The organism is Mesorhizobium zhangyense, assembly GCF_011045115.1.
Taxonomy (GTDB): domain Bacteria; phylum Pseudomonadota; class Alphaproteobacteria; order Rhizobiales; family Rhizobiaceae; genus Mesorhizobium_M; species Mesorhizobium_M zhangyense.
Window position 1 is genome coordinate 1 of the sequence record NZ_JAAKZG010000018.1, and the last position, 55,155, is coordinate 55,155.

The window sequence follows — 55,155 nt, forward strand, 5'->3', positions numbered from 1 at the left end:
TGAATTTACCCCCACCCGGACGCCTTATTCCAGAGCAGGTTGCAACCTGGGCGTTAAGGGGAACCGGCGACGACACCGAAACCCGTGCGTTTTTCGATAATACGCCAGACGGAGTCGTCGACCGGTCATCGCGAGCCGATATTATGAAGAACGGAGATGGCTCTGTCGATCTCTACACAGGTCCGACCAGCCCGACCGGACAGGAAAAGAACTGGAGTCCGACTATCTCCGGCAAGGCGTGGTCCGCGCTGTTTCGGTTCTATAGGCCGACGGAACCTTATTTCGACAGATCTTGGAGCGGCCGTACTTCCTTGCCCGCCTCAAAGGGCAGGGCGGGCCCTTACTCCATGTCCGGCACATCGCCATCACCGTGGCTAGCGGATGCGAGGCGCTTCGCCACATCGATCAGCATTTGGTAGGTAGCAATCCTGTCGATCACTCTGCTTTATCCCCTTAGCGAAGGCTTACGTGAGTGCCTTCAAACGCCTTTTGCTCAATAAGGTTTTGACGAAAGTGTTCCACTTCATCATCGCGACCCGCTTCTCTGGCATATAGTTCCAGCGATCGTAGCTCTTGGAGCTGACGTCTTGAAGCGTGTGATTCTGCAGCCGATCGCGGATTTCTTTCGAGAGTCCGGCCTTTCCCGCGAGCGTCTTCCAAGTTCGGTGCAAATCCCTATTTGTTACCATCGGGATCACCTCGCGCTCGCGCTGGCGCCACATGAATGCGTAGAGAGTGCCGTGACTAACGGGGCTTAGACGGATCGGTCGCGGATGGGAAAAACCACCCATGTGCGTTGGGTTTGATCGATTCAATCAGCTCTGCCGCCACTGCCGGGACGGGAATGGCGTGCGGCTTGCCATTTTTCGTCTTTGACCAGTCGATGATCCGTTCCTTGGCGTCCCATTGATCGACATGGAGCCTGGCGATTTCTTCGACGCGCTGCCCGGTGAGCATCAGGACGCGAACAGCGCGTGCGTAGGGCGGATGAACGGGTGCATCGGGGCATTCGAGCCATCGATAGAGGCGAAGGAATTCTTCCTCGTCGAGCCAACGTGTACCGACCTTCTTAGGTTCAGTTGGGATATTGGCTGCCGGATTATTGACGAGGCGGAAACGCCGTTTCGACGCGCTGCGATAATCGTGCTCTGACTTCAAACCCCAGCTGTAGGCCGATCGGATGTAGCTTCTGACATGATCTGCCATAGAGTGCTTGCCACGATCGTAGATCGGGCGGATCAATTCAGTGAGTTCATCAGGTTCTATGTCCCGAGCTGGTCGATTCCGACCTAAAGTATCGGCGATCTTGTTGAGACCTTTTTCGACCTCCTTCCACGAGGATTTTCCGGACTCTTTCAGATTGGACACGTAGGCCTCGAAGAGATCGGCGACGGTCCCAGGTCGTGTGTCTCCGGCAATCTTGATGCTACGTCCCTTTTGGATCATGCCAGCGAAGTCCCGGTCAAAGACTTCGCGCGCCTCTTTTAGCGGCATAGACGGGTACGATCCGAGTTTTTTCTTGAGGCGCTTCTGATCACGCCATTGTTGCGCCATCCAGTCTGCCGTGACCCTCGTTGGCATAGGTTTCATAACCAGGACGAGGCGGCCGGTGCCGTGCCCCTCGCCATCAACAAGGCTCAGCTGTTTTCCGGTTTGTTCTACATGTTTCAGGGCGCGGCGGATTTCTCCATCTGTCAGGCTTGGCACTGGGCTCTCCCATCGTATTCCAAGTGGGGTCGCCAGAGGGGTAGTAGGGATCGGCTACTGGGGTCAAAAAGGGCCTCGATCCCCTTAAAACCGACCCCAATATGCCATGATGTCCGACTCTTCGACAAGTCAGAAAATGCATATGATTCAATAGGTAGTAGCGTGATCCAGCGTGATTGAATTAAAATGAGTAGGATGGTTATGGATCAGCCTAGTTCGGTGAATAACTAATTGAAAAACAAAGATAAATCTGCATCGTGAATTTTGCTGGGATAGGTTTTGAGGATCGGAGGTTTTGCCGACCCCTGCGTCTATCATCGTTGATCCCCCTTTCTCATTCCGAGTCGTTTTGCCGCACTACACGTCACGACATTCTTTTGTCCCACACCTCTAGCTCGTTGGTGGAAAGAGAACGGACTTCCCGACCTTCACGAAGGTGGGAGCGACCCTCATGGATCGCCAATTCCGGAGTGTGCCAATTGAAATCGTGTCGCGGTATCGTTGCATGACTTCTTCTGGAGTGAGAAATTTCCTGCCATCCATCGTCAGGTTCCCTATACTCGCCGGTAGTTGCTGCGGTGTCGCAATCCGCTGCCTTCCAGCAGGTCGAGAACGATCCCCAATTGTTGATCACGCAGCCGCACGCCGATGAGTGAGGTGTTTGCACGAGAAATGAAAGGCGGGGAGCAAGGAGGAAATGTGCGCAGGTGGCGGGGCCTGTGATCAGTCTGGCCCTTGCGACACGAGGCGGCGTTACCTTTGGATTATTGATGGCGAGTTTGGCTTGCACTGGCTACCAAAGCGTTACGTTTAGTCGCGATCCGTTGCATTTTGTTTCATTCACACCTGTGCACCTTGGTGCAGAAGCAGTGGACTATAGAGGTACCGGTCGCCCATGAGCTGAGGGTTGCGGGATCACCGTCGGTTGATAGGCAACAAGCTTCCATCTGCCGGCATCCTTTACCCAAACCGCAAGGCCTTTGTTGTCGATAGCTTTCCGCCGGCCGGAGACGGTTATGTCCGCGGCCATCCTGGCAAACACCAGGGCTGTATCGGCCAGAATGGTGATCGATCGCTCGGAAACATTGATACGGTGATAAACATAGGTTCCATCACCTACCTTGCGGAGATAATCCTCTTTCGTGTCGCTCTCTGCATTTGAGTGCATGTAGACCATCTCCTCGGCCACAAGGCGCGTGAGCGTTGCGACATCGTGTCTCCGCATTGCCTCGTAGCGTTGATTTTCCAGCAAGGCGATCTCACTCCGAGACATCAAAATCTCCATAGATTTTTTAAATAAAAATATATTTATTTGTTGACGACGTCAAGGTGGTTTGCTTTAACGCGGACCATAATTGAAGGAGGGAGCGATGGACTTTGTATTTTGGCCGGCTGCTGTGCGGACGTTTGATTTTGAAGGGCATATTCGGGCAGCGGTTGCTGGCAGGTTCACCCATCTCGCGATTGATCCCATCACCTATCGTCGCGCGCGGGCAAGTGGCCTATCCGCTGCCGACATCAAGGCTATGGCCTCTGACGCGGGCGTGCCAATCAGTCATCTGGATACTTTTACCGACTGGGCGCCGATCCGGGTTCCAAGCGAAGTGAACCAGGCGCTCCGCGAACGCTTCGACGTATCCAGCGATGAATGCTTCGACCTCTGCGAGGCTCTTGGCATCAAGGCCATTTTGGCTGTTGCGGGCTACGATCCGGGCGCGGTTGAAAGGCAGCGGCTCGTGGATGGTTTTGCGGCCATGTGCGAGCGGGCGAATGCCGCCGCGATCTGGGTGGATCTGGAGTTCATGCCGTTCTGGGGCCTGCCAGATCTTCGTTCCGCCTGGGACATTGTTAAGACTGCGGACCGACCGAACAGCGGCATCCTTATCGACACCTGGCATTTTTCCAAGGGCGCCCCCGATTTCGACCTATTGAGAAGCATTCCTGATCGATACCTGATCGCCTCCCAGGTTTCGGACGCTCGGGTGGCACAGCGAGGGGCAAGCCTCTTTGAGGATACCGTCCGCTATCGCGAATTCGCCGGTGAGGGCGAGCTGCCAATTGTAGAAATTCTTCAAATACTCATCGACAAAGGTCTGCAGAATGTAGGGCCGGAAGTCTTTTCCGACTATGCGGACACGCTGACCCCCGAAGAGGCCGGAAAGCGATGCGGCGACACACTGCGGCGGGTTCTCGAGCAAGCTGGCGCCGATCTTCCGTCCAACGTGCTTTGATGCCCAGGGCAAAGAATATGAGAGCCGGGGGAATCTCGGATTCATGCTCGAGAAAATAAAATATATTTTATGATATAAAATAGTTGTTTTTAGAAAAAATTTATGCAGACTTGATTTGATCGGGAGGGCGGGAGGCCCTTCCTGTTAAGGGAGGATGATGATGCCGACTTCATGGAAGACGTATGCTATTTCGACCGGCGTGCTGGTGCTCATGGCCGTTCCGGCCTTGTCCGAAACCATTCCAATGATCACCAAGAGCACGCAGTCCTATTATTTCCAGGTGATGATGGCGGGTGCGCGCCAGGCCGGAAAAGACCTCAAGATTGACGTGCCCGAACTCGGACCGACAAGCTTTAGCGACATTGCCGGTCAGATCGGCATTCTCGAAAACGCGGTGACCAACAAGGCGGACGCTATCGTCATCTCGCCGCTCGATTTTAATGCGCTCGGGCAGCCTATCACCGAGGCGGCGACGCACGTCCCCGTAATCGGAACGGACTCGGGGGCCGAAACCGACGCTTTCACATCCATGCTGTCGACCGACAACAGACAAGGTGGGCGCGACGCCGCCGATGCTCTTGCATCTGCGATCCAGTCCGAATACGGGGCGCCGGAAGGCGGCGTGGCTCTGCTGATGCTGATGGCCGGCCAGTCGACGCTCGACCAACGCGCCGCCGGCTTCAAGGAGCAGCTCGCCGCGAAGTATCCGAAGATCAAGCTCGTCACCGAGCGGCTTGGCGACGGGCAAGTGACGACCGCGCTCAACACCATGACGGATATCATTACGTCCAACCCGAATCTTCGTGGTGTGTTCGGGTCCGATCTCGTCACGGGTGCCGGTGCCGGTCAGGCCATCGCGGAAAACGGTCTCCAGGGTAAGGTCAAGCTTGTCTCCTTCGATACCGACGAGAATCTCGTCAAGATGCTGCAAGACGGCGTCGTCTCCGCGCTGGTCGTTCAGGATCCCTATCGCATGGGATATGCAGGCGTGAAGACGGCCCTGGCTGCTGTCCGCGGCGAAAGGATCGAGAGGGCCATCGATACGGGCGTCACCATCATCACCAAGGACAACATGTCCTCGCAACGGTCCCAGTCACTTCTAAATCCCAAGATCGACTGAAGCCGCTCGCGGGGTAGGGCACGGCTGTACATTCCGATATGTGGGAAGAGACCCAATGAAACGTCTGTCGAACAAGGTCACCCTCGTTACGGGTGCGGCGCAGGGTATCGGGCACGCCATCGCAACGCTCTTCGTTGCGGAAGGCGCGATCGTATATATGAGCGACGTTGCCGACGCGCCAAAGCAGCCTGTCGAGGGCGCGATCTATCGCCGACTTGACGTCGGTATCGAGGCCGATTGGGCGACCGTTGTTGATGAGATTTTGGCGCGTCATCAACGGCTCGATGTTCTCGTCAACAACGCGGGTATCGTCGAGCACTACGGCCAGATTCACGAGACAAGCACCGAGGCCTGGGATCGCGTCGTGCGGATCAATCAATCAGGCACGTTCTTCGGAATGCGGGAAGTCATTCCGCAGATGAAGAAGAACGGGGGAGGATCGATCGTGAATTTCTCGTCGATCTGGGGGACGATGGGTGCTGGTGGAGCCGCGCCCTATCAGGCGGCGAAAGGCGCCGTACGGACGCTGACGAAGAACGCCGCCATCAGCTACGCCAAGGACAACGTCCGCGTAAACTCCGTTCATCCCGGTATCATCTGGACGCCGTTGATACAGGGGCAAAGTGAGGGGATGAATGCAGGCATCGTCGCGGCGACACCTATGGGGCGGGTCGGCACACCGCGGGAAGTCGCCTTCGGCTGCCTATTTCTCGCTAGCGACGAGTCCTCGTTCGTGACGGGGCTCGAACTCAACATCGACGGCGGTTACCTAGCGCAGTGATCGCGCTGGCAATATGTGCATACGGGAGGAATAGAACTCGATGAAGGCGGTGCGCTTCCATGGCAGCAGGGACATCCGGTGGGAGGACATCGCTGCGCCTTCTGGGCTGAGGCCGGAAGAGGTGATGGTCAGGCCTTCCCTTTGCGGTATCTGTGGCACGGATGTTCATGAATATCTCGACGGCCCTCACTGGACGCCGAAAACGAAAAACCCATTCAGCGGCGCCCAATTGCCCCAGATTCTGGGGCATGAGTTTGCTGGCGAAATCGTTGCTGTCGGGGGCGCTGTCACCTCCCTCCGACCCGGCGATCGCGTGTCGATCCAGCCACAGGTTGGTCCCTTTTCCGATTATTTCGGCAGCCGCCGGTTGTTCCAGTACAGCCCAGCGAGCGCCGTCATCGGTCTGAGTTGGCCCTGGGGCGGCATGAGCGAGCTTGCGGTCGTCAACGAATACAATGCCATCCGACTGCCCGATAGCGTCACAGATGCGCAGGGCGCCATGGTGGAGCCGGCGGCTGTTGCGGTACAGTCTGTGGATCGTGGCGGCGTGAGGACCGGAGACACTGTTCTCGTGACGGGTGGAGGGCCGATCGGCGTTCTGGTCGCCATGGCTGCGGATGCAGCTGGTGCCGCGCGTGTCGTAATGAGCGAGACCAGCCCTGGCAGGCGTGCGCGTCTTGAAAATCTTGGCGTGGCCAGCCTTTTGCTCGACCCACGCTCTGAGGGATTTCGTCAGATGGTGCGTGACACCACAATCGAGGGTGTCGGTGTCGATGTTGCGATCGAATGTTCCGGCAGTGCGGTGGCGCTCGAGCAGTGTCTCGATCTTGTCCGACCGCTCGGCAGCGTGGTTGTCACAGGCGTTATCCACGGCGGCGCGAAAGTCGATCCATTCCAATGGCTGCTGAAAGGGTTGACGATCCAGGCCTCGCTCGCCTATCCGACCGATATCTGGCCTCGCGTCCTTGCGATGATCGCGTCGGGCAAGTTGCCCGTCGAAAAGCTCGTCGACAAGACGATCGGAGGCAGCGATGTGGTAGGGGAGGGAATTCTGCCCCTTCTCGATCCGGCATCCACCTTGCTAAAGGTTCTTGTCCAGACACGTTAGCCATAGATGGCGTCCCGGATTTGCCATGGGAATGCTCCGGACATTCCTTCGAAGGCGGTATTGGTCAACGATACCGCTGTCAGGCCATTCTCGCGATCAACAAACCAATAGTGCCCATAGGCGCCACCCCACTGTATCGTTCCGGCCGCCTGTGGGGTGTGGGCCACGCTCTTGTTGGAAAGCACAGCCCAGCCATAACCGAAGCCCCAGCCCGGCCCCTGGGTTTCCGCCTGTGATCCAACCTGATCGGATGTCATTGTGTCCACCGTGGCAGTCGCAAGAATATCTCCGCCGCCTGTCCTGATCGTCTCGAGGAAGCGCAGGATATCCTCTGCCGTCCCGGCCATGCCGGCACCGCCCGAAGGGTAGGAGCGTGGATCCAGAATGCGCGAAGGCGCAAACTGGGCCGCGCTGCCGTAGAACGGAACCCAGGTTCCGTCGTTCATACGGACTGGCTCGCCGGCTCCATCGAAATAGGCGGGAACCAAGCGCTCCATGTCGACCACCGAAAATCCCGTATCTCGCATTTCAAGCGGATCGGTAACATAGCGTTGCACAAGGGTTGGTAGCGAAAGACCGCTAGCGATGGCCACAACCTCGCCGATCACATCGATGCCAAGCGAGTAGCGCCATGTGCTTCCCGGCGAAAACGAGAGTGGCGCCAGCGCCAGCCGCTCCAAATTTTTGTCAATCGCAAGTCCGGGCTGATCGAGCCCGTCGGAAATATTGAGGGCATGATAGATGTGTTCCGGCGCTTCCAGAAAGCGATAGCTCAGCCCTGAGGTGTGGGTCAAAAGGTGCCTGAGAAGGATCTCTGGCGAACTGCTCTCGTCGCGAAGCCTCGGCCGGAAGTTGGGTAGCCACCGGGTTACGGGATAGTCGAGATCGAGAACGCCTTGCTCGACAAGCCGCATGACGACCGCGGAAACGAGCGGCTTGGTGATAGAAGCCAGCCTGAAGATGGCATTCTCCTGCATGGCGCGTCCAGCCTCCCTGTCGGCAAGCCCAGCGGCGCGGCGATAAGCGATCTTGCCGTTTTCAGCGACGAACACCACCGCACCGACGATCCTTTTTTCGGACAAAGCGAGATCGATTGCCGCATCCAGCCGGACTGTTCTGCTTTGTGCATCGACAGATTTCGGAAGACTCATCACATGGCTCCTATATAATCACAATGATCGTTCCATATATCTGTGCATCAGATAATTCTAGAGTGACCATTGTGAAAAATGCAGAATCCGTAAAACGCGCGCGCGGTAGGCCAAGGGCCTTCGACCGGCAGCACGCGCTTGAAACTGCTGCGAGGACATTCTGGAGGCTGGGCTATGAGGGCGCTTCGATTGCCGACCTGACGATGGCGTTGGGCATAACGCCGCAGAGCCTTTACGCGGCGTTCACGTCAAAGGCCGATCTCTACCGTGAGGCACTGGCCTGGTATCGTAGCGATCCCGGTGCCAATACGGCAAGGACGCTTGCCGAAGAGAAAGACGTCATCGTCGCATTGTCACGCGTGTTGACTGATTCCGCCGCGGCGTTCAGCGGCGATGAAACACCCCCAGGCTGTATGATTTCAACAGCCATTCTCACATGCGCGGAAGAAAATCAGCCAATTGCAGATCATGTGGCCGCTCTGAGGTCGGGCGCCTTGAAGATGTTCGAACAGCGCATTCGGGGCGGGATCAAGGAGGGTCAACTGGCTGCAGATACCAACATCGAAGGACTGGCCCGATTCATCGGCGCCATCGTTCAGGGTATGTCGGTTCAGGCGCGCGACGGTGCGAAAACGGATGAACTCTCGGCTATCGCCGATCAGGCCGTGGAGTACCTCCGGACAATCGCGGCGAAAAAATAATATATATTTAATACAGAAAAATTTATTTTTATGTTGAAAGTAATCCTGAAGCCTGTATGGTGAATTCATATGAGCTGGTCAGGGAGGTCGTGCTCGTGAAGTCGCAGCCAGCACTGCAATCCACTCCAGATCGTCGGGTTTCGACCTTATCGCCGCCGGTCCTGATGCGGCTTGAGAACGTCGAGAAGCACTACGCCGGTACCCATGCTTTGAAAGAGGTTTCCCTCGACCTGAGGGCCGGCGAGATTCATGCCATCGTCGGTGAAAATGGTGCCGGTAAATCGACCCTGATCAAGATTCTGACGGGTGCAACGCCGCGATCATCCGGGGGCCTTGTTTGGGATGGGGCGGCAATCGATCTCAATTCTCCCGGGCAGGCATCCGCTCTCGGCATCTATGCGGTGCATCAGGAAATGATGCTGTGCCCGCACCTGTCAGTTGCGGCGAACATATTTCTCGGTGCTGAAAAGACCAGGTTCGGCTTCAGCCGTTCCGCCCGCATGATCAAGGCGGCCAACGAAATCCTCATGGATCTCGGCTTCGACCTCGACCCGACAGCACTGCTTTCTTCTTTATCGATCGGGCGACAGCAGCTCGTAGCAATCGCTCGCGCATCGCTTTACGGTAGTCGGCTAATCATATTCGATGAGCCGACGGCTTACCTAACTCGGACGGAAACCGATCAGCTTTTCCGCCTGATCCGTCGGCTCAAATCCAAAGGCGTTACGCTGGTCTACATCAGCCACCGCATGGAAGAAATTTTCGAACTGGCCGATCGCGTGTCTGTGTTGCGTGATGGTCGTCTTGTTTCCACCAGACAGATCGGGGAGACCACGTCGGCGAAGCTCATCAGCGAAATGGTGGCGCGGCCAGTGGGCGATGCGCACCACAAGGAGGAGGTGGCGCTCGGCGCACCGATCCTTGAGGTGGCGAACCTCACGGGTCCTGGGTTCAAAGATGTCTCGCTGACGCTGCGGAGCGGCGAGATCGTTGGTCTCTTCGGGCTTATCGGCGCTGGCCGCTCCGAATTCGTCCGTGCGCTCTTCGGACGAACACATGCCACGGCGGGCGTTGTGCGGAAAAACGGCAATCCCGTAAAAATCCGCAATGAAAGCGACGCCATTGCGGCCGGCATCGCACTCATCCCTGAAAGCCGCCGATATCAAGGGCTATGCCTCAATCTGGATATTCAGGAGAACCTCTCGCTGACCAATCTGCCGCAACTTGCTCGCTACGGTTTACTTGACCGGCAGAAGGAGCGCCGGGCTGTCGAACGCTGGATGACCGACCTGCGCATTGTTGCCGGATCACGATTGACGCCTGTCGGCCGCTTGTCTGGCGGCAATCAGCAAAAGATCGTCATTGGCAAGTGGCTTGCCCACGGCGCTGACATCTACATATTCGACGAGCCGACCGTGGGCGTCGATGTCGCGACCAAGGCTGAAATCTATCGGATCATCGCAGGCCTGCTCCATGCCGGTGCCGGCGTGATCATCATCTCGTCCTATCTTCCCGAAGTCTACGATCTAGCCGACACGCTGCATGTGTTCCGGCAGGGGTCTCTGGTTTCGACCCACAGTTTCAAAGCCGTGTCGCAGGATCGGATTCTTGCCACCGCGATAGGCGCCTGACCGGAGTTTCAAATGACCGCCATCAGTTTGGACAACAGACGCAACCTGATCAATGTGACGATCCTGCTCAATCTGACGCTCTTTGCGCTTCTAATCGTCATGTGGCTGAGTCTTGCGCTCTCGACCGATACGTTCTGGAGTTTCGCCAATGTCTCCAACCTCTTCCGCCAGAGCGCGCTGCTTTCCATCATCGCGCTCGGACAGACGGCGGTCATCATCACGGCAGGCATTGATCTGTCGGTTGGTGCCATGGTGGGCTTTTCGAGTGTCGTCGTTTCGTTGCTTCTGAAACAGGGCGTACCCATTCCCGGCGCCATCGGTCTGACGCTCCTGCTCGGCGTGGCCGTCGGCCTCTATCACGGCTTCGCCATTCGCCGCCTCGGCATTCCGCCATTCATTATCACGCTCTCGTCGTTGTCTGTGCTGACCGGTATCGGGTTGCTCCTGACCAACGGTTCCACAATCTCAGGTCTCCCTGCTGCCTTCACAGGCTTTTCCCGTGCCACATTCCTGGGCGTTCCGAGCTTGTTCTGGATGGTGATCGTCGTCGCGGTCCCGATCTATCTCTTGCTCAACCATACGCCATTCGGGCGCTATATCTTTGCCGTCGGCAGCAGCCCCGAGGCGGCGCGGTTGAGTGGCATCAATGTCAACCGCACTGTCTATCTGGTCTATATCTTGTCATCGACACTAGCCGCGCTGACCGGCATTTTGACCGCTAGCCGCATCTCAATCGGCCTTGCCACCACAGGCATGGGCTGGGAGCTTCAGTCGATCGCCGCAGCTGTTATCGGCGGAGCAAGCCTTTTTGGCGCGGTCGGCGGGGTTGCCGGGTCATTACTGGGCGCCATGGCGCTGACGACGATCAACAATGGCGCCAACCTGCTCAACATCAACCCTTTCTGGCAGCAAATCATAACCGGCCTGCTCATCGTGGCGATCGTCTATGTCGATCAGTTCCGACGGGCCAGACAGTAACATCTGCGTTGATTGGCTAATCGGATTCTTACGGAGAAAGATAATGAAGTTTGTAAGGTTTGCACGCGAGGGCAGCGAGGGGCTGGCTATCAAAACCGGTGAGATTTACCGAGGCATTTTGACCTCTTCTCCCGATTATCCAGGGAACCTATCCCAATTCGTGGGCCTAGGCCGAGAAGGACTTGCCGCCCTTTCAAGCCATCTTGGTCGGGGACAGGCCTTCGAAGCAGATGCGATCGACTATCTCCCGCCGTTTCCGCGTCCGCCCAAGATCATCTGCGTCGGCCTCAACTATCGCGACCATACGGCCGAAAGCGGTTTTGATCAGCCCGAGTTCCCGACCTTCTTTGGGCGTTTTTCGTCCGGTCTGGTCGGCCACATGCAGCCGATCATCGAACCGGCCGGCTCCGCGACACTCGATTTCGAAGGTGAACTTGCCGTTATCATCGGAAAGCGCGGGCGCCATATCTCGCGGACGCAAGCGCACGATTACATTGCCGGCTATTCCGTCTTTAATGATGGCTCCGTGCGCGAGTATCAGTTCAAATCGCCCCAGTGGATGATCGGAAAGAACTTCGACAACACCGGCGCGTTTGGCCCGCATTTCGTCACGGCTGACGAATTGCCGGCGGGCGCCAAGGGCTTGGGGATCGTCACCCGCTTGAACGGTCAGGTTGTCCAGTCATCGAACACCGATCTACTCGTTTTCAACATCGCATCCGTCGTTGCCCATATCAGCGAGGCGATGACCCTTGAACCCGGTGACGTCATCGTCAGCGGAACGCCCGCCGGCGTCGGTCATGCCCGCAGTCCGAAGCTGTACATGAAGCAAGGCGACCAGGTTGAGGTCGAGATCGAAGGCGTTGGGCTGCTACGCAACGATATCGTTCGCGAGGAGCGTCGATTGTCGTCGGCAGCATGAACAGTCTTTTGGGAGGAAGATCATGACCGCGATCCGCACCCGCGCAAGAATGAAAGCCGATGGTGAAATACTCGGCGTCCATTCGCTGAACCACTTCGTGGTGGCTGTTCCGGATTTGAAGCAGGCGGAACGGTTCCATACCGCCTTCGGCCTCGACGTTGTCAATCATCGCCTGGGATATGCGGTTCGAACCGATGGCAACGACAACGACTGGGGCTATTTCGTCGAAGGAGAAAGCAAGCGCTTCCAGCATCTATCCTTTGGCGTGTTCGAGCCAGATTTTGCGCCGTTCAAGAAGCACCTCGAAGCACGCGGCCTACGTCTTCTGCCACCGCCAAAAGGCTTCGAATCGAATGGGCTGTGGTTCATGGACCACGACGGCAACTCGATCGAGATTGTCATCGCAGCCAAAACATCGCCCGACTTCAAGACGCATGGCGGACATGTCTCGTCACCGTCGGGCGTGGCTGGCGCACCGCTGCGCAGCGGTGCGAAGGTCGTGCGCCCGACAAGGCTCGCCCACATTCTCATCTTTACGCGCGACGTTTCGAAAGCAGTGCAGTTCTATTGCGAGATGCTGGGCATGGGATTGTCTGACCGTTCCGGCGACAGCATCGCGTTCCTGCACGGCCGTCATGGAAGCGACCATCATATGATCGCCTTTGTCAAATCCACGAAACCTGGCCTGCATCACACCAGTTGGGACGTGCCGGTCATCGATCAGGTTGGGCTGGGTGCCATGCAAATGGCGGACAAGGGGTTCTCTCAGGGCTGGGGCGTTGGACGTCATGTGCTCGGCTCGAATTTCTTCCATTATGTCCGCGACCCGTGGGGCAGTTACGCCGAGTATTCCTGCGACATCGACTACATTCCCTCCGACGTCGAGTGGGAGGCAAAAGATCATGCGGCAGAAGACTCATTCTACATTTGGGGCCCGACGCCACCCGAAGATTTTGGTCACAACTACGAAGAGCGTTGACGCCGGCTTTTGGTCGGTTGCGTCATTGCCATTCATTGACTCGCGCAAGTGTGAAGGAAATCCATGTCCAAAAATCCGGCAACTCCTGGCTCTGTTCTCGGCATTGTCGTCAAGCTGATCCCCAAGCCCGGCCAGTGCGAGGCGTGTGTGGTGGCTTTGAGGCGCCTGTTCGATGAAAGCGCAAAACTACCGAGCTTCGTAGAAGCCGCCGTCTACGCGGGGGATGACGGCGAGAGCATCCTGATGGTGGAGCGCTGGGCGGAAACTCCCGCATCCTTCCAGAAACTGCTCTCCAGTGCCAAACATTTCGCTCTTTTTGAGCACGAGACGGACGGCCTGATCGAGACCCGCGACATCACATTCTTCAACGGGCAGGCCCTGTGGCAGTGACGCCTGAACCGCCATCCATTCAGACAGGAGACAGACGTGATTGAAACCTTGAAGCAGGGACGTTCCGATACGGCGAAAGCATCCGATGCCAGTGCCGTGCGCATGGCGGTCGAAGGGATTCTGGAGGCAATCGAAAATCGCGGTGACGTAGCCGTGCGCGAGTATGCTGCCAAATTCGATGGATGGTCGCCAGAGCAGTTTCGCCTTTCGCGCGCCGAGATCGACGCCCTCGTGGCTCAGGTTCCCGCACGTGACATTGAGGACATTCGTTTCGCACAAACGCAAGTGCGCAATTTCGCCATGCTGCAGAAGGCGGCGCTGCAGGATATCGAGGTAGAGACACTGCCCGGGGTCGTCCTCGGCCATCGCAATATTCCGATGAATTCGGTCGGTTGTTACGTTCCGGGCGGGAAATATCCGCTGGTGGCGTCCGCGCATATGGGAATCGTCACCGCCAAGGTCGCGGGCGTCAAGCGCGTCGTGGCGATGACGCCGCCGTTCCAGGGGCGGCCGGTGCCGGCGGTCATTGCAGCCATGGATATGTCTGGTGCCGACGAAATCTATATTCTGGGCGGCGTGCAGGCAATCGCAGCGATGGCCATCGGCACCGAAACGATCGCGCCGGTTGATTTTCTCGTGGGTCCCGGAAATGCCTATGTCGCAGAAGCCAAGCGGCAACTGTTCGGTAGGGTCGGCATCGACCTTTTGGCTGGCCCGACGGAAACCCTGGTCATCGCTGATGACAGCGTCGATGCCGAAATCTGTGCCACGGATCTTCTCGGCCAGGCCGAACACGGGGTCAATTCCCCAGCGATCCTGCTCACGTCCTCACGATCACTGGCGAATGCGACACTTGCGGAAATCGAGCGGCTGCTCACCATCCTCCCGACCGGAGAGACCGCCGCAAAGGCTTGGGCTGACTATGGGCAGGTCATCCTTTGCGACACCGAGGACGAACTCGTGAGCGAAGCCAATCGCATCGCGTCTGAGCATGTGCAGGTCATGACGCGCAATCCGGATGTTTTCCTAGAACGCATGACCAATTACGGGGCCCTGTTTCTAGGGGCACGTACCAACGTGGCCTTCGGCGATAAGGTGATCGGCACCAATCACACTTTGCCGACACTTGGAGCCGCACGCTACACCGGTGGCCTGTGGGTGGGCAAGTTCATGAAAACCTGCACATTCCAGCGTATTCTGACGGACGAAGCATCGGCAATGATCGGTGAATATTGCTCGCGCCTCTGCGTACTTGAAGGTTTTCACGGGCATGCCGAACAGGCCAATATCCGTGTGAGGCGCTTCGGTGGGCGGAACGTACCCTATGCCCAGGCGGCGGAGTAGCGCCCGTGCTTCTGCACCACACGCCCTCCTTGAGGCTTGACGGAAAGCGGGCACTTGTGACGGGCGCCGGGAAAGGACTTGGTGCTGCCTGCGCTATGGCGTTGGCGGATGCGGGCGCCCACGTCGTTGTCGCTGCCAGAACCCTGTCCCATGTCAGCGAGGTGGCGGACGTTATCATAGAAGCCGGCGGCAGTGCGGAACCGGCCGCGGTCGACGTCTGCGATATCGATGGCGCCCGCCGGCTGATTGGTGCGATGGCTCCTTTCGACATTCTGGTCAGCAATGCCGGAACCAATCGTCCCATGCCGATGCGCCTTGTAACGGAAGAGGATTTCGACGCGGTGCTCGACCTCAACCTGAAAGCTTCCTACTTCGTCGCGCAAACCGTGAGCATCATGATGATGCAGGCGGCGAAGCCGGGCTCTATAATCTTCATGTCATCTCAGATGGGCCATGTCGGCTCCGCGGGCCGAACCGTCTATTGTGCGTCGAAACATGCTATCGAAGGTCTTGTGAAAGCGATGAGCGTGGAACTTGGACCTCACGGTATTCGGGTGAACTCTATCGCTCCGACATTCATCGAGACCCCGATGACCATGCCGTTTTTTGCCGATGAGAATTTCCGTGCGCGAGTCACCGGCAAGATTGCTCTGGGGCGCCTTGGGACCGTCGAGGACGTGATGGGTGCGATAGTCTTTCTGGCAAGCGACGCGGCTTCTCTCGTCACCGGTGGATCGCTGAAGGTGGACGGCGGCTGGACAGCGGATTGAGCTTGAACCGCTTTTCAAAAAAATAGATTATCCTGACAAAAATAGAATCAGGGTTTTGTGGATGGATGCTCCGGCCAAGACGATCGCAAACGATATCTATCAGCAGCTACGTCAGGAGATCATCGCCTGCCGAATGCTGCCAGGCTCGAAGATCAATATTCAGGTGCTGTGCCAGCGGTTTGCCGTGAGCCTCGGCGCAGTCCGCGAAGCCCTGTCGAAGCTCTCCGCCGAGGGCCTCGTCAGCGCCCAGGCACAGAGGGGCTACACTGTCACGGAAGTCTCCGCTGAGGATCTAGCGGAACTTACCTTGGCGCGCATTAAGGTCGAACAGGAGTGCATTTCGCTTGCTATCGCGAACGGAGATATCGAATGGGAGACCGGTATCGTGGGGGCGCTTCATCGTCTGAGCATGACGTCGTATACGCGCGATGATCAGCCTACCGTTCTGTTGGAGAAATGGGTCAAGGCCCACGGCGAATTCCATCAAGCGCTGGTGGTTGCTTGTGGTAACAGATGGCTCTTGAGAATACGCGCCCAGCTCTACGACCAGAGCGAGCGCTATCGGCAGCTTTCCGTCCCACTTGCCCGCTCGCAACGTGACGTCGCTAGCGAACATAAAGACATCGCCGATGCGCTCCTTGCTCGAGATACCAAACTAGCTCAGCGTTTGATCGAGAAACATCTGCAGAAGACTGCCGACATTATCACCTCCGGGCTTGCGAAAAAATCTCTTTCAACCTAAAAAATATATTTACTATCGTAAAATAGTTTTGTACTGATGCCGTGACAGCTGCCTTGGGAGGGGAACTGTGAGCGAGACATCAGAAATAACGGCGAGCGGCGTTCGGGGATCGAAGCCGATTTTGGCGCTCATCGACATTTCCAAGACCTTCACGATGATCCCCGTCCTTCGCGCCGTCCATTTCGACGTTCGCCCGGGAGAAGTCCATGCGCTGATGGGGGAGAACGGGGCGGGGAAATCCACCCTTGTCAGGATCATGACCGGGGCCCATGCGCCCGATCCTGGTGGAAGTATTTTCCTCAATGGCCGGCCGGTTGTCTTCGCCACTCCACAAGCCGCCCAAGATGCCGCGATCGCTTCCATCTACCAGGAGCTCAGCCTCGTCGAAAACCTCACGGTTGCCGAGAACATGTATCTCGGTCGGGAGATCACCAGATTCGGGCATCACCGCCGGAAAGAGATGGAACGAAACGCATTCCTTGTTCTCGCTGAACTCGGCGCCCCATTTCTGCCGCGCGATTTGGTATCCAGCTTGACTCTGGCAGAGAAGCAGCTTGTCGAAATCGCGCGAGTTATGCTGACCGGCGCCCGCGTCGTCATAATGGACGAACCCACCACGTCGCTCTCGACCCGGGAAGCGGAAAAGCTTTTCGCCATTGTTCGCCGTCTGCGCGATCGGGGCGTAGGAGTCGTCTATATCAGTCATCGCATGGAGGAGGTCTTCGCACTTGCCGACCGTGTGACCGTCATGCGGGATGGGCGACATGTTGGCACCCTGGAAAAACCCGATATCGAACCCGGACGAATTATCAGGATGATGATTGGTCGCGAGTTGAGCGCCTTCCACGACAGGAGGCCCGACCGTACGTCCGGGCGGACGATGCTGGAGGTCGAAGCACTTATGGGGCCGGGCCTTAAGGCACCCTGTTCCTTCACCCTGCGCCACAATGAGATCCTCGGCATAGCAGGTCTGGTCGGCGCGGGCCGGACTGAGCTTGCCCGGGTTATCTCTGGAATATCGAAGCGCCGTTCCGGCCGGATCCGCATCGAAGGGGCAGACATTGAGATTCACACCCCCCGCGATGCCATGAAGGCGGGCATTGTCTATCTGACCGAGGACCGTCGCGGGCTGGGCCTCTTCCTCAACCGTAGTGTTCGCGAAAATATCAATATGCTGGTGATGGAACAGGACGCGTTCCTCGGAATACAGCGCAATTTTACCAAAGCGGAACGCCGGTCGCAGCAGGCCATCAGGGCGTTCTCCATCCGCCTTCCTGAAGACGGCATCGATGTCGGACTCCTGTCCGGTGGCAATCAGCAGAAAGTCCTTCTGGCGCGCCTTCTTCAGATGAACCCGAAGATCGTGATCCTGGATGAGCCGACCAGAGGAATTGATGTGGGCGCGAAGGCCTCAATCTATTCGATCGTCGAGGGACTCGCCACGGAGGGCGTTGGCGTCATCGTCATCTCCTCCGATCTGCCGGAAATCATTGGCATCGCCGACCGTGTGCTCGTGATCCGGGAAGGAGTGATTGCCGGAGAGGTCGGTACAACCTTGGGCAACGTTATCTCAGAGGAGAGCATCATGAAGTTGGCGACCCAAACTTCTTTGACGGGCGGACAGAAGAGGACGCAGGACTATGTCTGATCGCGCGATTTCGTCTCGGAGGGCTGCGAATGGCAATGTCGCGGGGGTTCGACTGACGACCGCCCTGCGCACCCTCGGAATGCTTCCCGTGCTCCTGCTTCTGAGCTTCGGCTTCTTCATGGCGAGCGATCGCTTCCTAACTGCGCAGAACATCTCGATTGTCCTGCAACAGGCAGCCATCAACACCGTCCTGGCGTCCGGCATGACCTTCGTCATCCTGACTGCCGGGATCGATCTCTCGGTCGGCTCGATCCTTGCCGCCGCCGCTATGACTTCTGTCTGGATCACGCTCGTGCCGGGGTTCGAGCATTTCGGTATAGCGGCCGGACTTTTGACAAGCCTTGTATTTGGACTTGTGAACGGCGTCATGGTTGCGGTTGCGAGGCTGCCACCATTCATCGTCACACTCGGTATGCTCACCGCCGTCAGGGGCATCGCAAGACTGATAGGACACGACAAGACGCTGATCAACACCGAACTGCCGTTCGCCTATGTCGCCAACACAGCGCTGTTCGGGGTCCATTCGCTTGTCTTGCTGGCACTTGTCTTCGTGCTGATCTCTTGGTGGATCCTGCGATTCACGGTACTTGGAATCCGAATCTACGCGGTTGGCGGCAACGCGTCAGCAGCACGGCTGGCAGGCATCCGAGTATGGCTCGTTCTGCTGTTCGTCTATGCCTATTCCGGTCTAATGTCTGGCGTAGGTGGCCTGATGTCAGCCGCCAAACTTTATTCGGCAAACGGCCTGCAACTCGGTCAGGCCTATGAACTTGATGCCATCGCCGCTGTCATTCTGGGCGGGACGAGTTTTGTCGGCGGTATCGGCTCGATCTGGGGGACTGTTGTTGGCGCGATGATTATCGCGGTCCTGACGAACGGTCTCATCCTGACAGGTGTGCCCGATATCTACCAGTACATCATAAAGGGTGTCGTTATCGTGGCCGCCGTTGCCATCGACCGGCTGCGCCTTCCAGCGGCGTCCGGCAGCTGAAGCCGAAGTTTACCGGAAGAAATCCCGAAACCGGGATAGCCGGCTATTGAGGAGGAGCATAAGCATGAAAAGATTGGGTATTCTATTCGCCACCTTATGTCTGTCGGTGTCTCAAGTCGCAGCCCGCGACCTAACCTCGGTCGGCATCATTTCGGGACCGCTCGGAAATTCTTTCTATCAGTCGCTCGCCGCTGGCGCCGAAGCTGGGGTTAAGAAGATCAATCCTGCAGCCAAGGCAACGGTGACCTCCTATGAGGGAGACCTCAATAAGGAATTCAATCTCATCGACAGCTTTATCGCCGCCGGCGTTGACATGATTGTTATGGTGGGTGCTGATCCGAATGCGGTCACGCCGGTCATCAAGAAGGCGCAGAACAATGGCATTGTAGTCGTGGGCATGGATGCTGCTGCCAACGCCGCAGATGCAAATGTCATCACCGACAACCGGCAGGGCGGCGAGATCGTCTGCGCCCATCTCGCCGAAAAGATCGGCGGCAAGGGCAATGTTATCATCATCAATGGTCCCCAGGTGCAGGGCGTCATCGACCGCGTAACGGGTTGCAAGGCGGCGCTCGCCGCCAAACCGGGTATCAAGATCGTGGCCGATAAGGAAGGCGATTCGTCCCGTGATTCTGGGTTCTCAATTATGCAAACCCTTCTCACGCAACAGGCTGATATTGCCGGTGTCTTTGCGATCAGCGACCCCATGGCTATTGGTGCCGATCTTGCGGCAAGACAGCTTGGTCGTGACGGAATCCACATCGTCGGATTTGACGGAAGTCCCGAAATCGTCGATGCGCTGAAGAAACCTACCTCCGTTGAGGCCAGCGCCAGCCAAAATCCCTATGCTCTTGGCGAGAAGGCCGTTCAAGTCGGCTTCGATATTCTAAACGGAAAGCCTCCAATGGAGAAACTTGTCAAAGCACCAACCGGCCTGGTCAGCCGGGACAATGTTTCAAGCTACCAAGGGTGGTTGACGCAATAAACGACACGGTAACCCTATTGCCTCGCTAAACAGCGGGGCATCTCCAAACAACCCGTGTTGGTTTTAACTCGACGGCAACTCGTTCATTTCTCGTTTTGACCGTCGAGTCATTTTATGGACCGGAATCCAAACTCAGATCATCCAACCCATCATGATAAGTTCTTGATTGATAAGGATTTCGTGAAAGATCGGGATGATGCGTGACCCCAAATGCCAAAAGGGTGTCGAGCGGGACCGTTATGAACCACTCTAGTTATCTAAGTAACTATATGAAAAATAAAGAGAAATCAGTTGAAGTCCATTCGCTGGGGTAGGTTTTGGGGATCGGAGGTTTTGCCGACCCCTGCATTTATCATCGTTGATCCCCCTTTCTCATTCCGAGTCGTTTTGCCGCACCGCACGTCACGACATTCTTTTGATCCCACACCTCTAGTTCGTTGGTGGGATAGAGAACAGCCTTACCTACCTTCACGAAGGCGGGGCCGATTCTCATGGATCGCCAATTCCGGAGTGTGCCAACTGAAATCGTGTCGCGGTATCGTTCAGTGACTTCTTCTGGTGTGAGAAATTTCCTGCCATCCATCATCAGGCTCCATACGCTCGCCGTACCTACGGTTTTGTTGCAATGCTTCCTGCGAGTAGTTGGAGAACAATCCCCAATTGTTGATCACGCAGCCGCACGCATATGAGTGAGGTGTGTGGACGAGAAATAAAAGGCATGGCGGAAGGAAGTAGTAACAACGGATAGGGCTGGATAGAAATCGGATCACGTGCTGATAAAAACTACTTCGTCCAGAAGCTGGGCGGTGAGCCGAAGGTTTTCGGCTGGGTGTCGGGCGACGAAGAGGCGCTTCTGAGGAGCACGGCGTCACCTGACTTCCGCATTTGGCTCCAAGCGACCGACGCGCATTCTTCATCGCAGTTACGGCTCACCGAGCACATTCAGAACGGCCTTCGGCCGCCATGTCGACTATCCGCCCGGTGCTTCATAAGACGCTTGCCTTCGCAGGACGAAACAGCGTCTTCTTTGCCGGTTGGAACTGATCGCGATTGCGGACAGGGATGTCGTGTGCAGGACCAAAGGCGAGGGGGCTAACTCCTATATGCGCGCCGATCGGTCTTTCACACCGAGTGACCGCTTCCCGATATGATCGCCATCAACATGTCCTCTACGGCGTCCATCGTGCCGTCCTCCTGTGCGTTGGCGCGCAGTGCCTTCACGCGCAGCGCGGTTCCATCAAATGTCAGCATCAGCAGGTGGGCGAAGGCTTTCAGCCTCGGATCGCCGGCTTCGTAGCCGCCGACCGACTTGAGGATAATCTGCTCGATCTTGTTCTCCGCCCATGTCAGTAGGTCGGGACGATATTTGTCTTTCGGCTTTATTGCAGCCAACGCCTCCATCAGCGCTGCCGTGTAGCCCGTTTGATCTATGGCGATGTCGCGTAAGATGCCCTGGACGAGATGCCGGATCTTCTTGTCGCGCGTTGGCTGTCGCTTCACCCTGCGTTCCAACGCCAGAAACTGGTCCTTGAACCAAGGGTCGTATATCGCGAAGTAGATTTCAAGCTTCGATACGAAATAGACGTAGACGTTGGACGGCGCGATTCCCGCGCCCTTGGCGATCCTGCCGATCGTCGTATCCAGATATCCATTCGCTGAAATTTCAGTTGCGGCCGAGGCCAATATGGCTTCCCTGACGGCCTCGCTTTTTACACGCACCACTGATGCCTCGCCTGTCCGTTTGCTCATTCATGCGGCGCGCCGCATGGCCGCCCCGACGATCAGATAACGCAATTCAAAAACGAATACTATTCGGTATTGACAAGCAGGCATAACTTCATTTCATTAACGAATGCCATTCGCTTATCAAGTGCGGGACAACCGCCACCGCGACGGCCTGGAGGTTTGATGGAATTGACTGAGTGCCGCAGCGGCCGATCGGGCAGGAATGCTGAGGTCAGGGCACTCGATCCAATCTCTCGTATCAAGGCCGAGTGGATCTCATCCGGCCTTATCAAACAAAAAATAGGGGAACCAAATGAGATTGCTGACAAAATTGAAATCACTCGTTGCGGCTGCGGCGGTTGTGGCGGCCAGCGTGGCGCAGGCCGAGGAGCCTGTTCGCATCGGCTATTCCATGTCGCTGACTGGCCTTTTCGCGCAAGCGGCACCATCGCAGGTCAATGCATTTGAACTCTGGAAGGACAAGGTCAACGCCGCAGGCGGCCTCGACGTCGCCGGCACGAAGCGGCCCGTCGAATTCGTCACCTATGACGATCAGTCCAATCCGGCCAATGCCGTCCGCATCTATGAAAAGCTGATCGCCGAGGACAAGGTCGATCTGCTCGCCGCGCCGTGGAGCACGCCAATACACTTGGCGCTTGCACCGATCCTCAGCCGCCACAAGTTCCCGATGGTCGGCAACACGGCCGCCTCGGTGCAACTGCGCGAGATCGCGCCGGGCTACATCTGGTTCCCCACCGCCGTCATTCCTGACAGGGTCGGTGAAGAGCTGGCGGCCTTCATGAAGAGCAAGGACATCAAATCGGCGGCGATTCTGTCGAACGTCCTGCCGTTGTCGCAGGAGATCAAGAGCTTCCTGGTGCCGGCGCTGGAAAAGCACGGCATCAGCATATCGGTCAATGAGAACTATCCGCCCGACATCAAGGATATGACCACGCTGCTGACGCAGGTCAACGAAACCGCGCCGGACGCCGTCATCGTGCTGAGCTATCCGGCGGACTCCTTCCTGTTTGCTGCGCAGGCCAAGGAACTTGGCATCAAGGCACCCTTCGTCCTGTCCCTGATCGGCGCGACCTTCGGCTCTTACCAGCAAGCGCTGGGCGAAAGCGTCAACAACATGGTCACGGTTGGTCACTGGTCGCCGAACCAGGCCGATTGGCCAAAGGCAAAACCGTTCTTCGAGGCCTACAAGGCGAAGTACAACGAGGCTCCCGACGCACTCGACAGCGTTCTCGCCTACATGTCGCTCGAAATCCTCGAGCAGGCGGTTGCCAAGGCCGGCCTGGACAAGGAAAAGATCCGCGAGGCGGTCTCGACCATGACGTTCGACACGATCAACGGCCCGGTCAAGTTCGAAGGCGTTCAGAACTCCGTCACGCCGACGTCGTTCCTGCAAATCCAGGACGGCTCGCTGGAACTGGTCTGGCCGGACTCGGTCAAGACGAAGGATTTCCGCCCGAAGACCGGGTGGTAGGCGAAAGCCGGCCAGTCCTCCTTCCGTCGATGACCTGAACCGCTGGAGTTTTAGTCTTGTCAGCCCAATTGTTGTTTGCAGCGCTGGTTGCAGGCTCGTTGTATGCGCTTGTCGCGCTCGGCCTTAATCTCGTCTACGGGACGTTGCGCCTGTTGAACATCGCGCATGGCGATCTGGTGATGATCGGCGCCTATGTTTCCTTCTGGATGCTGTCGCTGTTCGGCCTGCCGCCGGTGCTCTCCATCTTCGTCGCAGCAGCGCTCTGCGGTGGTTTCGGCTGGGTCATCTATGTCGGCATGTTCCGTAAGCTGCTCGCAACGCCGGCGCTGGCGCAACGGCTTGAAGCCAACTCGCTGATCCTTTTCTACGGCGTGTCGGTGATCCTGCAGAACTGTGTGGCGCTCGCCTTCACCTCGACGGCGCGGGGCTACCAGTATCTCAACGAGGTGCATAAGTTCGCCGGGATCGCGGCGAGCGGCAACCGGCTGATGCTGTTCGGCGTGGCGCTGGCGCTGTGCCTCGGCATGCTGCTCTTCCTGCGTTTCCACCTCTTCGGCTGGAGCCTGCGCGCCGTCATCGAACGGCGTGACGCGGCCGCCGTTGTCGGGGTCGATGTCGACCGGGTGCAGATGGTGACGATCTGCATCGGCTTCGCCATCGCCGGCGTCGCCGGGGTTCTCGTCAGCATGACGGAGCAGATAACCCCGTTCATGGGCTTTCCCTTCACCATCGCCGCCTTCGTGGTGATCGTGCTTGGCGGTCTCGGCAACATCTTCGCTGGTATTGTCGCCGGCTTTGCATTGGGTTTCATCGAGACGTTCGGCGTCGCGCTGACCTCGGCCACCTATCGGTCGATCCTGATCTACGGATTGTTCGTCGGCGTCCTGTTGCTGCGCCCGCAAGGGCTCTTCGGAAAGGCGATCAAGATCCGATGAAGACACTCAGCATCGATCTCGTGGCCGGTATCGTCCTTCTCGCCGCAGCGCTGGTTCTGCCGCTGACGGGTATGGACTATCTGGTCGGCATCGCCTTCAACCTCGCCATGTGGGTGGCGCTAACGCAGAGCTGGTCGATCCTGTCGGCGATGACCGGTTACGTGTCTCTCGGCCATGTCGTCTTCTGCGGCATCGGCGCCTATATGGTGGCGCTGACGACAGGGTCGCTCCCGCTTGCCGCTTCGCTCGGCTTTGCCGGTCTTGCGGCGGGCGTTTCGGCGCTCGTGATCGGCCTGCCGGTGCTTCGGGTGCGAGGTCCGTATTTCGTGATCCTCACCTTCGGCCTCGCCGAACTCGTCAAGAACGTCATCGTCCAGATCGAGACCGGCCTCGGCCAGTTCAGCCGCCTCATCTTCGACGCGCCGCCGCTCAATTCGCTTTATCTCGTCATGCTTGGCCTCGCCGTTGCCGTGACGGTCGCGGCGGTCTTCGTCCGGCACTCCAAGCTCGGACGCGGGTTGATCGCCATTCGCGAGAACGAGGAGGCCGCCGAAGCGATCGGCGTGCCGGTGATACGGCTCAAGCTGATCGCCTTCGTCGCCGCGGCAATCATTCCCGGTATCGTCGGTGGGGTCATGCTGCTGCGGACGAGCTATTTCGAAGCCGCGCAGGCGTTCGATCCAGTGATCTCCTTCAGTATCGTGACGATGGCGATCGTAGGCGGTTCCGGGTCGGCACGCGGCCCGATCCTGGGCGCCTTCGCCTTCGTGCTGCTGTCCGAACTGCTGTGGGCCCGTTTTCCGCAGCTCTACATGATCATCCTCGGCATCCTGCTGATCCTCTTCATCCTGTTCGTGCCGCGCGGCCTTTCCGGCCTTCTCGACAGAAAGGAGGCGCGCCAATGACCATCCTTGATATCCAGGGCGTCTCGAAGAGTTTCGGCGGCATCAAGGCGCTCTCCAACGTCTCTTTCACCGTCGACGAAGGATCGATCTTCGGCCTGATGGGCGCCAACGGCGCGGGCAAGACGACCCTTTTTGGCGTCATTGCCGGGCAGATCAAGCCCAACACCGGCAGTGTCGCTTTCCGCAAACAGGTCATCACCGGAAAGCGCCCCGACCAGATATGCCGCATCGGCATCAGCCGTACCTTCCAGATCGTCCGCCCCTTCGCCGGCATTTCGGTTCTCGACAATGTCATCGTCTCGGCCCTCTACGGCGCCGCTGCAAACAACACGCATGCGGAAGCGCGCGAAGCCGGGCTTGCGGCGCTGGAAGCGGTCGGCCTCGCCGACGCAGCTTCACAGATGGCTGGGGAACTCACCCTTTCCGGACAGAAGCGCCTGGAGATCGCCCGCGCACTCGCGACGGGCGCCGAACTCGTGCTGCTCGACGAGGTGATGGCCGGCCTGACGCCCACGGAGATCGAACGCATGGTCGAGACCCTCTCGGAATTGCGGCACAGCCGCAACCTCACCTTCATGCTCGTCGAACATGTCATGGGCGCGCTGATGCAGCTTTCCGACCGTATCCTCGCCCTCGACCATGGCGTCCCGATCGCCATCGGCACGCCAACCGAGATCGCCGAAAACGAGGAAGTCCTGAAGGTCTATTTCGGATGAGCGGCCCAATCGAACCCCTGTTGGCCGTCAAGGGCCTGTCGTCCGGCTACGGCCCGGTGACCATCCTGCGCGAAATCGACATCGAGGCCGCGCCCGGGTCCGTGACCGCGCTGGTCGGCGCCAACGGTGCGGGCAAGACGACGTTGATGAAGACGATCGCCGGGCTCATTCCCGCCTGGACCGGCGAAATCCGCTTCGACGGGCAAGACATCACCCGAGCCGCGACGCATCACCGTGTCGACCAGGGTATTGTGCTCGTGCCGGAGGGCCGCATGGTCTTCGCACTCCTTTCCGTGGAGCAGAACCTTCGCCTGGGTGCGATCGCGCCCCGGGCACGGAAGAACGTGAGCGAGCGCCTCGAAGACACCTTCCGGCGTTTTCCGCGGCTGCATGAACGGAAAGGCCAACTCGCCGGCAGCATGTCCGGAGGCGAGCAGCAGATGCTGGCGATCGGTCGTGGCCTGATGGCGAAACCGCGCATCATCCTGCTCGACGAGCCGACGCTTGGCCTTGCGCCGATCATGGTCAAGCAGGTCTTCGCCGTGATCGAGGACCTCCGCAAAGACGGCTACACGATCCTTCTGTCCGAGCAGAATTCGCGGCTGGCGCTGGAGATCGCCGACTACGGCTACATCCTCGAGAACGGGCGCGTCCAGCTCTCCGGGCCGGGGCCGGAGCTCGTCGACATGCCGGATGTCCGCCGCCTCTATCTCGGCCGATAGGCTGAAATTTCGAACCACGAAAAGGAAAATGGTGACGCTATGAAGACGATGACAATCAACGGACACCCGATCACCTATGCCGAATTCGGCGACAAGCAGAACGATACGCTGATCCTGCTGAGCGGCTGGGCGCAGGACGAGCGGCTGTTCAAAACGCTGGCGCCGGAACTGGCGAAGAATTTTCACGTGCTATGCCCCAACTATCGTGGTCACGATTCCGAACAAACCCTGCATAGCGACTTCACCGCGGCAGATCTCGTCGACGACACGGCCGAGTTCATCGATCGCATGGAGCTCGGCGCTTTCCACCTCGTCTCGACCTCGCACGGCTGCTGGGTCAACATCGATCTCTGCGAGCGCTACGGGGTCGACAAGCTTGATAAGACCGTGGTGATCGACTGGCTGATGCAGCCGCATACGGGCTTCTACAAGCAGCTCGAAGAGGGGCAGGACCCTGTCAATTACCATGTCGGTCGCCAGAGCTTCTTCGACGAATGGGTCGCGGCGACCGACAATGCCGACGTCATCAACCATATCCGGACGGAAATGCCCTGGTTCAAGGGCGAGATGTGGGTGCGCGCCTGCCGCGAGATCGAGAAGGCTTACCGCAAATGGGGCAGCCCGCTCGACCGGATGGAAGCGCTGGAGGAAAAGCCGGCAGTGATGCACGTCTATTCGCAGCCACTGTCGGAGGAGTACCGCCAGTTCCAGCGCGGTTACGCCGATCAGCACCCGTGGTTCGAACCGGTCCATATTCCCGGCCAGACCCATTTCCCCACGCTGGAAAGCCCTGTCCAAGTCGCCGAGGCGATCCGCACCTTCATCAAGCGATAGGACGCCTGCGCGCGCCGGGGAGCCGACATACTGGTGCCCCGCCGAGGCCCGTCCGGTCATCAACTTCAGGAGCATTTCATGTCGGGGAAATTCAAGGCGATCATCGCCGGCGGCGGTTTCGGCGGGCTGACGGCGGCGACCGCGCTGGCGCAGCGGGGATGGTCGGTAACAATCTACGAGCGCCAGCCGGAGCTGCGCGCAGCGGGCGCCGGCATCTACATCTGGGAAAACGGGCTGCGGATTCTCGATGCGATCGGCGCAAACGTCGTAACCCCGGACTCGTTTCGGGGCCTTGCCATGGAACAGCGCGGCTACGACGACGGTGTTCTCGACGTCGGAGATTTTCCGCCGTCCGTGCGCCTTATCACTGTAACGCGGAAGGATTTGCTCGCCGGCCTGCGGGCTGCGGCGCAAAAGGCTGGCGTCGACATCCGCACCAGCTCCGAAGTTATCGGTGCCGGTGCCGACGGTGACCTGCATTTCACCGGCGCTCATATCGAGAAGGCGGATCTGGCAATCGGCGCCGATGGCGTCTGGTCGGCTGTCAGACGCTCGCTCGGGCTGGAGCTTTTCCACCAGCAGACCGACGAAGGCGCGTTGCGCACGATCATTCCCGGAACGCCGGAGGATCTCGGCCCGGATGGCCAGGATAAATATATCGAATGCTGGTCTGGCAAACGGCGTTTTCTGATCACGCCGCTGAACGACAGGGAAATCTATCTGGCCCTTACCTGCCAGAAGACCGATCTTGCGGCCAAGAAGAGCCCGTTGGACAAGGAAAGCTGGAAAGCATCCTTCCCGCGCTGGACGCATCTGATCGATCGCACCGACCAGATGCTGCCTTGGGCGCCCTACAGTATCGTCAAGGTCCGCTCATGGTCGGCCGGCCGCACCGCGATCATCGGCGACGCAGCGCACGCACAGCCACCGAATCTCGGGCAGGGCGGCGGCATGGCGATGCAGAGCGCGCTTGCGCTCGCCGTCCACCTGGAAGGTATCACCGACCGGCGCGACATTCCCGATCGCCTCGCCATCTGGGAGGAAAAGGAGCGTCCGCTAGCCGAGCATTGCCAGCGCTGGTCATGCCTCTACGGCGAAGTCTCGACGCTTCCTGATTCCATGCGCGCCAAGGTGCTGACCAACGCCATGGCCGACAACTGGATCCGCGGCGAATTCTTGCGCGCCGCGCGCAGCATACCCACAGGCACGGGTGCCTAGCGCTCGCGCTTGTTACATGATGGAGCGACGGAGTTGGCCTCAGCGGTGTGTCGCGTCGATCATCAGTTCCAGTAGGCACCACTTGATGAGGGGCCTCTCAACGCGCCAATCATGTTATGCTGCGTATATCCTGCAGACCGAGGCCTTGGCCACGCAGGGCGGAGTGCGTCGCGGGACGGCGGGGTATCGAAAATGCCGGAGTATTCGCGGCTGAATTGCGTGCGCGCTCGTAGCCAACGCTGTAGGCGGTGCGCGTAGTATCGGCGTTAACCACCATCAGTCGGCGTGCTTCTTGAAGCCGAAGTATCTTCTGGTGCTGCATCGGGCTGATCGCTGTAGCAGCCTTGATGGACTGGACAGATAGATAAGTGATATCAGATAGTTGCGGGAGGAGGTGTGCAAATTACACACACGAAAGTTCTTCTTCTCTTCTTTTTTCGTTCCCGCGACGGAGTCGCCGACAGACCTACTTGGACGCTCTTTTGCCGACGATATTGACCGTTTGATCGCGGACGTTCGCTGCAATATCCGTGCTCCTTGTTGTCCGATACGGCGTCCAATTTGCCTGGGGTTTCTGGAAGCTTCGCGAATTTTCCGGGTGGTGCCTCCACCAAATTGCGGTTGCTTTTGGACGAAGTGGGACATTAGATTCCAGCGCTGCGCACTGCTTCGCTAATGTCCTGTCATCTCGGCGAAGAGCAATTGGTCGATGTGGTTGCACAACGCATAAAGCGCCCACCAAGCGACTTCGACGTGTGTCTATGCGCCGCTTCGATGTTGGCGGCCGTCAGGGCCGTTGACGGCGACGTTAGCATCGCCGCCTTCACACGCGCCCGGAAGTTTACGCTTCCAGAAATCACCGACCAGCTTGCAAGAGCCATCAGGACGGCATGCACATTTCCGATCTGCGATCCAGTCGAGTTGTAGCAGCCAACCGATCCAACAATCGAGTACTCCATTTTGCTGAAAGTGGCGGAGGGAATGGCTTGCTGTCTATGCTTCGCGCACATAAAGATGTGGCGATGGATGGAACTCGAGACCGCAATATCTTTGGGGCGTTCGCGCTGATGATCAGCGACGACATTGTTCGCGCTAGTTCATCGCGGGCGCCGGAAGATGGACCCGCCGCCTCAGCCCTGGCGTTGCTCGCACACAAGCCCGGGCTCTCGATCCGCATGCTTGCGGTCGGGGTGGGCCTTTCACATGCAGGGACCGTTCGCCTGGTGGATCGATTGGGGGCCGAGGGATTGATCGAGCGTAGGGAGCATTCGACAGACGGACGCACGCGATCCCTCTATCTTACTTCAGTCGGGAAGGTCGCGAGCGACGAGGTCTTGGCCGCGCGCGATCAAGTGATTGCCGAAGGGCTATCGATCCTTAGTCCGGAGGAACTGAAAATCTTATGCGACATCGCTGAACGCGTTCTGCGCGATCGCTTGGAAAACCTCGAGCATTCATACCGCATCTGCCGCCTGTGCTGCTACGATGGCTGCACGAACTGCCCCATCGATGCCGAATTGTATGAGCGAGGTGTAGACCGCGAGAAGAGCGACGGCGCGTAGAAGCTCACAATCGCGGCAGCTCAATGCTGAGCGATAGGATTAGCCGCCAGATAGCCCACAACCGTGATGAGGTTGACGCCTTCTCGAAGGCTTTGCAGACATCGTCCCTGCCAGCATCGCGGTCACAGCACCGCCGCCAATGAGAGGTAGCCGGCGCTAGGGTTTCTGCCGAGCCCAAAAGTAAGTTTCCCGCACCAGACCTTCCCAAACAAGAACGCCTCGACCTTGTCGCTGACCGTTCCTAATTGCGAAACGTGCTAGAGCTCGCCAGCTCGAAGCGCGGCGCCAATGACCCGTGCAAGCCGTTTGATGTAGTCGCGATCCGACCGCCCACCCACTACCGCGAGCCGCCAATACAACGGGGCTGCAATGAGGTCGGCCGCCATCTCACGGTCCACCAACGGTGACAATTCCCGACGTTTGATCGCCCGATCAATCAGCCCGTCGATCCGCTCGCGTCGTGCGCGTTGGAAGGGTCGGATCGCCGTTTCCAGTGCCGGCGTCCGTTCGATCTCGGCATGAAGGTCGGTGAGGATGCGTCGGACCTTTGGATGACGCAGGACGCGGCGGATGGCTAACAGCACGGCTTGCAGATCGGCCTCCAGCGAGCCGCGTTCTTCCACGTCGGTCATCGTCAACCCGACCTGCGACAGCAAATCGCTGGCCATCGACACCTTGTCTGGCCAGCGGCGGTAGAGCGCGGCCTTTCCGACGCCTGCGGTTTGCGCCACGCGTTCCAGGCTCAGCCCCGTATAGCCCGTCCGTGCCCATTCTTCGAAAAAGCCGCTCCGACGACAAGGAATTAATGCATGACAGACAGTGTGGAAAGCTTTTCGACGATGCTGCGAAAGGCATTGGGCAATCGACTCGCTCCGGATGCGGCCACCTTTCTCGACATGGTGGCCGACAACGGGGTGATGGAATTCCCATATTCGCCACCCGGCCTGCCGAGCAGATTGGACGGCAAGGCTGCTATCGCACGTCACCTTGAAGGCCTTGGTGACATGATTGCCTTCGAACGCATGGGTGAGCCAACCATCTACGCTACGACCGATCCAGATGTGACAATCGTCGAGTTCGAAGGCTTCGGCCGCGGCGTTTCAACCGGGGAGTCTTATGACCAGCGTTACATATCGGTGGTCCGGACAGTCGCCGGGCGGATCGTGCACTATCGCGATTACTGGAACCCGCTGGTTGTGTTGCGCGCGCTTCGAGGTAGCGCCGTTGTCGATGCCCTTGCCGGCGGGGCGGCCGACCATGGTTGATCGGGTCTTGGTTACTGGGGGCACGGGCAAGACGGGCTCGCTGGTCGCACAACAGCTTGCGGCACGCGGTGTCGAAGCCCGCATCGCAACCCGCAAGGCAACGACGCCAGTGCAGGTTCGCTTCGAGTGGGGCGATGTCGCATCCTACCGTGCCGCGCTCGACGGCGTGGACGCTATCTACCTTGTCGCTCCGACCGACCGAACGGACCACCTGCCTGCCATGCGCCCGCTGCTTGAGCAGGCAGTGGAGCAAGGCGTGGCCCAGCTAGTGCTCTTGAGCGCATCGTCTCTCCTTGAGGGGGGTCCGATGATGGGTGAGGTTCATGCGTGGCTCCACGCCAATGCGCCCCGCTGGGTAGTGCTGCGCCCGAGCTGGTTCATGCAGAACTTCGTCACCCAGCATCTGCCGTCCATCGTCAACGAGGGTTGCATCTACTCGGCGACGCAGGACGGGCGTATACCGTTCATCGACGCAGCCGACATAGCGGCGGTCGCGGTCAAAGCCCTGGTTGACCAGACTCTTGGGTCAGGAGAAGGGTCCTGACCGGTCCCGAAGCTCTCACATATGACGAGGTAGCGGATCGGATCACCGCCGTGGCCCAGCGTCCCGTCCGCCACTGCCGATTATCGGTGGAGGAGCTTGCACGCCGCTACGCCGGGTTTGGCATTCCTGAGCTTTATGCAGACGCACTTGCGCGCATGGATGAGGCGATCTCACATGGGTCAGAGGACAGGACCACAACAGAGGTCGAGCAGGTAACGGGACGGAAGCCGACCATACTGATCGACTTCCTCGCCGCTCATAGCGAGGCATATCACACGGGGTGACGGCGCCGTGTCCGTTGAGGATCAGGGTACGGTGGCCACTTTACCGAAGTGGCCTGATTTCCATCTCACCAGTTTCGGGAAGGCTGGTGACGCTAGGTGACGGCAGCCATCGCCACTGCTTCCCGAAAACCTTCCGTCCGCATCAAAACAAGACGCGAGAGTCTACCGTATATCTATGTCCCTATGGTGCACCGATGCCGTAGCGACTTATCGCGCTTGCGGCCCTCTTTCCACAAACCAAGAGGGGCAGCTCCGACCTGTCATCGACTTGATCGCTCCAAGCGCCAGGTCGGGCGCGCGAAGTGGCAGCTATAGCCGCCAGGATAGCGCACCATGTATTCTTGGTGCTCTGGCTCCGCCTCCCAAAAGGGTTCTTCCGGATTGATTTCCGACACGACCGGGCCAGGCCAACGACCTGATGCCTCGATCTCGGCGATGGTCGCCAGTGCGACTTCCTTCTGCACCTCGGTGGTATAGAAAATCGCCGATCGATAGCTCGGACCGACATCGCTGCCCTGTTGCTCGTAGGTCGTGGGGTCGTGGACCTGGAAGAAGAGCTCCAGGAGAGAGCGATAGCTGAGAACGGATGGGTTGAAGGTTACTTCCACCGCTTCCGCATGGCCAAAATGTTTCGCATAGGTCGGATCAGGCATTTCACCGCCTATGTAACCGACACGCGTCGATAAGACTCCCTTCGCTCGGCGCAGCAAATCCTCCATGCCCCAGAAGCAGCCGCCTGCGAGAATTGCACGCTCTGTCGCGGACGCCTCATTGCCGGTAGCTGATTGGCTCATAGTCCGTTCGCCTTTCTCAGTGTGCGCAAGGTCAAGCCAGCCTCGTGGGATCCACGGCCTGACTGGTGCTCGAAAGCTCGGTCTGGACATCCGAGCCTCGTACAAGAGTCAGATCCACAGGACAGCGATCTGCGATCTCAAGAATCCGAGCGCGTTGGTCATCATCCAAAGGTCCATCAAGCACGATGGTGCGGGTGAATCGGTCGGGCGGCATCATGTCCGGCACCTTCTCGTGCTGCACGGTCGTGCTTGCCCGTTCGAGCGGAAAGCCCTTGCGGTTCGCGTAGAGGCGCATTGTCATCACCGTGCAGGCTGCGAGGCCGGCAGATACCAGCTCGTAAGGAGATAGTCCGGTTCCGAGACCACCGACCGATGCTGGCTCATCGGCGAACAAAGTATGCTGGCCGCTACGAACCTTGAGCTGGAACGTCCCCGCAAGAGTTTCGGTGGCGACGACGCCCTTGGCAGCCTCGACTTGCGGAAGATCAGCCGTGAGCGGTGGGAGAAAGCGGCTCGCCCAAACCGCCATCATAGCCGAGGCGTAGTTTGCGTCTGCAACATCGGTGAGAAGGTGATTCGCCGTGTCGAGCGAGATGAAGCTTTTAGGATGCTTGGACGTGACGAAGATGCGCGACGCGTGGTCGATGCCGACCACCTGATCCAGCGGAGAATGCATGACCAGGACCGGACGTCGCAGAGAGGCGATGGCTTTCTCGACGTCGATCCCCTCAACCGCCTCCAGGAAGCTGCGGCGAATGAGGAAGGGTCTGCCGGCGATCTCCACCGAGGCTTCGCCCTCGTTTGCGATCGTGTCGAGATCATCCGGTCGGAAGAGGCGCAAGATATGCTGGAGGTCGGCAGGCGCGCCGATCGTCGCCACTGCGGCAATGTCTGGCAGATCTGCCGCGGCTACGATTGCAGCCGTACCACCCAGACTGTGTCCCACGAGGAGGGAGGGGCTCATACCCGCCGCAGTCATCGCCTGTGCGGCTGCTCGAAGGTCTTCGACGTCTGACGCGAAGCTTACGGCGTCGTCTGTCCCAACGCCAATCCCCGTTCCGGCAAAATCGAATCTCAAGACTCCAATGCCAGCACGCGACAGCGCACGGGAGATGTAAACGGCGGCGCGACTGTCTTTCCCGCAGGTGAAGCAATGGGCGAAGATCGCCCAGCCCCGCGGCGTCCCTTCTGGTGGTTCGAGGTGCCCGGAAAGTTGAGAGCCAGCCCCACTAGCAAACGTGAATGTTTTTCCTGCCATGTCTTTCAAACCTCCAGCACGCGGCTTGGCGGTTGCGCTCCCAAAACCTTTAACCGAGTGCACCGCCAACCTGTAATCGTCATCTCAGATATCATTTATATGCGTGACGCATATAGACAAGCCCCTGGAGGATGATTATATGCGCCGCTCATACTTCTGCGGCCTGCCTTCCGAAGGCGGTCTCACGGAAGAGCATCAGTCAGGCGCATGGGCCGAAGGACTATGGAACTCAATCAAGTGAGCTATTTCGTCAACTTGGCCGAGACGCTGAATTTCACAGCGGCTGCTCGCTTGAGTGGTGTGTCACAGCCAAGTCTGACCCGCGCGATCCGCCGCTTGGAAGATGAGCTCGGCGGGCCGCTAATCTACCGCGACGGGAAGAACAGCCGTTTGACCGGGCTCGGCCAAGATGTCGAGGTGGATTTCCGGCGCATGTTGGTCGCCGTGAATAGCGTGCGGCTCCACTCGGGAAACTGGGCAATGGGGAGGCATCGCGTCCTGGATGTCGCGGTCGCGCCCACCGTCGGGCCTGAGGCGTTTACGGAGTTCTTCGAGAGCGCTTTAGAGAAAGTGCCCTCAATAGAAATCAGGCTGCACTCGCTCCAGTCGATCGAGGACACCTCGGAGGTGCTGTCCGGTAAGTATCACGCTTGCATCCTTCCGCGTGAGACGAAGCCGGATCGGAAGCTCGATGTGCGTCCGCTCTTTCGGGAGCGCTTCTTGCTCGGCTGTGCAGCAAACCACCCCCTCGCCGAGAGCGAGATCGTACGCGGCGAAGACCTGCTCGAGTTTCCTTTTGTCGATCGCCTGAAATGCGAATTCCGCGCGCAGATCTATGATCACTTTGCGCGACGAGAAGTGCTCATGCGACCCCGCTTTCGCTCCGACCGAGAGGACTGGATTCAACGCCTTGTCGCCGAAGGACGTGCCATATGCATCCTTCCGGAACGATCTGGCGCTGCTCACGGCCTCGTTACTCGGCCGATCGAAGGGTTCATGTTGGAACGCGAGGTAGTGATGGCGACGGTGTCCGGTTCCATGGCGCCGGTTGAAATCCGCAAGATCGCTGAGCTCGCAGCGCTGCACGAATGGAAATGAGCCCCGGGGCCAAAACGCCCACGCTATCGAAACTATACGTACAGCGTATTGGATAAATCTGGGGGGCACTGCGATAGTCAGAGCGAGGATAATTACTTTGGTTTGAACGTAGTGCACCTGGCCTTTTCACTAAGTATTGGAGACCATTATGAAATTTGAAAAGTCACAGACAGCAGTTGCTCGCCTCACCGCCGAGCAGCGCCGGATCACCCAGGAGTCGGGCACCGAAAGGCCCTTCACGGGAGAGTATAATGACAACAAGGAGGCGGGCATCTACGTCGACATCGTGTCGGGAGAGCCGCTGTTCGCTTCAACGGACAAGTTCGATTCGGGTACTGGCTGGCCCAGCTTCACCAAGCCGATCGTTCCGGCAAACGTGAACGAGGTGCGGGACAGCGCACACGGCATGGTCCGGACGGAGGTCAGGTCGGTACACGCCGACAGCCATCTCGGCCACGTGTTCCCGGATGGGCCTTCCGACCGCGGCGGTCTGCGCTACTGCATCAACTCAGCGTCCCTTCGCTTCATCCCGCGCGACGAGATGGAGAGTGAGGGATACGGCGAATATCTCAATCAGGTAGAGGAGGCTTAACATGCATCAGCGCGCTGTTCTCGCGGGCGGATGTTTCTGGGGCATGCAGGACCTGATCCGCAAGCAGCCCGGCATCATCTCGACCCGTGTGGGTTACACCGGCGGCGATCTTCCGAACGCCACTTATCGCAATCACGGTACGCATGCCGAGGGGATCGAGATCGTCTTCGACCCTGCGGTGACGAGCTACCGGAACATTCTGGAATACTTCTTCCAGATCCACGATCCGACGACGAAGAACCGCCAGGGCAATGATCGTGGGCTCTCCTACCGGTCGGGCATCTATTACGTCGACGAGGAACAGAAGCGCGTCGCCGAAGAGACGATCGCCGATTTGGATGCCTCCGGGTTGTGGGATGGCAAAGTTGTCACCGAGGTCGAGCCGGTCAGCGATTTCTGGGAGGCCGAACCGGAGCACCAGGATTATCTGGAGAAGCGGCCAGGCGGCTATACCTGCCACTTCCCCCGTGCCGGCTGGGTGCTTCCGAAACGCCAAAACGCTGGCGATGCCCAGCTCGCAGCCGGGACTGCAGCGGAATAGGCGCCACTGCCGTTGCCGCTGCGCCCGTCCGGTTCGCAATCTTCGATGACCGCGTCGTCCAACCGCGCGGTCATCGAACCCTGCCTTGATGAGGTGGGTCATTCCCGTCCGCCTCCGCAGCACCAGGATTGCCGAAATATGCCAGACCTCTCGTCCTTTCCAATCACGCAGCGCTGGCCGGCCTCTCATCCCGATCGCCTGCAACATTACGCAGCTCCCACGCCCAATGGCGTCAAGGTCTCGATCATGCTGGAGGAGACTGCCCTGGCATACGAGCCCCACTTGATCGACATTGCGAACAACGAGTCGAAGGACCCGGCGGGCCCTGACGGCAGGCCCATTGCCGTATGGGAATCCGGTGCGATCCTGCTCTATCTGGCCGACAAGACGGCCCAGCTCATTCCCAATGCAACCGCCCAATGTTACGAAACCCTGGCCTGGGTATTCTTCCAGATGTCGGCCATCGGGCCGATCTTCGGTCAGCTCGGCTTTTTCCTGCGTTGGCGCGGTAAGGACTATGAGGACAAGCGGCCTCGGCAGCGCTTCGCCGACGAAGCCAAGCGCCTCTTGGGCGTGCTGGATCGCCGGCTGGAAGGCCGCGACTGGATCGTCGACGATTATTCGATCGCGGACATCGCGACCCTCGGCTGGGTAAATGCGCTGGTTGAATCGTACGCTGCTGGCGACATCCTTGGCCTCAGCGACTATTCGAACATCCAGGCATGGCTCGGACACGGGCTAGATCGACCAGCAGTGCAGCGTGGCCTGCACATTCCTGCGAGGCCGGCATGAGCGTCATCGCCGCCTATTATTACAACGAAGGCAAGCGAGTCCGCAAAATCGCGCTCGATGAGCACGTCGAGCTAAACGAGGATCGCTCGGGCTTCTGCTGGATCGCGCTTAGCGAGCCCACCGACGACGAACTTCACGCCATCCAGGCGACGTATAATCTCCATCCGTTGGCGATCGATAACGCGATGCACCCGCTGTGCCCGCCCAAGCTCGAAGTCTACAACGATGAGCTATACATCGTCGCGCAGACCGCCGAACTGGTCGAGGACCGGATCAGCTATGGCAAGATAGCAATCTTCACCGGTCACAACCACCTCATAAGCGTACGGCACGGCAGCGCTGGAGCGCTAGGCAACCTTCGAGAGCAACTCGAGGGATCGCCGGCTCTCTTTGGAAAGGGTGTCGACTATGTGCTGCACGCGATCCTGCACCGCATCGTCGACCAGTATCTGCCCATCTTTGAAATGATCGAGGATGACGTCCTAGCGATGGAGAGACGGTCGCTGGACGACTTCCTCGGGCGAGAGGAGGTCGTGCACATCTTCGGACTAAGGTCCGAACTCACGCGCTTCCAGCGCACGCTCGGGGCTATGGGCGAGCTGGTGCGAAAGCTCGTTCGCGGCCACTTTCCCTGCATCAGTGCCGAAGTGGCACCATATTTCAGCGACGTCGCGGACCATGTCCACCGCGTGCAGTCCATGGTCGACGGACTCCTTCAGGTTCTGTCTACGGTCTTCGAGGCCAGCAGCCTTCTGGAAGCGCAAAGGATCGGTGTGGTCACTCGCCAGCTCGCGGCTTGGGCGGCAATACTGGCGGTCCCCACGGCGATCGCTGGAATATACGGCATGAATTTCAAGAACATGCCGGAACTGGACACGACCTATGGATACTTTGTCGTGCTCGGGCTGATCGCAGTGTTCTGCCTTCTCCTGTTCGTGCGCTTCAAGAAGGCCAAGTGGCTATGAATACCGCGCTTCGGGTTCTTCCCCGTCATCTGACGGGTCACGGCGCGCCTTGGCCGGGAGCGCGTCCTATCCAACTCGAGATGAAGGTGCTTCTATGACCTCCCAGGTGACCGACGTTCTAGAAGCAGTGCAGTCGTTCGTCGCCAAGGGCTACGACCGCGAGTATCGCGTCAAAGACGGCAATCTCTTCGATCTCGAGCTCGGATCGACCATTGATCCGTGCACCATCCGCGTCGACGCGGCATTGCGCCTCGAAAGCGGGAATGATGCCGAAGACGCCTCCAACATCTACGCGATCACCGATCCAGCGACCGGGAACAAGGGCCTCTTGATCGACGCATTCGACGTGTTCGACGAAATGTGTCACAGTGACCTTTCCGAACGGCTTGTAGCGCATCGGGAAACAGTGCCGGCAGGCGGCCAGGATGTGCCGAGCAAGCACGGACTGCGCAAAGTCTACAAGAATGAGTTTGACCGCGATCCCGAACGCTACGTTCTGCGGGAGGGCTTTCCAGATTTCCCTCGATGCCCTTTCGGCGGAGACTTCAGCATCCTCGGCTTCGATACCGCCGAGCAGTCGTATGTCTGGCTCGTCACGAGCATCATCCGAGATTCCAGGCTGATTAGAATCCCCTACCAGGGAGAAGATGTCATCAGCGATGAATAGCGGGGTCGGCGAGCATATGAGGTCCCCGCCCGAGGCGGTCACAGACCAGCCTACTGGACATTTGAATTATCGAAACACAAGGAGGTGATTATGGATTGGAACAAAGACCACATCCGAGAAACTATGCTTTCGCTGGAGACCGCAGCCTTGCATAGCGCTCGCGACAATTATCTGGATTACGTCTCCACCGCTCGCGTTGACCGGAGCGAACCGATCGAGAACGACGAACTGGCTCAGGCCGAGGTCGCGAGCGACTTCGCCGAAGCGCTTGATGACACTCTCGATGACTATGCCGATAAACTCGAAAAGCTCAGGACGATCGATTTCGGCCCCAAGTCGGCAGTCAATGAAGGCGCTGTCGTCAAGCTGTCCGGCCGCTACTTCGTGATCGCAGTGTCAACGAGCAAGTTCACCTGCCAGGGGCGTGAGCTCATGGGCATCTCCAGGATGGCGCCAATCTTCGAAGCGATCGAAGGTGCCCGAGCAGGCGAGATCGTGCAGTTCAACGGCCGGGACCTCACTGTGGAAGACGTGGAATAGAGCCCTCCACCGCAGCCGGGGCGCTAGTGCCGAGCGCCCTGCATCTCTTCCTGCATGCATACGATCACTTGCCGCATAGACCTGTCTCATCAAAGGAAAACTCATGACAACACCTTCGTTCTTCATCACCCCTGGATACGGGACGCGCCTGCATGACGCGCTTCATTATTCTCAGGCAATGCGCATTGGTGACCGCGTGGAGATCTCTGGACAAGGTGGATGGAACGACGATCTTGTAATTCCGGAGTCGATAGAGGAAGAGATCGCGCAGGCGTTCAAGAACGTGGAACGGACACTCGCGACAGCCGGGGCACGCTGGCAGCATGTCGTCCACGTCAATTCTTATCACGTCGGTGGATTCCCTCCAGTGATCAACGAAACGATGGCCAAGCTGTACCGCTACTACATGCCCGACCGCGCTCCAATCTGGACGCAATTGGGAATCGAAGCGCTGGGGATTCCGGCCATGCGTATCGAAATTAGAGTAACAGCTATCATAGCCTGACCCCGCCTCGGTTCGTGCAGGTGCCGTGCCGCTTGCTTGTACGGACATCAACGGACCCGGCATGAAAGGGGTGTGAGCCCGTGGGCATTTCCACGATGGCGCCGGTCTTCGAAGCGATCGAAGGTGCCGTCAGGGAAGATTGTACAGTTCAACGGGCGGGACCTCACCGTCGAAGACGTGGAATAGGGCGCCCCACCGCAGACGCCGCGCTAGTGCCGAACGCCCTGCGACCTCTCTTCCATGCATATCATCGTATCGAGAGATCCCGTGATCATCGGCGTGCTCGGAGAACGGGCGGCCTTGGCTTGGATTGGGCGCCTTGGCTGCCTGCGCGCGATGGCCAGCACCGCCAGGATAATTAGCAACGCAGCCGCATAAAGGAATAAGCCGCCTGGGCCGACGATATTCATCGCAGCTCCCCCTATAAGGGGGCCAGCGGCTGTCCCGATTCCGTTGAGCAGCAGAAGCCCGCGCGCAGTACCCAGGAGCCGACCGGCCGGAAGATCGTCGTTCGCGACGGCGAGGCACAACGAATAGATCGGGATGCCAAAGCCACCGAAGAGCGCGCCCGCCGCAAGGAGCAGGGGCAGAGGTGCTTCCACCGCCAACGCTACGCCGATGGCAGCCGCTGCGGACGCCAGTGTCGCACCAGCGATGACAAGATTTCGGGACACTCGATCCGAAAGCCAACCGAGTGGCCATCGCAATGCGAGTGTCCCACCAAGAACCGCAGCCATAAAGGCGGATATTGCACCCACATCGAGTCCGATCTTCTGGGCGAAGTTCGGGCCCATGCCCCAGAAACCGCCGATAGCCAGGCCGGCCAGGAACGCGCCAGCCGCAGCCAGTGGGGATGCGAGGACGAGGTCCCTGAACGCGACCCGTTCCTGTGCCACCTGGGCCGGCGGATGACTGGGCAGCAAGGTTATCGGAACCACCGCCGCCGATATCAACAGCGACACGATGAGGAACAATGTCACGTCGGCGGGCGGCGCGATGTTGAGTAACGCTTGCCCGATTGCCCATGAGCCCATCGAGACGACTCCGAAGATCGACAGGAGCTGCCCGCGCGTGGATGGCAATGCATGGGCGTTGAGCCAGCTCTCCGTTGCGAGGATCATGCCCGCGTAGGCGAAGCCGGTGATTAGGCGAAGCGCCAGCCAGGCGATCGGCTCCACGAACGTCACATGGAGAAGGGCGGTCATCGAAGCGATAGCCGCAAAGCCGGCGAAGGTTCTGACATGGCCAACGGAGACAATGATGCGTGGCAGTACGAGTGCGCCGATCGTGAAGCCGGTGAAGTAGAACGACATCATCGCGCCGATGGCGCCGCTTGAGAAATCTTCTTGGCCTGCTCGGACGATCAAGAGCGTGCCGAGCAAACCGTTGCCCAACAATAGAAGGGCGACGCTCAAGAGCAGCGCGGCCACGGGGGCGAGAACCAGGCCGCGGGTACAGGCCGCTTTTATCGATTCAATCGCTTGGCGCATTTCAGCCTTGGCGAGAAGGTGAGTGATACTCAGCAGCACTGATGAACTGTTTGAATGCTTCGCACCAGATGACGACCGCGTGGTACTCGCCAACATCGATGCCGGCAGGCACCTCCACGATGAAGACGTTGAAACTCTTCACGTCGCCCACGCGGAGCGATTCGTCCTTGATCAGGAGAAATGCCTGCTTCGTGTCGACGAAACGTGGAGCAAGGTCGAGCTTGTAGTCTGGACCAGGGGCGAGACGCCCAATGTGCGAGACCCGAACTTCGCCTTCGCCCCAGTGAAGCAGGTCGCTGCCTTTGAGATTGCGCACGAGGCGCCCTGGGTAGAGCGTTTCAGTCGCGATATTCTGAAGCGCTGCTGCGTCCGGCGCTCGATCCGCTATGAGGATCGGCAGCGTATAGATGCCTCCCGCAAAGCCCATGGCGAGCATAAGGAGATGGGTGGTGATCAGGATGAGCCAGCGCCGCATTGGTTACGCTAGCTCCAGTTCCTTCACGAGTTGGTCCTCGTCGAGATGGAAGTCCGAGAAAACGATGCGGCCGCCAGCGTCGATAACCGTGAACCAGGGCGTTCCGCGGGTGCGGTAGTCCTCCATGAAGGTGGGAAGCGTCGCGCCGGCCGGTGGCTCGTCATGGCCGAAAGCGACAGGAAGCTCATACTTGAGCTGGTTCACACGCAGCTTCTCGAAGGTGTTCTCATGCGCTCCTTCGAAGACGGTCTGGATCACTGCGAAACCCACGCCCTGGGGGCCCAAGGCACCATGCAACCTTCGCAGCGTCGGAAACCCATGCAAATGGCAGCCGCGGCACCAATGCTGGAAGGCGAACAAGATTTTCGCGCCGGTCCCGAAATCCGACAGCTTGAGCGGCGCGACGACGCGTCCTCCATCCTCGCCAATCCATTTCTGCACCCGCAGTTCAGGCGCTTGTCGTTCGGCCACGCTCATCTGATCCTCCAATTCCGATGCAGAAGCTCGGTGAATGACCGCGCGTCGCGACGCCACGTGAACTTCCGATCTTGTTCGTCCCTGCATCCCGAAGGCCTGATCGATCAGATTGACACCCATTCCGAATTATACTCAGGATTCAACGGTTTCGAGTGCCAGACTATGACGGTATGCGCGTAGCATTTCCAATAGCGGCGCAACATAGTTTCGATACCTTCCGATCGTCCCGTCACGGGGCCGCGCCTACGTAGCTCGGTGGCAAAGCAGCTAAAAATGGGAGTGAAGCGCGGCCCGCGCCATGTGCTGTCCTTTGATTTGCGCGGACGACGGGGATGCCCCAGTCGCGCTGTTGCTAAGCTATAGAAAATATAGCGAGAGGGTATTGGGAAATCCGAATGACCTGGCGCTATAGTCCACATGCAATCATCACGACCAGCGAGATCATCGCTATTCTGATAGAGCATCCGGTGTTTTAGGTTTCAGTCGATCGGTCCGTTCGGCGGTTGCGCGTGTAAAGATCTTGCACGAGATTCTGAAATGACGCCGGTTCCGGTCTGTCGTCACAAGCAAGGGGTCGCTATGGTCACCAGAGGATTTACCGGCCGCGGCTCGGGCGGCGACCAGTCCGATCGGATTCCGCCGGGTCAGCATCTCGTGGAGAATTTTCCTGTTCTGACGGCCGGGCCAACGCCGAGCGTGGAGCCCTCCGATTGGAAATTTACTGTCAAAATCGGGCCGAAGCCCGTCAAAGTGTGGAATTGGGACGAGTTCAACGCCCTACCGAAGACCAAGGTGACCCGAGACATTCACTGCGTGACGTCCTGGTCCAAGCTGGATACCGCTTGGGAGGGCGTGCTCGTCGAAGACATCCTTGCAGACGCAGGGCTCGATCGGCCCACCGATTTCGTCTTGGCGCACTGCTACGACAATTATTCGACAAACGTCCCGCTTGCGGATCTGCTCTCGGGGAAAGCGATGGTCGCCCTCAACTATGCGGGCAAGCCGCTGCCGCGCGATCATGGAGGTCCGGCGCGCCTCCTGGTTCCGCACCTTTACTTTTGGAAGTCTGCCAAATGGGTGAATGCGCTGCAATTCACCACGCGTGACGAGGCCGGCTTCTGGGAGCTTCACGGCTATCACATCTACGGCGATCCGTGGCGCGAGCAACGATACACCAATGACTGAAACCGGCGCGCAAATCGCGTGGCAGTCATGCGTGATCGACGAAATCGTCCAGCAAACCCCGAGTATCAAGAGCTTCTTCCTTCGGTTGAGCAAACCGTTCGCGCACATCGCAGGGCAGCACGTCGATGTCCGGCTGACCGCGCCTGATGGCTACAGTGCTATGCGCAGTTACTCGATCGCATCTTCGGCAATCTCGTCCCCGACCGTCGAGCTCGCTATCGAGCGCCTGCCGGATGGCGAAGTTTCGCCGTTCTTTCACGATGTCGCGGCTATCGGCGACGAAATCGAGCTTCGTGGTCCGCTCGGCGGCCATTTCCTATGGCCTGAACCTGCCATAGACCCGGTGCTGTTGATCGGGGCGGGCTCCGGCCTCGTGCCATTGATGGCAATGATCCGGCAGCGCCGCGCACTGGCCCAGGCCGTGCCGACAGAGCTGCTCCTGTCCGCACGAACCGCTGAGGACGTTCTCTTTTCAGAAGAGCTTCATTCCATCGAAATCAGCGATCCGGCGTTCGTCTTGGCGCTGGCGATTACGCGCGAGAAGCCGATCCGCGCATCGGACTTCGCACGACGGATCGACGGCGTCATGGTCCAGGAAATTCTAGCGCGGCTTCCCCGAAGGCCCACGCACGTATTCGTTTGCGGGTCCAACGGTTTCGTCAACATCGCGACCGATGGCGCGCTGCTGGCCGGTCTAGAACCCTCCATTATCAAAACCGAGCGCTACGGTGGCTAGCGCCGCAAGCTTCTTTGCGATTTCCGAGCTTCGGCGAAGGCCTTTCCTATGCCGAATGCGTTTCTGTTCCGTGGCAAACCCGCTGCGTGTCTTCTGGATCAATACTGGTGGAATGAGATGGAGCATGCCGAGTTCGACGCAGCTTTCGACAAGCTTGCGGAGGGATACAGCGAAGGCGTTTACGAAGGCAGGCGTTTCGGCTTGATCGTCCGGCGATCCGAGGACGGACGTCGCAACAGCCTGTTTGCCAGGGAGTTGGCCGGGACCGACATTGTCAGCTTCAACGTGTACCGCGTTACATCAGGCAAAATATCGCTCAAGCCGTGTGAGATGTCCGCCGACAAGGTCGTGGCATTTGTGCTGGATTTCCGACCGGACTCCTGAGTGGCAAGAGGAGGCCTCGGTTAAACGCTCCGCCTGCGAGGCCGGCCCTGCCGCGGTGCATCTCGCTCAAAGGTATCGAAACTATAGTCGCTGGTCATTGGACTCCGGATGGCGACTAATTCATCTTCTCCAGTTCGCCATCCGGCGGCGGAAAACGGTGCTAGCTACCGGTAAGCCGGAATTGAGGAAGTTGGAGGAGATGACGAAAACCAGTATGCGCCGGCGGATACCTGGTCAGAGGGGGTGATCGTCGCCTTTCCGTTGGCAACGATGTCCGGGGTGCATCTCAGAACGCATTCCGCCACCAGGGCCTGCTCACCTCGCAGCAAATACCAAAGCGCGATCCACATCTTCGAAGACAACCAGCGGAATGAGGCCGAACTGGCGATAGTCCGCTTCGCCGACGGGTCGGTAAGGCGGTGCATACGCTGGCTCTCCCCATAGAAGTTCAGGCCGTCGGAGGGGCGTTACCAGAACCACTACCGGCCCGGTCCGAGCAGGTCCCTTCTGCCGCCGGTACATGACCCAAAGCAACGTAACAGCGCAAAACAGGACCAATCCCATGTCTGTAAACAGTTTCACTTCTCGCTCCATCACCAAAGAGGCCGCGGCGCGCCTCATCGCACTGGCGATAGCCGCATCTGAGCGCGTCGGCTTCGAGCCTGTCGTCGCAGTCGTTGATGCCTCAGGCAACCTCAAAGCGTTCGAACGGAGCGACCGCAGTTCGTATCTCGCCGTCAATATCGCCATCGATAAGGCGTACACCGCGGCTTCTTTCGGCCTGTCGACCGCCGAATGGGTCGACCTCCTGGAAGACCGCGGCGCTTCAAACCTCAGACACGTTCCCCGCGTCATGGCGGCGGCTGGCGGTTTTCCGATCACGGAAGACGGCGCGATCATCGGCGGGATTGGCATCTCCGGAGGAAGTTGGAGACAAGACCAGGAGGCGGGCGAAGAAGCCCTCCGCAATTTCGCCAAGTGACATCTGAAAACAAGAACTGGAGACATCCATGAAAGCCATCGGATACAAGACCCCATCGCCGATCTCGGCTCCAGAATCGCTGATCGACATCGAACTGCCGAAGCCGACACCAGAGGGACGCGACATTCTCGTCGAAGTAAAAGCGGTCTCGGTCAACCCGGTCGACTATAAGGTCCGCAGCAGCACGCCGCCTGCTGATGGCGTCGAATGGAAAGTTATCGGCTGGGATGCCGCGGGCGTCGTCAGCGCAGTCGGGTCGGAGGTCACGAGCTTCAAGCCCGGCGATGAAGTCTGGTATGCAGGTTCCATTACCCGGCCAGGCGCGAATGCCGAATTCCATCTTGTCGATGAGCGTATCGTTGGCAGGAAGCCTTCTAAGCTCGGATGGGCCGACGCCGCTGCACTTCCCCTGACGACGCTAACGGCATGGGAAGCTTTTTTCGACCGTCTCGACGTAAAGAGGACCGTACCCGGTGCCGCTCCCGCCATTTTGATCATCGGCGGTGCCGGTGGAGTCGGTTCCATTGCCATCCAGATCGCCCGTCAGTTCACCGACCTGACGGTCATCGCCACGGCTTCGCGTCCTGAGACCCAGGAATTCGTGAAGTCGCTCGGCGCGCATCATGTCGTCGATCATTCAAAGCCGCTTGCCGTTGAGATCGCCGCACTTGGGATCGGCGCTCCCGCCTTCGTGTTCTCGACGACTCAGACTGCGAAGCATGTCGACGACATCGCCGAACTGATCGCGCCGCAGGGTCGCTTCTGCTTTATCGACGATCCGTCGGGCTTAGAAGTCATGAAATTCAAGCGCAAGGCGGTCTCGATGCACCACGAACTGATGTTCACGCGCTCCATCTACGGGACGCCTGATATGGAAGAGCAGGGGAAGATCCTCAACGAGGTCGCCATCGCGGTCGACAACGGGCGCATCCGCTCGACGGCATCACAGTGGCTCGGCGCGATCAATGCGGAGAACCTGAAGAAAGCGCACGCTCAACTCGAGAGTGGATCGACCATCGGCAAGGTCGTGCTCGAAGACTTCGCCTGATCGAAAGAAGGCGGTCCGAAAGCCGGACCGTCCATCCGTCATCAAAGAGCCCAGTTAAGGTCGGGGCTGAGGAGCTATTGTCAGCCCTCTGATCACGTCCTCAGAAAAGGAAATGCGATGTCAGCCTACGTCGTCTTCTTAAAAGAGGAAGTCACGGACCAGTCAGAACTCGACGCCTACTCTCAGAAGGTTGGAAGCAGCTTCGAGGGACGTGATCTGAAGTTCCTTGCAACCTACGGAGCGCTTGAGACGCTGGAAGGGTCGCCGATTCAGGGGGCCGTAATCTTGGAGTTTCCCGACATGGACACAGCTCGCGCCTGGTATGGAAGTGCCGAATATCAGGCGGCCGCCGCACATCGATTCCGGGGCGCGAGATATCGCGGCTTCATAATCAAGGGCCGTGAGCCGTAGGGTACCGAGATTGGCGTCTCCCGCCGTAACTCGTCTTGCCTGCTTTAGTTGGCGGGCCGCGATACTAGCCCTTCAAGTCCAGGCACGTGCTCGTGTCCCAAACACCGCAATGAGAGCTGCAAGCACGGCAACCAGCAGTGCGTACGAGACAAAGGCCTGCCAGGCAGCCCCGGGTAAACCGACAAGGAGGAGGGTATCGTTTCCGCCAGGAATAAGTATGGCGCCCAAGCCCATTAGCATCCCTCCCGCGAGATGCCTCATGACGCCCTGCCACGTGGGCCACTTGATCAGGACGCGGTGTTCTCGCAGAGCCGCTGATGTGATGCTGCCCAAAGCCATGCCGGCGATGGTTACTGCGCCCGCTACCGGGACCGAGACGATGGTCTCGATCGATGCGGTTATCGAGAAGAGGGGCGTGAATATCGCAAGTAGCACAAAGGTGAGACCGACCGCAGCCATTGTAACACTGAGAAGCCAAAAGTTCTTCTCCCTGCCTCGCGAGACGGCATATCGCGCGAGCGCGAGAAAGGCCAGGATGCCGACCAAGGGAAGTATGCCGCCCGGCAGCGACATGCTCAGGGGAGGCTGAACTGGGAGCAACTTGGTGAGTGGCTCGATGTAGGTCACGATGAAGATGCCGACGAAAACCAAGGCGAATTCTATTTCGCCGTTACCGAAATGGCCTACCGAACCGAACACGCAAGCGCCATTTACGTAGCTTCCGAGCGCAAACAACACCGTTCCCGCGGCCAGATATCCAACCGGGCGCCATCCCTCCGACATAAACGGCGAGATATTGAGTAGTGCATAGACCAAGCTCGCCCAAAGAGCAGATTCCAGCAACGCGATCGATCTTGCCGGTCGTTTGCGCGCCACCAGGTCGGCTGTGGCTATCACCGTGCAGATCGACCCGCGGTTTAGAGCGAAGCCCAATGCGAAGCTCAAAATCGCGATCAAGCCTATGCCTAGCCAATCCGCTCCGGAGGCGCCCGCGAAGGTCAAGTCGGGAATTATGTCCGAGAAAGCATTCATGCCGTTATTACTCGCTGGTTCTGGATCGCATCGCTATCAAGCCACTCCGCCAGATCGCCGTCCGCAGTGAACAATCCGGCGACAAGCGCTCCCCATCCAGAGGGAGGTCCCCGATGTGCCCTTGCGCATCAATCAACGTGAACCATGGCGTCCCCAACGTGTAGAATCCCCGGCACGCCTCGCCCCGGCTCCGGCACGTCGTGCCCGAGCGGGTTTGGATGGTCATGCCTCTTCCTGTTCGCCCGCAACTTGTCGAACGTGTTGGTATGCGAGCCCTCGGCCACCGTCTGGATAGCGGCAATCCCAACACCCGGGGAGCCGGGGCCGACCTTAGCCTTTGCAGCGTGGGAAAGCCACGCATGACAGCCGGGAGACCAATCACAGAACGCGAATAGTTTATCGAGACAATGATCTGGATCAGCGACTACGGGTACGCCGAAACCCTGCACGGAGTTAAAAAGTGTTCGAGGGTCGGTATCCGTCGGCTCGACCTGATGCCGATCACCAGCCACTACCGTCGGCATTTGAACGGACGCTGGGTGCCTACCGGGCGCTTGAGAAGGTGCTTGCGGGAGGGAAGGTGCTGCTATTGGTCACCAACTTCATGCCCGAGCGTCTTGTAATTGCTCCTCGAGGCTGACGTCGTTCCGGCAGTGAACCAAATCGACCTGAAACGATCCTGCCGGGGATCGTGATGTCTCTCCATCCTGGACACATGCCCGGAAGTGCGTTTTCACGATTGCCAGCAGACTGGACCAGACATGCCAAGGCTGCGCCCTTCAAGCGCAATGATCAGATGCTCGCAGTGATGCCGATCGGTTCAGTCGTCTTCCCCGGCAGCGGCATCCAGGACAATCTGGCCGACAAGGCTCGCAAACTCGGAATTCCAGTATGGCGGTTCTGATATGTATGAGGCTCGCTGTCCTGTAAGCAGCGACCCTTTTCGGCGGCCGACGTCGCCTGTCGGAACACTACGGACGCAGTTGGTCAAACAGCGGCAGGCCGGCCAGCGCAGCCAATGCTATCAGCAAGAAGCAGATCCTGCGGAATGTCGCTTCACTTGCAAACCCGAAGCACCTGGAGCCGACGAGCAATCCCACTCCGTAACAGGGACAGGCGAGCAGCGCGATCAGCAGCACCTCCACGGTCAGAAGCCCGCCTATCAGATAAAACGTCGTCGAGATCACCGTCGAGAGCGCGAAATACAAGACGAGATTGGCTCTCACCGCGAGCGGAGGGATAGCGCCGCCTAGCCAATAGGCCACGACCGGTGGTCCCGACATCTGCGCTGCTCCGCCAGAGAGGCCCGCCACGGCGCCCACGGCCACGGTGAGGTGGGTCTTTGGCCGGCCATGGTAGCGCCACCCTGAAATTAGGAAGGCGAGGAGCCCGATGACCACGACCGAGATGATCCAGCGCAGCGTCACCGAAGGCAGCAGTGTCAGCAGGGCGGTGCCTGTTAGCACGCCAACCAATGCGCCTGTGAGCATTGTGAAGACATCGCGTCGATTGCTTCGTTTCCAGCCATTCGGCACCATGCCCAGCGTCATGATCCCGTCAATGACAAGGAGCAGGGCTGACGCGATCTTCGGCCCCATGGCCGCGCCGGCCAGAGGTACGAAAATCAAGGCTCCGCCGAACCCGGAGAAACCGCGTGCCATTCCCCCGATGAGCGCTGCAATGCAGACAAAAGCGATTTGACCGAGGGAGTGACCGGGAAGATGCTCCTGCAGACCGGAGAAAAAAGTGGACGATTGCATGGAACGCCTGTGCAAGTGTGCGTGCGACCCGGCTTTTGCGCAGTAATAGACGTTTCCAGTAGTACCACCGCAGCCCCAATCGCTGGACGAACGTCCGCCGATTTCGCTCCTGAAGGCTCGCGAGGGGGGCGACAGATGGAACGTGTGTCCGCCACCAGCACCTTAGAAGCCGGTGCAGCCGAAAGCTGAGAACGTCTCGACTGCGGGTATCTCAAGGCCAGGCCGGGAGCGACATTGCGCCTTCTGTCGCGATCTACAACCCGCCACTTCTCATGCGCATATCTCGGTCAGACTAATGCCTGGCGCCATCAACCCGCCAGGGGTCGGCTACGCATAGCGTGCCGCCGCTCCAGCTCGCGCCTGCGCGGTGATTGCGGCCGTCAGCCTGACACTTCGGGCGCCTGTCAGCGGGGGATGTCCCCGCTCAAACAGGAGCCGGAACGATGTCCCTCAACGACGCACAAGCCTTCGCCTTCAGCCTCGCCGGCACGCTTATGGCCGCGATAGTCATCTTTCGCGCCGGCGACGGCAGCCACTCCGTCATGCCCGCGAGCGAATATGATGGCGACGAAGACGCAATCGTCCATGAGATCGACCCGTTCGCTCCTTGAAAGGCGAAACACTGCTCGCTTCCAATCAGCCGAGCCGTCCGCGTGCTACGCTTTCTGACCCGGTAGGTGTCGCGTGCAGCGCCCGCACACGGATCAATCCCTCAATATCTTCGGTACTTTCAGCGGGCCGCTTTCCAGAAGACGCGTCCATACCCCATCTCGTCGCCATGCACCACGAATGCGACCGTCGTCACGATCATGAGCAGGATCGAAGAATTCTCCCCCGAAATGAGCCTGAAATGCTTCTGCTGAGGCGCGGTCGGCGAAACAGTACAGCCGCATGCTCTGATACTTCCCGTTTGGCCAAATGGCCTGAACGTTGCGCGTGAAGTATCGCCAACCGCGCGCGAGGAAGAACTCGAGGATAATGGTGAAATTGTCTTGCGTGCAGATATCATCGGGAAGGGCCACCTGATGCGTGTATTCACGGTCGATCACGCTGGCGCTCGGGGTGAAGCTGCTGCGTTTGCTGTTCATGCTCTTTCCTGTGATGCCAGCCGCGGGAGAAACCGGATGAAACGGCAATGCGCGTGAGTGCGAGCTGTCGTTCCAGAAAGTCATTTGCGATGAGGAGCGCAGTGACAGCGGCCCGCGCATCGCCACCGCACGCATCTATGGCTTGATCGGCGGCTCTCTCCAATTCGGACATAGCTTCGCCGTCCGTCGCCGACTTCGGTGCGGTCATGTGAGAATTCCTTGATGAAGCGATTTTCTCTCATGAATCCGCGTGCCGATGCAAGGCATTTGTTCCTATTTTGTTCTTTTGGTCAAAGCACGTCGAGACAGCCAAGGGCTTGGCTTCGCTCGTTTTGCCAGCTAGTCCCTGCCCCTGATGACCTTCACGTTTGCACCATATGGTTTGCCTGACGCCACATAGGCGTTGTCCGAATGGCAGCGATTGGTGGATTCCGGGCAGACCGCTCTAGGATCGACATCGGAGAAAGCGGCCATTTCTCTAACTCCGGGGTCGGGGCCGGGAGCTGTCAGTCCGCTAGGGAGGTGGGGCTCACCAGATAGCTGCCACTCCGCCGACGACTAGAGGGTTCGAAGAGTCACCCGAAACCAGACGCTCAATCCTGGGCTGTCGGTCGTATCACAATACTGCCGACGTCCACATCGGCCGGCTGCTCGATCGCATAGGCTATGCCCCGAGCGATCGAAGCCGGTGGGATGGCAATATTGGAAGCGCGTTCTCCAATTGCCGACTTCACGGCGGGATCGGTTATCGAGCTTGTAAAATCGGTCGAGATCATTCCTGGCGAAATCTCGGTGACCCTCAGATGCGGCCCTGCTTCCTGCCTCAAGGCTTCGCTAATTGTCCGCACTGCGTTCTTGGTCGCGGCATACACACCCATGGTGGGCAGGATTTTGATGCCCGCGGTCGAGACGATGTTGATGACGTGGCCCGTCCGTTGACGCTGGAAGACGGGCAATGCCGCAGCGATGCCGTAGAGCGTGCCACGCAGATTGACGTCGATCATGGCGTCCCAGTCCTCGACGCGGAGCGCATCGAAACGGGATATGGGCCCAATCCCGGCATTGTTCACAATGACGTCGAGCCTGCCACCATGCTCAATTGCCAATGTCACAAGCGCTTCAAGATCGCTCCGCTGGCGCACGTCGGTCACCTTGTACACGGCCTTGCCACCTGCATCGGTAATCTCGTCCACGATCGCTGCGAGCGCCTCCTCACGGCGCGCGCCTAGCACGACAAAAGCCCCTCGTTCTGCGAGCAGTTTCGCCGTCGCGCGGCCAATCCCGCTGCTTGCGCCCGTGATGGCGACAATTTTGCCTTCGATACCCATAGCTAGTCTCCTTCATTGATGTCATCGAAGAAGATAGGCACTGGGATCAAGATGATCTATGCTAGGATGTCCATGGGTTTATCGTGATCGTCCAAAGCTGTGACTGACCCCCTATCGGATGTCCTCAACGTTCTTGGCGCGACCGTGACCCGCCGCACCCAGCTGGAGGCTGCAGGACGATGGGCTCTTGCATTTCCGGCGCTTGACCGGCTCAAGTTTGTCGCGCTGCTGCGGGGAACCAGCTGGATAATGCTACCGGCGCGAGTGCCGCAACTTATGAGCGCAGGAGATGTCTGCCTGTTGGGGCGCACCGCATATGCGATAGCCAGCGATCCGGAGGTACCGCCCCTCGACGGCCAAACCTTCTACGGCGCCGGCGGCGATGTTGCGCGTCTGGGGGGCGACGAGACGATTGCGATCGGGGGAACCGTCACGTTCGACCCTGGAAATGTGGACTTCCTGCTCGACATGCTGCCGGATTTCCTCTTCGTTCCCCGATCTTCGCCCACATCCGGAGCGATGACGACGATCCTTGGGCTGATGAATGACGAGGTCGAGCGTGATGTCATCGGCAGCGAAATCGTCAATGCCCGGCTCGCTGATGTGTTGCTGGTGGAAGCGATCCGCGCCTATGCGGGCAATATCCAGCAGGTCGAGATCGGATGGCTTGGCGCTCTGTCGGATCCTCGGCTCGGTCGGGTCCTTCGCCTCATTCACGGGGACGTCGCGCAGCCGTGGACGGTGGCCCAACTCGCTAGTGTGGCCGGCATGTCGCGGGCTGCCTTTTCTGCGGAATTCACGCGCCGGGTGGGGCAGCCGCCACTCGCCTACGTGCGGGCGTGGCGTCTCACAATTGCCCGTGCGGCGCTGACTCGCGGTGATGAGACTGTCGCCAGTATCGCACGCAAGGTTGGCTATACGTCGCAGAGTGCATTCGGTCATGCTTTCCGGTCCGCCTTCGGCTCACCTCCAAAAGCGCATGCGCGATCTTGAGAAGCGGCAGCTTTCAGGTGCCCCCGAGTCAACTTGAATGACCGACGAGCGCGCATTGCAGCCCGGCACCCTTGGATTCGACATCAGACTGGCCACCTCAGATCATAAAAAGGGCCTTCCCGTCAGCTTGGATATCGTAGTGACCTGCCCCCGGGTGAAAGTTCGAGATCCAGCGCTCTCGGCGCCGGGCGTCTGAATCTATCTACTACCGCATCGAGATCAGGTTGGTGACAAGACCGGCTTTTACAGCCAGCTCGGGCCGAGAAGGCTGAGGAAGGCCGACATCTCGTAACTGGTCCGCAGTCAAATCGGCCAATGCGCTGGCTGTCGCCGTAGCGCGCTGCCACTTTCGGACAGTCGCTATCGTCGTCGCTACGACGGTTATTGCCAACAACAAAGCGCGCTTTCTCGGCGCGCGATCTTCGAGGTGGTTCGTCATCATCTCAGCCATTGTTCGTCTCCGCTTCTGGATCACCTCCAGAACTTCCCACCAAGGCGCTTAGCCGCTGTTGGGCTGTGCGCTAACAAAACGGCAAAGGAGGGCGGTTTGCCGCTAAATCGGCGTTAAATCGAATGACGGACTTGCTATTTCCTAGCTCCAGTCGAAATCTGGCGACGATGGTACGCATCCGGTTGTTCGGCGGCATAGAAGTCATATCTCCAGGTGGGCAGGCCGTGCGCTTTGCCACGCGCAAGGCTGCGCTGCTTTTGGCAGCCCTGGTTCTGGCCGGCCGTCGCGGCCTGCGGCGAGAGCAGATTTCCGAAGCGTTGTGGCCAGGCCGCGCCAATGTTCAGGCGCGCAACAGCCTGCGGCAGGCGCTTGTCGACATCAGGCGGTCCTTCCCGAATGACGGCAGTGGCCACATCCGGATCGAGGGGGATCAGGAGACCGTCTCGCTCATCTTCGATCCAGATGAAACGGACATCTCGATCTTCGATCTGAAGCTCGAGACCGGCCAAGCCGCCGATCTTGCCATCGCTGCGGATCTCTATCACGGTGAATTGCTTGCGGGCGAGGCCATCGCCGAAGGACTGCACGAGTGGTTTGGGCCATATCAAAACGGTTATCAGCGCAAGGCGCTTCACCTAGTAGAGCAACTCAGTCTCGCACAGGCTGCGCCCGGCTTGGCGGAAGAGGCAGCCTGCGAGAGACTGGCGCAGAGGCTGCTCGCTTCAGACCCTGCCGCGGAAGCCGCCCATCGGGCGTTGATCCGCATCCACGCTCGCCAGGGGCACGAGAACCTGGCCTTGCGCCAGTTCGAGCTGTGCCGGGCTGCCTTGAGAAAGCATCTCGGCGTGGAACCGGAAGCACAGACCAACTCCCTAGCCGCGGCCCTGCGATTGCGCGAAGAAATCGAACATCGTATCGCTCCAGTCTCCGAGATCACGTCGCAGCAGGTGGCAATCCCGGCTCCGATGAAACAAGACGACCGCCCGTCGGTCGCGGTGCTGCCATTTCAGAATTTGAGCGGCGATCCCGAGCAGGAATATTTTGCCGACGGCATCGTGGAAGATATCATCACCGCACTCGCTCGCTTCCGCCACCTGTTCGTCATCGCCCGAAATTCGAGCTTCACTTACAAGGGGCGGGCCGTCGACACGAAGCAGGTTGGGCGTGAGTTGAACGTGCGCT

The 55,155-nt window shown here is 58.9% G+C and carries 61 protein-coding genes and 1 pseudogene (1 of these 62 only partly in view); 45 read left to right on the plus strand and 17 right to left on the minus strand.

Annotated elements, in window-relative coordinates; translation table 11 throughout:
- Positions 1-26: 26 nt before the first annotated feature.
- Positions 27-419: a DUF1214 domain-containing protein gene (locus G6N74_RS26680; protein ID WP_312857928.1), complete on the plus strand. Its 393-nt coding sequence runs from the start codon at positions 27-29 to the stop codon at positions 417-419.
- Between the two features lie 45 nt (positions 420-464).
- Here G6N74_RS26680 and G6N74_RS26685 read toward each other — a convergent pair.
- Together G6N74_RS26685 and G6N74_RS26690 are read right to left on the minus strand one after the other, a co-directional pair.
- Positions 465-1,707 (minus strand): annotated as a pseudogene (locus G6N74_RS26685) (tyrosine-type recombinase/integrase).
- Between the two features lie 874 nt (positions 1,708-2,581).
- Entirely contained in the window at positions 2,582-2,992 is a 411-nt protein-coding gene (locus tag G6N74_RS26690; protein WP_165121036.1) for a nuclear transport factor 2 family protein, read from the minus strand.
- An 85-nt stretch (positions 2,993-3,077) separates the two neighbouring features.
- On the opposite strand from G6N74_RS26690, the gene G6N74_RS26695 reads away from it, so the two are divergent.
- The 4 genes from G6N74_RS26695 to G6N74_RS26710 all read left to right on the plus strand — a co-directional run bounded on the left by G6N74_RS26695 (position 3,078) and on the right by G6N74_RS26710 (position 6,947).
- A complete protein-coding gene (locus G6N74_RS26695; protein WP_165121037.1) occupies positions 3,078-3,938 on the plus strand; it encodes a sugar phosphate isomerase/epimerase family protein in 861 nt (286 codons plus the stop codon).
- A gap of 160 nt (positions 3,939-4,098) precedes the next feature.
- Positions 4,099-5,058: an ABC transporter substrate-binding protein gene (locus tag G6N74_RS26700; protein ID WP_246245973.1), complete on the plus strand. Its 960-nt coding sequence runs from the start codon at positions 4,099-4,101 to the stop codon at positions 5,056-5,058.
- Positions 5,059-5,113: 55 nt separating this feature from the next.
- Entirely contained in the window at positions 5,114-5,839 is a 726-nt protein-coding gene (locus tag G6N74_RS26705; RefSeq protein ID WP_165121039.1) for an SDR family NAD(P)-dependent oxidoreductase, read from the plus strand.
- A gap of 40 nt (positions 5,840-5,879) precedes the next feature.
- Positions 5,880-6,947, plus strand: coding sequence for a zinc-binding dehydrogenase (locus G6N74_RS26710; RefSeq protein ID WP_165121040.1), 1,068 nt, complete (start codon positions 5,880-5,882; stop codon positions 6,945-6,947).
- On the opposite strand, the gene G6N74_RS26715 is transcribed toward G6N74_RS26710, so the two are convergent.
- Positions 6,944-8,098, minus strand: coding sequence for a serine hydrolase domain-containing protein (locus G6N74_RS26715; protein ID WP_165121041.1), 1,155 nt, complete (start codon positions 8,096-8,098; stop codon positions 6,944-6,946). The two genes, G6N74_RS26710 and G6N74_RS26715, sit on opposite strands and share 4 nt — an antisense overlap.
- Positions 8,099-8,121: 23 nt before the next feature.
- Here G6N74_RS26715 and G6N74_RS26720 point away from each other — a divergent pair, with 23 nt between their 5' ends.
- From G6N74_RS26720 to G6N74_RS26775, 12 genes are all read left to right on the plus strand, one after another.
- Positions 8,122-8,799 (plus strand): TetR/AcrR family transcriptional regulator, encoded by a 678-nt coding sequence (locus G6N74_RS26720; protein WP_165121042.1) that lies wholly within the window; start codon positions 8,122-8,124, stop codon positions 8,797-8,799.
- Positions 8,800-8,963: 164 nt separating this feature from the next.
- Positions 8,964-10,430, plus strand: a complete 1,467-nt coding sequence (locus tag G6N74_RS26725; RefSeq protein ID WP_246245984.1) for a sugar ABC transporter ATP-binding protein — start codon at positions 8,964-8,966, stop codon at positions 10,428-10,430.
- Between the two features lie 12 nt (positions 10,431-10,442).
- Complete coding sequence (locus tag G6N74_RS26730; protein ID WP_165121044.1) at positions 10,443-11,408, plus strand: ABC transporter permease; 966 nt, start codon at positions 10,443-10,445, stop codon at positions 11,406-11,408.
- The gene (locus tag G6N74_RS26735; protein ID WP_246245975.1) at positions 11,377-12,330 is read left to right on the plus strand and encodes a fumarylacetoacetate hydrolase family protein; all 954 of its coding nucleotides are present in this window, start codon (positions 11,377-11,379) and stop codon (positions 12,328-12,330) included. The genes G6N74_RS26730 and G6N74_RS26735 overlap by 32 nt, the downstream gene beginning before the upstream one ends.
- A gap of 22 nt (positions 12,331-12,352) precedes the next feature.
- A complete protein-coding gene (locus G6N74_RS26740; RefSeq protein ID WP_165121045.1) occupies positions 12,353-13,309 on the plus strand; it encodes a VOC family protein in 957 nt (318 codons plus the stop codon).
- Between the two features lie 63 nt (positions 13,310-13,372).
- Positions 13,373-13,699, plus strand: coding sequence for an NIPSNAP family protein (locus G6N74_RS26745; protein WP_165121046.1), 327 nt, complete (start codon positions 13,373-13,375; stop codon positions 13,697-13,699).
- 36 nt (positions 13,700-13,735) lie between these two features.
- A complete protein-coding gene (hisD, locus tag G6N74_RS26750; protein ID WP_165121047.1) occupies positions 13,736-15,043 on the plus strand; it encodes a histidinol dehydrogenase in 1,308 nt (435 codons plus the stop codon).
- Positions 15,044-15,048: 5 nt separating this feature from the next.
- Entirely contained in the window at positions 15,049-15,813 is a 765-nt protein-coding gene (locus G6N74_RS26755) for an SDR family NAD(P)-dependent oxidoreductase (protein WP_165121048.1), read from the plus strand.
- Positions 15,814-15,874: 61 nt separating this feature from the next.
- A complete protein-coding gene (locus tag G6N74_RS26760; RefSeq protein ID WP_165121049.1) occupies positions 15,875-16,555 on the plus strand; it encodes a GntR family transcriptional regulator in 681 nt (226 codons plus the stop codon).
- A gap of 154 nt (positions 16,556-16,709) precedes the next feature.
- Positions 16,710-18,203 (plus strand): sugar ABC transporter ATP-binding protein, encoded by a 1,494-nt coding sequence (locus tag G6N74_RS26765; protein WP_165121102.1) that lies wholly within the window; start codon positions 16,710-16,712, stop codon positions 18,201-18,203.
- Positions 18,196-19,194, plus strand: coding sequence for an ABC transporter permease subunit (locus tag G6N74_RS26770; protein WP_165121050.1), 999 nt, complete (start codon positions 18,196-18,198; stop codon positions 19,192-19,194). Before G6N74_RS26765 ends, G6N74_RS26770 begins: the two co-directional genes overlap by 8 nt.
- A 64-nt stretch (positions 19,195-19,258) precedes the next feature.
- On the plus strand, positions 19,259-20,179 hold the full coding sequence (locus G6N74_RS26775; RefSeq protein ID WP_165121051.1) for a substrate-binding domain-containing protein: 921 nt from the start codon (positions 19,259-19,261) through the stop codon (positions 20,177-20,179).
- Positions 20,180-20,531: 352 nt separating this feature from the next.
- Here G6N74_RS26775 and G6N74_RS30960 read toward each other — a convergent pair whose 3' ends face one another.
- Together G6N74_RS30960 and G6N74_RS26790 are read right to left on the minus strand one after the other, a co-directional pair.
- Positions 20,532-20,762: a helix-turn-helix domain-containing protein gene (locus G6N74_RS30960; RefSeq protein ID WP_165121103.1), complete on the minus strand. Its 231-nt coding sequence runs from the start codon at positions 20,760-20,762 to the stop codon at positions 20,532-20,534.
- A gap of 539 nt (positions 20,763-21,301) precedes the next feature.
- Positions 21,302-21,928 carry a TetR/AcrR family transcriptional regulator gene (locus tag G6N74_RS26790; RefSeq protein ID WP_165121052.1) on the minus strand — a complete coding sequence of 209 codons (627 nt, stop codon included), beginning with the start codon at positions 21,926-21,928 and terminating at the stop codon, positions 21,302-21,304.
- 289 nt (positions 21,929-22,217) lie between these two features.
- Here G6N74_RS26790 and G6N74_RS26795 point away from each other — a divergent pair, with 289 nt between their 5' ends.
- The 8 genes from G6N74_RS26795 to G6N74_RS26830 all read left to right on the plus strand — a co-directional run bounded on the left by G6N74_RS26795 (position 22,218) and on the right by G6N74_RS26830 (position 30,288).
- The gene (locus tag G6N74_RS26795; protein ID WP_165121053.1) at positions 22,218-23,396 is read left to right on the plus strand and encodes an amino acid ABC transporter substrate-binding protein; all 1,179 of its coding nucleotides are present in this window, start codon (positions 22,218-22,220) and stop codon (positions 23,394-23,396) included.
- Between the two features lie 56 nt (positions 23,397-23,452).
- Positions 23,453-24,331: a branched-chain amino acid ABC transporter permease gene (locus G6N74_RS26800; protein WP_091917483.1), complete on the plus strand. Its 879-nt coding sequence runs from the start codon at positions 23,453-23,455 to the stop codon at positions 24,329-24,331.
- Positions 24,328-25,236 (plus strand): branched-chain amino acid ABC transporter permease, encoded by a 909-nt coding sequence (locus G6N74_RS26805; RefSeq protein WP_165121054.1) that lies wholly within the window; start codon positions 24,328-24,330, stop codon positions 25,234-25,236. The genes G6N74_RS26800 and G6N74_RS26805 overlap by 4 nt, the downstream gene beginning before the upstream one ends.
- Positions 25,233-25,952 carry an ABC transporter ATP-binding protein gene (locus G6N74_RS26810; protein ID WP_165121055.1) on the plus strand — a complete coding sequence of 240 codons (720 nt, stop codon included), beginning with the start codon at positions 25,233-25,235 and terminating at the stop codon, positions 25,950-25,952. Before G6N74_RS26805 ends, G6N74_RS26810 begins: the two co-directional genes overlap by 4 nt.
- 17 nt (positions 25,953-25,969) lie before the next feature.
- Positions 25,970-26,674: an ABC transporter ATP-binding protein gene (locus tag G6N74_RS26815; RefSeq protein ID WP_205826886.1), complete on the plus strand. Its 705-nt coding sequence runs from the start codon at positions 25,970-25,972 to the stop codon at positions 26,672-26,674.
- Positions 26,675-26,713: 39 nt separating this feature from the next.
- On the plus strand, positions 26,714-27,508 hold the full coding sequence (locus G6N74_RS26820) for an alpha/beta fold hydrolase (protein ID WP_165121057.1): 795 nt from the start codon (positions 26,714-26,716) through the stop codon (positions 27,506-27,508).
- Between the two features lie 78 nt (positions 27,509-27,586).
- Positions 27,587-28,726, plus strand: a complete 1,140-nt coding sequence (locus G6N74_RS26825; RefSeq protein WP_165121058.1) for an FAD-dependent oxidoreductase — start codon at positions 27,587-27,589, stop codon at positions 28,724-28,726.
- A 995-nt stretch (positions 28,727-29,721) separates the two neighbouring features.
- The gene (locus G6N74_RS26830) at positions 29,722-30,288 is read left to right on the plus strand and encodes a MarR family winged helix-turn-helix transcriptional regulator (protein WP_246245987.1); all 567 of its coding nucleotides are present in this window, start codon (positions 29,722-29,724) and stop codon (positions 30,286-30,288) included.
- 257 nt (positions 30,289-30,545) lie between these two features.
- On the opposite strand, the gene G6N74_RS31425 is transcribed toward G6N74_RS26830, so the two are convergent.
- The gene (locus G6N74_RS31425; RefSeq protein WP_312857929.1) at positions 30,546-31,166 is read right to left on the minus strand and encodes a TetR/AcrR family transcriptional regulator; all 621 of its coding nucleotides are present in this window, start codon (positions 31,164-31,166) and stop codon (positions 30,546-30,548) included.
- On the opposite strand from G6N74_RS31425, the gene G6N74_RS26840 reads away from it, so the two are divergent.
- Together G6N74_RS26840 and G6N74_RS26845 are read left to right on the plus strand one after the other, a co-directional pair.
- Positions 31,098-31,553: a nuclear transport factor 2 family protein gene (locus G6N74_RS26840; RefSeq protein WP_246245977.1), complete on the plus strand. Its 456-nt coding sequence runs from the start codon at positions 31,098-31,100 to the stop codon at positions 31,551-31,553. The genes G6N74_RS31425 and G6N74_RS26840 overlap by 69 nt on opposite strands.
- A complete protein-coding gene (locus G6N74_RS26845; RefSeq protein WP_246245978.1) occupies positions 31,546-32,097 on the plus strand; it encodes an NAD(P)H-binding protein in 552 nt (183 codons plus the stop codon). The genes G6N74_RS26840 and G6N74_RS26845 overlap by 8 nt, the downstream gene beginning before the upstream one ends.
- A gap of 544 nt (positions 32,098-32,641) precedes the next feature.
- Here G6N74_RS26845 and msrA (G6N74_RS26850) read toward each other — a convergent pair.
- Together msrA (G6N74_RS26850) and G6N74_RS26855 are read right to left on the minus strand one after the other, a co-directional pair.
- Entirely contained in the window at positions 32,642-33,175 is a 534-nt protein-coding gene (gene msrA / locus G6N74_RS26850) for a peptide-methionine (S)-S-oxide reductase MsrA (RefSeq protein ID WP_165121061.1), read from the minus strand.
- Between the two features lie 31 nt (positions 33,176-33,206).
- On the minus strand, positions 33,207-34,433 hold the full coding sequence (locus G6N74_RS26855; RefSeq protein ID WP_165121062.1) for a bifunctional alpha/beta hydrolase/OsmC family protein: 1,227 nt from the start codon (positions 34,431-34,433) through the stop codon (positions 33,207-33,209).
- A 222-nt stretch (positions 34,434-34,655) separates the two neighbouring features.
- Here G6N74_RS26855 and G6N74_RS26860 point away from each other — a divergent pair, with 222 nt between their 5' ends.
- The 8 genes from G6N74_RS26860 to G6N74_RS26895 all read left to right on the plus strand — a co-directional run bounded on the left by G6N74_RS26860 (position 34,656) and on the right by G6N74_RS26895 (position 40,133).
- Complete coding sequence (locus G6N74_RS26860) at positions 34,656-35,531, plus strand: LysR family transcriptional regulator (RefSeq protein WP_165121063.1); 876 nt, start codon at positions 34,656-34,658, stop codon at positions 35,529-35,531.
- A 148-nt stretch (positions 35,532-35,679) separates the two neighbouring features.
- A complete protein-coding gene (gene msrB, locus G6N74_RS26865; RefSeq protein WP_165121064.1) occupies positions 35,680-36,123 on the plus strand; it encodes a peptide-methionine (R)-S-oxide reductase MsrB in 444 nt (147 codons plus the stop codon).
- Between the two features lies 1 nt (position 36,124).
- On the plus strand, positions 36,125-36,664 hold the full coding sequence (gene msrA, locus G6N74_RS26870) for a peptide-methionine (S)-S-oxide reductase MsrA (protein WP_165121065.1): 540 nt from the start codon (positions 36,125-36,127) through the stop codon (positions 36,662-36,664).
- 138 nt (positions 36,665-36,802) lie between these two features.
- Positions 36,803-37,456, plus strand: coding sequence for a glutathione binding-like protein (locus G6N74_RS26875; protein WP_165121105.1), 654 nt, complete (start codon positions 36,803-36,805; stop codon positions 37,454-37,456).
- Positions 37,453-38,421, plus strand: a complete 969-nt coding sequence (locus G6N74_RS26880; protein WP_165121066.1) for a magnesium and cobalt transport protein CorA — start codon at positions 37,453-37,455, stop codon at positions 38,419-38,421. Before G6N74_RS26875 ends, G6N74_RS26880 begins: the two co-directional genes overlap by 4 nt.
- A gap of 127 nt (positions 38,422-38,548) precedes the next feature.
- Positions 38,549-39,088, plus strand: a complete 540-nt coding sequence (locus G6N74_RS26885; RefSeq protein WP_312857924.1) for a hypothetical protein — start codon at positions 38,549-38,551, stop codon at positions 39,086-39,088.
- Between the two features lie 90 nt (positions 39,089-39,178).
- Complete coding sequence (locus tag G6N74_RS26890) at positions 39,179-39,628, plus strand: hypothetical protein (protein ID WP_165121067.1); 450 nt, start codon at positions 39,179-39,181, stop codon at positions 39,626-39,628.
- Positions 39,629-39,731: 103 nt separating this feature from the next.
- The gene (locus tag G6N74_RS26895; protein ID WP_165121068.1) at positions 39,732-40,133 is read left to right on the plus strand and encodes a RidA family protein; all 402 of its coding nucleotides are present in this window, start codon (positions 39,732-39,734) and stop codon (positions 40,131-40,133) included.
- 209 nt (positions 40,134-40,342) lie between these two features.
- On the opposite strand, the gene G6N74_RS26900 is transcribed toward G6N74_RS26895, so the two are convergent.
- From G6N74_RS26900 to G6N74_RS30975, 3 genes are read right to left on the minus strand one after another with little or no spacing between them, the layout of a single operon-like run.
- A complete protein-coding gene (locus G6N74_RS26900) occupies positions 40,343-41,662 on the minus strand; it encodes an MFS transporter (RefSeq protein ID WP_312857925.1) in 1,320 nt (439 codons plus the stop codon).
- On the minus strand, positions 41,625-42,098 hold the full coding sequence (locus G6N74_RS26905) for a DM13 domain-containing protein (RefSeq protein ID WP_165121069.1): 474 nt from the start codon (positions 42,096-42,098) through the stop codon (positions 41,625-41,627). Before G6N74_RS26905 ends, G6N74_RS26900 begins: the two co-directional genes overlap by 38 nt.
- A 3-nt stretch (positions 42,099-42,101) precedes the next feature.
- A complete protein-coding gene (locus G6N74_RS30975; RefSeq protein WP_165121070.1) occupies positions 42,102-42,575 on the minus strand; it encodes a peroxiredoxin family protein in 474 nt (157 codons plus the stop codon).
- Between the two features lie 579 nt (positions 42,576-43,154).
- On the opposite strand from G6N74_RS30975, the gene G6N74_RS26915 reads away from it, so the two are divergent.
- The 6 genes from G6N74_RS26915 to G6N74_RS26940 all read left to right on the plus strand — a co-directional run bounded on the left by G6N74_RS26915 (position 43,155) and on the right by G6N74_RS26940 (position 47,321).
- A complete protein-coding gene (locus tag G6N74_RS26915) occupies positions 43,155-43,760 on the plus strand; it encodes a sulfite oxidase-like oxidoreductase (RefSeq protein WP_165121108.1) in 606 nt (201 codons plus the stop codon).
- Complete coding sequence (locus G6N74_RS26920; protein WP_165121071.1) at positions 43,753-44,496, plus strand: ferredoxin reductase; 744 nt, start codon at positions 43,753-43,755, stop codon at positions 44,494-44,496. The genes G6N74_RS26915 and G6N74_RS26920 overlap by 8 nt, the downstream gene beginning before the upstream one ends.
- 48 nt (positions 44,497-44,544) lie before the next feature.
- A complete protein-coding gene (locus G6N74_RS26925; RefSeq protein ID WP_446685595.1) occupies positions 44,545-44,880 on the plus strand; it encodes a hypothetical protein in 336 nt (111 codons plus the stop codon).
- Positions 44,881-45,400: 520 nt separating this feature from the next.
- Positions 45,401-45,862: a GlcG/HbpS family heme-binding protein gene (locus tag G6N74_RS26930; protein ID WP_246245980.1), complete on the plus strand. Its 462-nt coding sequence runs from the start codon at positions 45,401-45,403 to the stop codon at positions 45,860-45,862.
- A gap of 28 nt (positions 45,863-45,890) precedes the next feature.
- Positions 45,891-46,910 carry a zinc-binding alcohol dehydrogenase family protein gene (locus G6N74_RS26935; protein WP_165121072.1) on the plus strand — a complete coding sequence of 340 codons (1,020 nt, stop codon included), beginning with the start codon at positions 45,891-45,893 and terminating at the stop codon, positions 46,908-46,910.
- A 117-nt stretch (positions 46,911-47,027) separates the two neighbouring features.
- Positions 47,028-47,321, plus strand: a complete 294-nt coding sequence (locus G6N74_RS26940) for a DUF1330 domain-containing protein (protein ID WP_165121073.1) — start codon at positions 47,028-47,030, stop codon at positions 47,319-47,321.
- Between the two features lie 72 nt (positions 47,322-47,393).
- Here the strand turns inward: G6N74_RS26940 and G6N74_RS26945 are convergent, their stop codons facing one another.
- Complete coding sequence (locus G6N74_RS26945; protein WP_165121074.1) at positions 47,394-48,353, minus strand: YeeE/YedE thiosulfate transporter family protein; 960 nt, start codon at positions 48,351-48,353, stop codon at positions 47,394-47,396.
- Positions 48,354-49,092: 739 nt separating this feature from the next.
- On the opposite strand from G6N74_RS26945, the gene G6N74_RS26950 reads away from it, so the two are divergent.
- Positions 49,093-49,257 carry a hypothetical protein gene (locus G6N74_RS26950; RefSeq protein WP_165121034.1) on the plus strand — a complete coding sequence of 55 codons (165 nt, stop codon included), beginning with the start codon at positions 49,093-49,095 and terminating at the stop codon, positions 49,255-49,257.
- Positions 49,258-49,324: 67 nt separating this feature from the next.
- Here G6N74_RS26950 and G6N74_RS26955 read toward each other — a convergent pair whose 3' ends face one another.
- The gene (locus tag G6N74_RS26955) at positions 49,325-50,113 is read right to left on the minus strand and encodes a sulfite exporter TauE/SafE family protein (RefSeq protein ID WP_165121075.1); all 789 of its coding nucleotides are present in this window, start codon (positions 50,111-50,113) and stop codon (positions 49,325-49,327) included.
- Between the two features lie 443 nt (positions 50,114-50,556).
- On the opposite strand from G6N74_RS26955, the gene G6N74_RS26960 reads away from it, so the two are divergent.
- A complete protein-coding gene (locus tag G6N74_RS26960; RefSeq protein ID WP_165121076.1) occupies positions 50,557-50,724 on the plus strand; it encodes a hypothetical protein in 168 nt (55 codons plus the stop codon).
- A gap of 93 nt (positions 50,725-50,817) precedes the next feature.
- Here G6N74_RS26960 and G6N74_RS26965 read toward each other — a convergent pair whose 3' ends face one another.
- The 3 genes from G6N74_RS26965 to G6N74_RS26975 all read right to left on the minus strand — a co-directional run bounded on the left by G6N74_RS26965 (position 50,818) and on the right by G6N74_RS26975 (position 52,529).
- On the minus strand, positions 50,818-51,201 hold the full coding sequence (locus tag G6N74_RS26965) for a hypothetical protein (RefSeq protein WP_165121077.1): 384 nt from the start codon (positions 51,199-51,201) through the stop codon (positions 50,818-50,820).
- A complete protein-coding gene (locus tag G6N74_RS26970) occupies positions 51,149-51,409 on the minus strand; it encodes a hypothetical protein (RefSeq protein WP_165121078.1) in 261 nt (86 codons plus the stop codon). Before G6N74_RS26970 ends, G6N74_RS26965 begins: the two co-directional genes overlap by 53 nt.
- Before the next feature lie 385 nt (positions 51,410-51,794).
- Complete coding sequence (locus G6N74_RS26975) at positions 51,795-52,529, minus strand: SDR family oxidoreductase (protein WP_165121079.1); 735 nt, start codon at positions 52,527-52,529, stop codon at positions 51,795-51,797.
- A 99-nt stretch (positions 52,530-52,628) separates the two neighbouring features.
- On the opposite strand from G6N74_RS26975, the gene G6N74_RS31430 reads away from it, so the two are divergent.
- Entirely contained in the window at positions 52,629-53,522 is an 894-nt protein-coding gene (locus tag G6N74_RS31430; RefSeq protein ID WP_312857926.1) for an AraC family transcriptional regulator, read from the plus strand.
- Positions 53,523-53,727: 205 nt separating this feature from the next.
- Here G6N74_RS31430 and G6N74_RS26985 read toward each other — a convergent pair whose 3' ends face one another.
- Positions 53,728-53,973, minus strand: coding sequence for a YjiS-like domain-containing protein (locus tag G6N74_RS26985; RefSeq protein ID WP_246245982.1), 246 nt, complete (start codon positions 53,971-53,973; stop codon positions 53,728-53,730).
- A 122-nt stretch (positions 53,974-54,095) separates the two neighbouring features.
- Here G6N74_RS26985 and G6N74_RS26990 point away from each other — a divergent pair, with 122 nt between their 5' ends.
- Positions 54,096-55,155 carry the 5' portion of a BTAD domain-containing putative transcriptional regulator gene (locus tag G6N74_RS26990; RefSeq protein ID WP_312857927.1) on the plus strand. The gene runs 998 nt beyond the window's last position, so only the first 1,060 of its 2,058 coding nucleotides appear in the window; it begins with the start codon at positions 54,096-54,098; its stop codon lies beyond the right edge, outside the window.

Bases quoted from the DNA above. Each gene is read 5' to 3' on its own strand.
- G6N74_RS26690 (WP_165121036.1), bottom strand. From the start codon at position 2,992: ATGGAGATTTTGATGTCTCGGAGTGAGATCGCCTTGCTGGAAAATCAA.
- G6N74_RS26695 (WP_165121037.1), top strand. From the start codon at position 3,078: ATGGACTTTGTATTTTGGCCGGCTGCTGTGCGGACGTTTGATTTTGAA.
- G6N74_RS26700 (WP_246245973.1), top strand. From the start codon at position 4,099: ATGCCGACTTCATGGAAGACGTATGCTATTTCGACCGGCGTGCTGGTG.
- G6N74_RS26705 (WP_165121039.1), top strand. From the start codon at position 5,114: ATGAAACGTCTGTCGAACAAGGTCACCCTCGTTACGGGTGCGGCGCAG.
- G6N74_RS26710 (WP_165121040.1), top strand. From the start codon at position 5,880: ATGAAGGCGGTGCGCTTCCATGGCAGCAGGGACATCCGGTGGGAGGAC.
- G6N74_RS26715 (WP_165121041.1), bottom strand. From the start codon at position 8,098: ATGAGTCTTCCGAAATCTGTCGATGCACAAAGCAGAACAGTCCGGCTG.
- G6N74_RS26720 (WP_165121042.1), top strand. From the start codon at position 8,122: ATGATCGTTCCATATATCTGTGCATCAGATAATTCTAGAGTGACCATT.
- G6N74_RS26725 (WP_246245984.1), top strand. From the start codon at position 8,964: ATGCGGCTTGAGAACGTCGAGAAGCACTACGCCGGTACCCATGCTTTG.
- G6N74_RS26730 (WP_165121044.1), top strand. From the start codon at position 10,443: ATGACCGCCATCAGTTTGGACAACAGACGCAACCTGATCAATGTGACG.
- G6N74_RS26735 (WP_246245975.1), top strand. From the start codon at position 11,377: ATGTCGATCAGTTCCGACGGGCCAGACAGTAACATCTGCGTTGATTGG.
- G6N74_RS26740 (WP_165121045.1), top strand. From the start codon at position 12,353: ATGACCGCGATCCGCACCCGCGCAAGAATGAAAGCCGATGGTGAAATA.
- G6N74_RS26745 (WP_165121046.1), top strand. From the start codon at position 13,373: ATGTCCAAAAATCCGGCAACTCCTGGCTCTGTTCTCGGCATTGTCGTC.
- G6N74_RS26760 (WP_165121049.1), top strand. From the start codon at position 15,875: ATGGATGCTCCGGCCAAGACGATCGCAAACGATATCTATCAGCAGCTA.
- G6N74_RS26765 (WP_165121102.1), top strand. From the start codon at position 16,710: ATGATCCCCGTCCTTCGCGCCGTCCATTTCGACGTTCGCCCGGGAGAA.
- G6N74_RS26770 (WP_165121050.1), top strand. From the start codon at position 18,196: ATGTCTGATCGCGCGATTTCGTCTCGGAGGGCTGCGAATGGCAATGTC.
- G6N74_RS26775 (WP_165121051.1), top strand. From the start codon at position 19,259: ATGAAAAGATTGGGTATTCTATTCGCCACCTTATGTCTGTCGGTGTCT.
- G6N74_RS30960 (WP_165121103.1), bottom strand. From the start codon at position 20,762: ATGGATGGCAGGAAATTTCTCACACCAGAAGAAGTCACTGAACGATAC.
- G6N74_RS26790 (WP_165121052.1), bottom strand. From the start codon at position 21,928: ATGAGCAAACGGACAGGCGAGGCATCAGTGGTGCGTGTAAAAAGCGAG.
- G6N74_RS26795 (WP_165121053.1), top strand. From the start codon at position 22,218: ATGAGATTGCTGACAAAATTGAAATCACTCGTTGCGGCTGCGGCGGTT.
- G6N74_RS26805 (WP_165121054.1), top strand. From the start codon at position 24,328: ATGAAGACACTCAGCATCGATCTCGTGGCCGGTATCGTCCTTCTCGCC.
- G6N74_RS26810 (WP_165121055.1), top strand. From the start codon at position 25,233: ATGACCATCCTTGATATCCAGGGCGTCTCGAAGAGTTTCGGCGGCATC.
- G6N74_RS26820 (WP_165121057.1), top strand. From the start codon at position 26,714: ATGAAGACGATGACAATCAACGGACACCCGATCACCTATGCCGAATTC.
- G6N74_RS26825 (WP_165121058.1), top strand. From the start codon at position 27,587: ATGTCGGGGAAATTCAAGGCGATCATCGCCGGCGGCGGTTTCGGCGGG.
- G6N74_RS26830 (WP_246245987.1), top strand. From the start codon at position 29,722: ATGCTTCGCGCACATAAAGATGTGGCGATGGATGGAACTCGAGACCGC.
- G6N74_RS26840 (WP_246245977.1), top strand. From the start codon at position 31,098: ATGACAGACAGTGTGGAAAGCTTTTCGACGATGCTGCGAAAGGCATTG.
- G6N74_RS26845 (WP_246245978.1), top strand. From the start codon at position 31,546: ATGGTTGATCGGGTCTTGGTTACTGGGGGCACGGGCAAGACGGGCTCG.
- msrA (WP_165121061.1), bottom strand. From the start codon at position 33,175: ATGAGCCAATCAGCTACCGGCAATGAGGCGTCCGCGACAGAGCGTGCA.
- G6N74_RS26855 (WP_165121062.1), bottom strand. From the start codon at position 34,433: ATGGCAGGAAAAACATTCACGTTTGCTAGTGGGGCTGGCTCTCAACTT.
- G6N74_RS26860 (WP_165121063.1), top strand. From the start codon at position 34,656: ATGGAACTCAATCAAGTGAGCTATTTCGTCAACTTGGCCGAGACGCTG.
- msrB (WP_165121064.1), top strand. From the start codon at position 35,680: ATGAAATTTGAAAAGTCACAGACAGCAGTTGCTCGCCTCACCGCCGAG.
- msrA (WP_165121065.1), top strand. From the start codon at position 36,125: ATGCATCAGCGCGCTGTTCTCGCGGGCGGATGTTTCTGGGGCATGCAG.
- G6N74_RS26875 (WP_165121105.1), top strand. From the start codon at position 36,803: ATGCCAGACCTCTCGTCCTTTCCAATCACGCAGCGCTGGCCGGCCTCT.
- G6N74_RS26880 (WP_165121066.1), top strand. From the start codon at position 37,453: ATGAGCGTCATCGCCGCCTATTATTACAACGAAGGCAAGCGAGTCCGC.
- G6N74_RS26890 (WP_165121067.1), top strand. From the start codon at position 39,179: ATGGATTGGAACAAAGACCACATCCGAGAAACTATGCTTTCGCTGGAG.
- G6N74_RS26895 (WP_165121068.1), top strand. From the start codon at position 39,732: ATGACAACACCTTCGTTCTTCATCACCCCTGGATACGGGACGCGCCTG.
- G6N74_RS26905 (WP_165121069.1), bottom strand. From the start codon at position 42,098: ATGCGGCGCTGGCTCATCCTGATCACCACCCATCTCCTTATGCTCGCC.
- G6N74_RS30975 (WP_165121070.1), bottom strand. From the start codon at position 42,575: ATGAGCGTGGCCGAACGACAAGCGCCTGAACTGCGGGTGCAGAAATGG.
- G6N74_RS26915 (WP_165121108.1), top strand. From the start codon at position 43,155: ATGGTCACCAGAGGATTTACCGGCCGCGGCTCGGGCGGCGACCAGTCC.
- G6N74_RS26920 (WP_165121071.1), top strand. From the start codon at position 43,753: ATGACTGAAACCGGCGCGCAAATCGCGTGGCAGTCATGCGTGATCGAC.
- G6N74_RS26925 (WP_446685595.1), top strand. From the start codon at position 44,545: ATGCCGAATGCGTTTCTGTTCCGTGGCAAACCCGCTGCGTGTCTTCTG.
- G6N74_RS26930 (WP_246245980.1), top strand. From the start codon at position 45,401: ATGACCCAAAGCAACGTAACAGCGCAAAACAGGACCAATCCCATGTCT.
- G6N74_RS26935 (WP_165121072.1), top strand. From the start codon at position 45,891: ATGAAAGCCATCGGATACAAGACCCCATCGCCGATCTCGGCTCCAGAA.
- G6N74_RS26940 (WP_165121073.1), top strand. From the start codon at position 47,028: ATGTCAGCCTACGTCGTCTTCTTAAAAGAGGAAGTCACGGACCAGTCA.
- G6N74_RS26945 (WP_165121074.1), bottom strand. From the start codon at position 48,353: ATGAATGCTTTCTCGGACATAATTCCCGACTTGACCTTCGCGGGCGCC.
- G6N74_RS26955 (WP_165121075.1), bottom strand. From the start codon at position 50,113: ATGCAATCGTCCACTTTTTTCTCCGGTCTGCAGGAGCATCTTCCCGGT.
- G6N74_RS26960 (WP_165121076.1), top strand. From the start codon at position 50,557: ATGTCCCTCAACGACGCACAAGCCTTCGCCTTCAGCCTCGCCGGCACG.
- G6N74_RS26965 (WP_165121077.1), bottom strand. From the start codon at position 51,201: ATGAACAGCAAACGCAGCAGCTTCACCCCGAGCGCCAGCGTGATCGAC.
- G6N74_RS26970 (WP_165121078.1), bottom strand. From the start codon at position 51,409: ATGACCGCACCGAAGTCGGCGACGGACGGCGAAGCTATGTCCGAATTG.
- G6N74_RS26975 (WP_165121079.1), bottom strand. From the start codon at position 52,529: ATGGGTATCGAAGGCAAAATTGTCGCCATCACGGGCGCAAGCAGCGGG.
- G6N74_RS26985 (WP_246245982.1), bottom strand. From the start codon at position 53,973: ATGGCTGAGATGATGACGAACCACCTCGAAGATCGCGCGCCGAGAAAG.